The organism is Halobacteriovorax sp. HLS, assembly GCF_004006665.1.
Lineage (GTDB): Bacteria > Bdellovibrionota > Bacteriovoracia > Bacteriovoracales > Bacteriovoracaceae > Halobacteriovorax.
The window spans coordinates 171,266-216,349 of record NZ_QOCL01000016.1 but is presented as its reverse complement, the minus strand read 5'-3'; the positions used below and the strand labels follow the sequence as shown (position 1 = coordinate 216,349).

Genomic DNA, 45,084 nt, shown 5'->3' with positions numbered 1-45,084 from the left:
TCTAGTTTTGGTAATAGTAAAAATTTAGTAAGCTCATTACTGGGCATGAATAATTCCTTTGTTACTAATTAGTTGTGGTAAACCAATTATAAACGATTGAATTTTCATGCCTGTTCTTAAGACTTGTGACGCAGAGAAAACACCATTAAGTGTGTTCATCCACTTTTTAAAGAGTAAAAAAGAATGACTAAGATATTTTTCCTTTTAAGTATTTCTGTCTCTTTGTTTCAGGAAACTTCTCAATAGCATAACGAAGCATTGTTCTTGGCATTTTTTTGTAATGCTTCTTCAAAAAAGCTTCTGATTTTGCGAGGTCCTTTTTCGCCGCTTCACGGAGCATCCAACCAACTGCTTTATGAATAAGGTCATGCTCGTCATTTAAAAGAATTTTAGATATTTTAAAAACATCTTTCAAATCTCCTTTCCTTACAAACCACCAATTGGTAATCATAGCAATTCTTCGTGTCCATAAATCATCAGACTTGGCCCATTTATAAAGAAGCTCTCTATCCTTATCCATAAGATGCTTGCCGACAATATGAGGGCAAGTAACATCAACTAAGTCCCAGTTATTTATATACTTAAAATGGGATATATATATCTGAAATATCTTCTGCTCAACTTCATTCGATTCAGCTTTTTGATATTTATTAACTAATATCAAAAGCCCTAACAATCTTTCTTCGTGAAATTTAGATTTAATTAGTCTTTTTACATTTGGAATAGAAAGTTGAATGTTTTTTTTTGCAAAGTCTCTTAATATTGGTGTACTAATCCCTAAGAATAAATCTCCATGACCATATTCCCCCTTTCCAGTTTTGAAAAATCTTTTACATTTCTCAGCCCTTTCTGGATTTCTCAGTGTCCTAACTTCTTCTTGTAGCTTTATATCTAATCCTTTATCTACATTCTTTTTTGAAAAAAACTTTCACCAACATTTAGTTTAAACCCGCCAACCCTAAAGGAAGATTTATATTGATTCCGACAACTTCTTCATGACTTCTTTTTTGACCTAAAAGAAGCCCTAACTTAATTTTATTAAAATTAAACAGCTCAGGATAAATATTTAATCGAATCCGATAATCTTCAGTCCCATTGATATACAAAGACGATGCTACAAAATCATTCTTATCATAGAATAGTGCCGTCACAAACTTTCCTTTCTGCTCTAGAGGATCAGTCAATGCCATTCCAAATGCTGTCGTAAGAGATTGTTTATTTCCAAACTCATAGCTCAACCCAATAAGGTTCTGCATGCCCATAAAAACGAATGGTCTTAACTTGCTATCAAATATATTAGGTCTGAATATATAGTTAAGGCCTGCATTGGTAATATCACTTTTTTCAAATAAGAACATCGGTTGCAAGTGCCACGCTTTCATTTGAAGATCATTTACTAAAAAGCTCATGGCCCTAGGACTAAAGGCAAGATAAAATGCTAAAACATCAAAGACGTATAGGTCAGCAATATTATCATGACTAGTAATATTTGGATTGGTCAGCTCTAGCGCCTCATTACCAAAATGTCCTAAATATGAGACTCCAATAGTAAATATCAAGGGACAAGGATATTTCCTAGCTTCAAAATATTGATACAAATAAAGCTTGTCGTAAGCTCCACCTATCATATGAAGTCCAATATTTGGAACCACTCTGGAAGTTAAAAATTCATCATTAAAAAATTTCTTATATCCTCCATCATTTTTGATAGACTCATGTGGAGAGCTTATTCGCTCGAATAAAATTTTATGTTTCTCAATGAAATCGCTTTGTGAAAAATAATATGGGTTCTGTATAACGTCGAAAGCTGAATTAAAGTAATAAGTAACAGGATACAAAGCATCATTTTTTTTATCATCAATCAAAATAGGCAGTTCTTTTGACCAACAAAACGTTCCTAAAAATGTCATTAGAACAAAAAATAAAAATCTCATCAATTTACCTTAAGAAATGAAAAATAACATATCCGAACAAAGTCAATTAAGACATAATAAAGTAATGAAAAACATTATTATTATACTTATTTTCACGTTTTGCCTGCCTTCATATGCTGAAATAACTGAAGCAAGTAAAACAGATATTATTTTATCAGATCTTGGATCCCCTTTTACAACTAACGCAAAGTATATTTTCATTGGAGGCTCACTTATTACAGCTTTTGTTGCTTTAAACAAGGAAGACTTTAGTGAAAAAGCTGCAAACAGAGTCACTCACGATCCTCCACTAGGAAATTACGGCTATATTGGCGAAGCTCTAGGATGGGGATACCTAAATGCGATATACTCACTAAGTTATTTAACCCATGGCTATCTCTATGGAAAAAATAGATCACTCGAAAGAGCAGAAATGATGATAGATGCTTCTTTCTATACACTTCTTACTACGGCCTCAATAAAAACAGCAGTTAAAGCGCAAAGACCTGAATACCCTGAGGAGAATGACTCCTTTCCATCTGGTCACGCTTCTATGTCTTTTGCTTTTGCCTCTATCGTTACGGCCGAGCACGGTCTTTACTGGGGACTTCCAGCATATGCAGTTGCAAGCTTTATATCCCTTTCAAGGATAAATGACGGAAGACATTGGACCCATGATGTTTTAGCAGGGGCAACAATAGGGGCCAGCTATGGTTGGGGGGTTTATCTAAATCACCGAAAAAAGAAATCTCCATTTTTCTTAACGATTATACCTAGCGTAGACCTAAAGTCCGCTACACTAATGACTTCATATCGATTTTAAATCAAATGAATAAGTATTAGCAAAATACCAAGGAGTACGCTAGTAACATTAAGAGCTAAGAAAATTTAATCTTCTCTCTATCCCAAAGAACTTTAAATTCATATTCTTTAGGACGATGGAATATTACACTTACTTCTTTAGGCTCACTACCTTCTCTATAGAGAAGCATGATCTTATTAATAAATTTTAAATCTAGAGGATTGGGAAGTCTTATATCGCTTAGGGTTGGTTTCTTATCTAATCTATTTTCCAACTCTCTTTTTACTTGTGAAATAAAAATAATTATACAGCCAGTGTCTTTAGCGTATTTCTTCAATTTTTCAACTTGTTCTTGTAGAGGCGGATTCGTTCTTTTTTCATCGAGCATTTGAAGATAGTCGATAACAATGATCGATTCTTTATCTATTGTTGCCTTCGTTCTCTCTATGACATAGTCTGCATTTATATCATTAGAATAATCAACTCCTATATAACCTAAATGCTCATTCAAGTTACCTATTGATTCATCATAGATTGCAATACGTCCGGCCACATCCCGTTGCACTTCAGAAAGGGTAAAATAATAATTTGGAGCTCGCTTTCTTTGGATAGCTTGAACAAAGAGCCCTATTGTAAAACTAGTTTTTCCCATATTTGGTCTTGCTCCAATTAGAACAAGATCACCTTCATTAAAGAAGTCTAAGATTTCACAATAAGAAGTAGGAAGCATTTGAGAGTTTTTTGATTGCAATAAAGACCAACTACTATGCCCCTCTCTCATGGCAATCTTATTAAGTGCTTCGGACATAGAAATAGACTGACTTTTCTTTAAGGCCTTGGCCTGACTTTTCAAAACATGAATTGGTGATGATAATTTCATCTGAAACCTCCGTATTAAGGCGTTTAAACATTCCCCTTTTCTGTCTAATCCCTAATTTAAGGTTAGATGAATTTGAACTTCTCTCTATTCAACACTTTGGTGCTTTCCCAACAAGGGGGGGAGGCATGAACACGATACCTATGTATCCAGTATGAATTAAAATGAGATAAGAATCAATGAATTTTCTAGCGACTAAGCTCAAGCTCCTAGAATTATGAAAGCTTATTCTTTCTCACTGCAGCACAATCTAAACAAACCATTAGATTAATATGAGTACAATTTACTTAAAGTTGTGTTTTTACTATAGCTAGCAATGGACTAACTTTCAGCTTACTGCTAAATTTATCTTCATGAATGATAACAAAAAAGACAAAAAAGACATGCGTCCTAAGCAGGACATTCCTTCAATCCTATCTCGTGTAAAGAGACCAAAGAAAGCTGTCATTACGGCCGGAATGCCTTATGCAAATGGACCAGTACATATTGGTCACCTTGCTGGTGCTCACGTTCCAGCAGATATTTTTGCACGATGGACTAAGCTTCTCATAGATAACGATAAGGTTCTCTTTGTATGCGGTACTGATGATCATGGATCGAATAGTGAAGTTGCCGCTAAGAAATTAGGTATGACGACTGAAAGTTTTATTGAAGATGTTCATGCAAAGCAGTTGAAAACTATGAACCGTTTTTCAATTGGATTAGATACTTATACTGGAACTTCTCGTAAAGAAAATTATGAAGCTCATAAAGACCTTTGTCAGGAATTCCTAAAAAAGATGCATTCAAATAATATGCTTGAAAAGAAAACAAGTAAGCAGTGGTATGACCCAAAAATGGACATGTTTCTCCCAGATCGATTTGTTCAAGGAAAATGCCCTAATGAAAACTGTGACAATACTAAGGCCTACAGTGATGACTGTGACGTGTGTGGAACACAGTATGATCCAAGCGAACTCATCGATCCTGTAAGTACGATTAGTAATTCTACTCCTGTTCTTAAAGATACTGATCACTGGTTTCTAGACATGTGGAAAGTTACTGATCAGTTAATTGAATGGCTAAATACAAAACAAAGAACGTGGAGAAAATCTATTCTCCAAGAAGTACTTGGAACAGTTTATCCTTGTGTGACATTCACAAACAAAATGGAAGATGCATACAAAGAAATAAAAGAGTCCCTACCTACTCATAAGAGCAGATATGCTCCAGGAAGAAAGGTTCTAGTTCAATTTGAAAATCTCGCTGACTTATCAACAGGAAAAAAGTTATTAGAGAAGCAAGGAATCACTTGTGAACTTAATGATGGATGGGCCCATAGATCAATAACTAGAGATGTATCATGGGGTATCCCAGTTCCTACCGATATTGAATCAGGCATGGAAAATAAGACACTTTATGTGTGGCCAGAATCATTGATAGCTCCAATTTCTTTTACAAAAGTTGCACTTAAAAATAAAGGACTCTCAGAGGACTTATACAAAGACTATTGGTGTGACCCAGAAGCAAAAGTCTATCAATTCCTTGGAACTGATAACGTTTTCTTTTACGTTCTCATGCAAGGTTCAATGTGGTTTGGAGTACAAGAAGATCCAATGAGACAAGCCGTTGCTGGCGAGCTTCAACAAACAGAGATCTTCAGCAATTTCCACTTACAAATTAATGGTGAAAAGATGAGTAAGTCAAAGGGCAACTTCTATTCAGGAGACCAGCTTATTGATGAAATGGGATACTCAGCAGATCAAATTAGATACTTTTTAGCTTCTCTAAGCTTATCTGAAAAAGCATCAAACTTTGACTTTGAAGTCTTTAATAATAAGAATCAATTTCTAGCAGGGCCACTGAATGCTTCATTTGAGAAACCTATCTCAGCTTGTAATGCTAAATTTGAAGGTGTTGTTCCAACAGGAAAACTTATTGGAAAAACTGAAAAAGAGACCCTAAAGATCATTCAACAATACACTAAGTTCATGGAAAAAGCCGAGTATCCTAAGGCCCTTGGAGCTCTAGAGAATTATGCAAGAATAATTAATGGTCTGTTTAATCAGTACAAGCCTCATGATGATAGATACCCACTTGAAGAAAGATCAGACGCACTTTATTCAAGCTTTTATATTTTGAGAAATATTCTAATTATGCTCTCTCCGTTTGCACCAGAAACAATGGAAAAACTAAGAAAGTCATTAAATTTACCTGAAAGTATTTATGCTTTAGATGAATTAAAAAATGATTTTCCACAAAACCATAAGATTGGTGAGCAAGTAGAATACTTTCCATCAGTATCGGAATCTTAAAGAGATTTGTTTTTTCTTTTTGGAAAAAACTGCTTAACCCCAGTTTTGAAGATCAGATCAAACATCCTCTTAGATTTCATTCCATAAAGAATTCTAAAGACTCTGACTGGGTTCAAATAGAAAATGAGTAGAGCATAGTACTTAACAAGAACTATTGAAAAGCTTCTATCCTCACCTTCAAAGTTTGCAAAATTTGAGTCTAAATTCATTTCATTAAACCTGTGAATAAAGTCCTTTTGAAAGTAGTTAGACCCCGCTCTAGGTGAGAAGAAATTTATTGAAAGAAAATTCGCCTTAGTCGTCGCTAAGAAGTGAACTGTTCTAATCATATCTATCAACTTATCCCCAGGAAACCCAAGAATCATATGAACAAGTACTTGAATATCTGATTTTGTAGAATGAGCAATTCGATCTGTTAGAATATCTCTTTTTTGAATTCTAGAAATCTTCTTCATTGTATCTGAACTTATCGAGTCAACTCCAATCATAACAAGATAACAGCCCGCCTCTGACATCTTTGATATCATTGAATTATCCAAAGTTTCAGCTCTACTTAGACAGAACCATGAAAAGCCGAGTTCTTTTAATTTGTCTAAAAACTCATTCGTTCTTGCTTTATTTAGTCCAAAAGTAAAATCACGGATCCAAATATTTTTAATTCCCACAGACTCAAGATAAGTTAATTCTTCAAATATTTGTTCAAGGCTTCTTTGTCTAAAATTAACTGAAGAAGCAGGACAATAATTACAAGTATATTTGCAACCAAAGTTAGTTAAAACAGATGTACAAATATCTTCCATCATAAACGGTACAGAGTACTTCTCTAGTGAGAATAGATCATGCCTTGGCGTTGAATAAACAATTTCATCATTAGAACGAAATGGTGCCTTAACGATCTTTCCATCCTTTTTATAAATCATATTACAAGAGACATCTTCTCCTGCAATATATTCACTCAGCTCCGGACAAGGATATTCGTAAATAATTGAGTCAACCTCATCAAATTTAATCATTTCATCTCTAGAGAAATAGAATACATCCCCTAGAAATGTTGTTTTAAGATCAGGCTTAAATTCTCTAAACTGACGAATAAGCTCCCTATCATAATCGTGAGTAAGTAAAGACGAGAGTATAACTACATGATCTGGATCATATTCCCTTACCTGTTTTATCGTTTCCTCTTTATCAATCTGCTGGGCAGTAGAATCAATAACCTTAAGATCAAATCTGTTCGATAGATCTCCACTTAAAACAAGTAGATCAATTGGAACCCAAAAGTAGTCGGCTTTAGAGGTAAACGAACAGTACTGATCTTTAATGACCATTTCATTTTTTTCATTGCTTGGATTTAAGAGTAAAACTTTTAACATAGTCAATTCTTTAAGGAAGTTATAGCCTATTTACTTTATTGGCCTGTCTTTTTAAAATAAGATTAATTAAAACGGAGAAGAAAATGGAAATATTTATTTTGATTGAAAATAATAAATATATTTTTCTAGCCGTTATCTCAATTATCTTGGCCACCTTAGAATACTTTAAGTCTATAAAAACAAATAGAACATTTAGCTTTCGATATTTTCAAGACTTATTCTTTTGGTTTCTTATTATAGATAATATCATACTACCTAGTTCTGAAGATAAAATTGAGCCAATTTTGACCACTTTTTTTGAACAGGCCAATATTTCTTATCTTAGAGAGCTTTTTAATATTCGAGATTTTAACCTCTACTTGCAGTTCTTTATCGTTTTTATAACTTTTGAACTTATTAACTACTTATTTCATCGTTTCATAAAGCATAACAGGTTTACTTGGCAACTTCACAAGGTACACCATAGCTCCAAACACTTAAACCAATTTAGCGATGCAAGAAATCATCCTCTTTTCATTTTTATCGAAGGTCTTCTTATAAACTTACCAATTATGAGTATTTTATCTCCAACGTGGGAACCTCTAGTTATTTACGGTGTCATTAGAACATTCTGGGGGCCATTAATTCACATGAATTGCGATATAAAATAGTTCTTTCCTCTATCTCATATCCTCTCTTCTCCTCATACTCATAGATGGCATCATTCAAAAGAACACGAAAGATGTAATTATGCAGGAGTATTCATTCTTCTCGATGTAATCTTTAAAACTTACTATGGCCCTAATAAAACTTGTCTTGAGACAGGATTTAAAGACGAAGACAAGTATCCTACTAACCCAATAAAATCTTTATTCTACCCCATAATAAAGAAGTAATTTAAAGGATTTAATATTGACTCCACCCATCTCAATTTTTGAATATATAATCTACTACTCTCTTTGGATAATAGAGCAACTTGTCTCATATATTTTCAACATTCCCAAAAGATATTCATTAAAAGTACGCTTCTCTCAATCACTATTGAAAAAACTTGAAAAAAATGATGATACTATTATTAAAAAAGTCGATACCTATAAGATGGGAGAACTGTCTGACGCAGATTTCATTAAAAACTATGTTTTACCAGGAAAACCTGTTGTTATAAAATCTGTGGCAAAGAACTGGCCATGTTGTAAAGAATGGTCTCTTGATTTTTTCAGACAAAACTATGGTGAAGAAAATCTCCCCTTTCTAGACTCTAACTCAGATGATTATATATACAAAGAAGCTCCTTTAAAGCAAATCTGTGAAGATATTGAAGCCGGGTCAACTAAGTATGCAAAATTTTCGGGACTAATACTAAAATACCCAAAGCTTCTTGATTACTTTGACAAAACCTTTATGAAATCTACACTTGCTGTGAGACATCTTGAAAGTTCTGTTCAACTATTTATTGGTGGAAAGAAAAGTTCTACAAATATTCATACCGCAATTTCAAATGTTTCCTTTATTCAAGTCCATGGCAACAAGAAATGGCTTACTTTACCAAAAGACTGGACCCCTATTCTTAATCCTATAATAGACACACAGCCTCAGTTTATGGCAGATCCAATATTTAATAATCTAGATGAAAACTCACGAAAAGGAATTATTGCAAAACTTCCATTTATAAAAGTCGAACTTGAAGCTGGAGACTTCTTTTTTAACCCTGCTTACACTTGACATAGTGTAGAAAATACTTCAACTTCAATAGGTGTAGCATTTAGGTGGGTTCCTTTTAGAGCGGCCCTACAGTCTCCAATTCTGACATCGTTAGTCCTTTTGAAGCAATTATCCTTTTTGTCTAAAATGACAAATCATACTAAGGGTCAATACTTCCCTACAAAATGGCCATAAGTTTACTGGAACACATCAAACTTATATTTATAATTGTGATCTTCTAGTGCCTTTTCAAACTCAGGCGTAATATGAGAGTAAGATCCTTTAACCTCTTTGAAGTAATTAAATCGCTTAGAAACAAGTCTTTCACTCATCTTTTTTGACTTAGAATTCAAAAGAAGAGATTCATAAGTATCCATTATATAGACAAACATATACCCTTTTGGGTCCTTAGCAATAACAGTATTATCTAGACGATCACTTTCTATCAAAAACTTCCTCCCATTACCTGATGAATTCTTATAGTCTATTGCAGATAGAAGAATTAAACTAATAGAGCAATAAATACAAAATCTCTCAAACAACTTTCTTGTAGTTCCACTAAGAGAAATAATAGTTGCGAATATTGCTATCGTGATAAATAGTAGAAAGTTTTCAAAGAATATATCAAAATTCTTAGCGAATCTGGCGGAAATAATATTTGAAAAACTATTAAGAGATACTAGCTTATCTAGGGCATACGCATAATGTCCCTCATTTTCTTTAATGACATATGTAAACGAAACATAGAATTGCCATCCAATAAGTAGAAACGAAAGAACAGCTTTAAAGTAGAGATTCTTAATTTTTTTGATACATAAAGAGTAACCTAGTAAAAGAAGAGGTAGGCAAGTCAGTGTCATTCTACCAACTAAATGATCTTCATAAATAGGTCCGGCCAAGAAAATTGTTTGAAAAAAACTCATCATTAACCAGGCAAGAAGGTAGAGAAACCTTAAGTCCCTTCTAATTTTCACTACTAGAAAGCTCAAGACCAAAGCAAAAATAGGAAGAAAGATAATATTTGTGTAGAACAATCCTCCTACCCCAAAGTATCCATACCTTAGAGTTTGCCAAATATTTAACAAGGTGTAATCGGAGACATGCTTTGAAAACTCAGAACCAAAATTAAATATTTGACCATAGTGAGAATATTGATAAATAACATACGAAACTAACACCGTAGACAATCCAACGGTAAATTTCAATATATTAGTACGTTTACTTAAGTCATTTGATCTAAATACATCATGAAAACATAATAAAAATAGTGGAAAATAAGTAAGCTTAGAAGTAACAAGAATTGTTGAACAAATTGAAATACTCAAATAGTTTCTCTCTCTCTTTTGTGTAAAAAACAACTCACTCAGCAGGTACGAACTTAGCATGAATGAAAAGATTTCAATTACATTCATCTTTATAAAAGAAAAGTAAAACAAAACTGTGCAAAAAAAGAAAACTAAGAACTCTCCATCGCTTAATTTCTCTCCCATAGAATTCAAAAATTTCTTTGAAAAGTTTAGCCCTGACCTTAAACAAATAAAACTCATTAAGACAGAAGATATATAGAATGATGTGATTCCATCAACAGAAAAAAGAATTAGTAATATCCTCTCTAAAGGATAGAGTAAAATAAGAGTAGGTGTTTGTATAATTGAATGATGAGTTGGATGAGAAAATTGTTCAGTAGCCATCCACTGGAAATCAGGTGTAACTTGATTTATTATATTGAGATCAAAATCTTCTATAAATGAAATTGCATAAAGAATGTAATTACCATCTTCATAAAAGTCTCCCTGAAGAGAAAATATAAATACAGCAAGAACAAGAAAGAATGTATAAAATATTTTTTTTAGATTTAAATACAATAATGTTCCTCTATAAGGGGCCTGTTAAGATCATTAACAGGCCAATTCAATTAGAAGCCGGTAACAGTAGTATCGCCTTTTGTTCCTTCTTCAATATTTAGTGTACCAGATTTTACATTTCTAAGTATTGTAGTATCTCCACTAGGCCATTTAATCTTAACTTCTTGAGCTAGTTTAACATCACCAAGACCAAAGTGAAGAATAGATTCAGACTGGGCGGTTCCATTATTAGCAATTAATTGTTGTGTCTGCATTGTATCTCTTGTTCTTACAACAACTTCTGCTCCAACAGCATCTCTATTAGATTTCTTTCCAGTTAACTTGATTCTAAGAGAGTTTCCACCGTTTTCATTCTTATAGACCTGAACAGGTTGAAAATAAATATCCTGAGTTCCAGGGTCTCCATTTCTAAGAACTAAATCGACATCACCATCGTTATCAATATCCGACTTAGCAATTACATATCCGTCTGCGATAGAGTCTACACCCTCAAGATATCCAACTTCAACAAATGTTCCATCCCCATTATTTCTGAATAAACGATTTCTTTGAAATCCTGCTAATGATAATCTTGATTTCTTATCCTTACCTACAATACTTCCATTAAATCCAGAAAGTACATCCATAACCTCAGACTGTGGCCTAGCACCTCTATGAGATCTGATAACTCTTTCTTCTGTTGCCATATGAGATCTTGTAAAAATATTTGTTAAGTCTTCATCTCTATCAGTACCACTCCAAAGACCATTGGCTACATATAAGTCTTGGTGACCATCATTATTATAGTCAATAAACTCAACTCCAGCGAGTCCCTCTCCAGCAAATGAAAGTCCCATTTGCCCTGTTGCTTCCGAAAAAACACCTTTTTGCAGACCAATATATAATTTTAAACCATGATCAAAAGATCCAAAGAATTCATCATCCCAATTTGTTCTACATGAATTATCGAATCTATACTTTGCATTAAAATTAACATTTGTTAACACCATATCAATTCTTCCATCATTATTGATATCTGTTGCAGCTAGGCCCATTCCAAAACCTTTATTCATGACACCAATATGTCTTGATGCTTGTATAAAGTTACCTTTCCCATCATTTTGATAAGCAGGAGAAATATTACCTCTATCATCAATAACAACAATATCAACATCACCGTCTTGGTCAAAGTCAAATGCAACAGACGAGTGTGGAAAGATCTGTTGATGTCTTGTGACTTTATCAAATTTACGATTATTATAATCAACCATCTTCTCTTTAGTTAAGAAGTTAAAGTCACCCTGGTTAATATATACACCTTGTTCCTTAATATTTTCTCTTCCAACAATCTTACCAACAACAGTAAAATCTTTATTTCCTGGATAACCAACATAAAAGTCAAGTAAACCATCATTATTAAAATCAGCGACAGAAGCTGGCATAGCAGTTTCATTTAAAACAGTATCACCTAAGATTTTTCCGACTCTTTTGAACTTAGCACCGTCTAAATTCTTATATAGAATAATATCACTTCTTAATTTCTCATCTTCTTCTCTAGTGTATCCAGAAAATCTAACAAGAAGTAAGTCTGTTTTCTTATCATTATCAAAGTCAGCAAAAATAGCTGTCTTAACTAAAGTATCATTCTGTAGACCACTATCTTTTACCTCAGAGTAAGATCCATCTTTTTTCCCAACAAGTAACTTCCCAGGACCATGGGCCCCTACAAACATGTCATTAATACCATCATTATTATAATCACCTACTGCAATTGCATAACCACCTCTTCTAATGGCCTCTAAACGCTGATACTGTGGGATCTTGTCGACTTTAGAAATTGAAGTAACATCACTAAAAGTTGACTTACTTGCTATTAACGACTCCACTCCCCAGTTTTGAATTTGAGAGATCTTCCATTGACCATCAAGGTTTTCAATATTTACAGCTATTGGGCCTCTATCGTGTCTTCTTTTACCATCTTTAGTTATTCCTCTTAAATCAAAGTGTACTTGCAATTGGGCCTTTACAATGTTTAGAGAATCATCTCTCATAGAACGAGGAGAACTTACTTTCATTGTTACTAATTCAAAATCTTCAATTTTTTCAAAATTAGAAAGATATTCTTTAAAAGATCCTGTTTCAGTTCCCTTCCACTCATATTGGGAAATCGTACTACTAATATTTCTAGAAGGACTTTTTAGTTTTTTTGGAAAATCAACTTTGATTGACGAGCTAGTTAATAATTTATTAAACTGAGTAAGGTCCTGAGCCTGCCAAGAGTTTCTCCACTTATTTAAAACTTTGACTTGCATTTCATCAAACTGAACTTCATCGGCCCAACATGGTCCATGAGGATTTGGATTTTCTTCTTTAGCCGTTCCACCATTAAAGTCGGCAATCGTACTTAGGTCTGGTCTTTTATGATCAGCTTGTTTGATAAGCTTATTTAGTAACTCACTTGCCTTAGATTCAGAAACAAAGTACTTATCCATCTCATGATTTAGAACCTCTTTATCATTTGATACATTAGACGGTGTGTTTCCTTCCTTATTTATACAAGACACTGAAACACATAAGATTAACAATAATTTGAATGGAATGTTACTTCTGTTCACAACGGACCTCTTTTCTATGTTAAAATTAAATACAATATTAAGGCTAACATAAATAAAGGATATTTCACTATGATTGTGCTCAGCAAGCATAAGTAACTAGAAATTTGGGCCTTAATTCTTCCTATTTATTTTTACTGTGTACCAAAAGTGTCAATTATTTTTTGCGCTTTTTAAAAGTACTTTTTTAAGGAAATATTATGCACGCTCTTTTCATCAATCCCCCCTCTATGAAAGGTCGTAAATTAATTCGTAATTTTGATTGCGCAACAGAATCTAAAGGAAATTACCTTTACCAACCCTATGATTTCCTACTTTTATCCTCACATTTCTCAAGAGAGAATTTCACACTTATAGATGCTATTGCTAAAAATATTTCACAAGAAAAAGTTTTAAAAAAAATTGAAAAAAAGGAAAAAAGTTTCTTCATTATTGCCCTTGCTGATACAAACTGGGCAGAAGATTTCAATTTTGTAAAAGTGATTAGATCAACTTATCCAGATATGCCCCTCTTTGTTTTTGGCGATGCTTTCATAGACCCTAAGGCCGTAGAGCAAATACGTCCCTATTCAAATGGTGTACTATCTAATCCACTCGAGATAAGTATCGAGCAGTTTCTAATCAGTGATATTAATCACTGGGAAGATGGAAAGGGCTTTGTAAGTGAGAATACCTATACAAGAACTGATCTAAAAAAACCTATTCCTGTAAAAATTAAGATGCCACACCATTCTAACTTTCTTCTCAAAGAATACAGATGGCCTTTTTCAACTAGGTTTAAATATACAACCGTTTTTACAGCATGGGGCTGTCCCTATTCTTGTAGCTATTGTGTTGTAGCAAAGTTTCCAAACATTTATCGACACTATACAGACGTAATAGAAGAACTAGAGCATATTAAGGCGTTAGGTTTAAAAGAAATTTATATGGGAGATAGGTCTTTCGGACTTCCAAGAGAAAATACCATTTCATTACTAAAAGAGATGATCAGCAGAAAAGTTAAGTTCACTTGGAGTACTTATTTTCATCCAAATCAATACGATCCTGAACTACTAGAGTTAATGAAACAATCAGGTTGCCATACATTAATAATTGGAATTGAGTCGCATAATTTTAAAAGTTTAAAAAAGTATGGCAGACATATGAAAGAAGATCGATTTTATGCACTTCTCTCCCATGCAAAAAAGCTTGGTATTGATATATGTGGAGACTTTATGATTGGCCTTCCTAACGAAACGAAAGAGGACATCTTAAAAACAATCTCAATGTCCAAAGGCCTTAATATCGACTACGCATCATTCAATATAGCTGCACCTTTGGCCGGTTCATCTTTAAGGTCTGAGGCCCAAAAAGATGGAAGAATTAAAGAGGGACAAGAAAAGCACTTCGACTCTTTCGGATATAACAAGGTTCTTAGTAATGGTGTCTTAACTGGAGATGAAATATATCAACTTAGAAATCTAGCCGTAAGGTCTTTTTACTTTAATCCAAAGTATTTATTTAAAAGTTTTTTTAGAATAAAGTCATTTGAACATCTTTTAATTCAAATACAAGAAATGCTACAGATCTTATTTAAAACAAAATAATTCAAGAATGCTTACCGGCACAGCACCCCTGACAGGACTTATGAGACTTACTCATGAGAGACTTAAATTTTAAAAACCTTGGGCCCTTATATACTTCAGGGAAGCGATAATTTAATTCGCGAATATTGCCAATATTAAGTCCAATATCACACGGAGAGATTTCACCATTATAATATAAAGTTAGATTATTCTTATATTGAGGACAGGACTTAACATCCATCGACGAGGGATCATTAATATATTTATACACACTTTTTATACTCATACGAGGTTTAATAACTACAGGAAAAGGAAGACTAGACCTTCTTTTAATTATTTGCTCTAGAGACTTAATAACTTTTTCTCTCTCTTTAAATACTGCAGTATTTCCTGAAGAAAATTCACTTGCACCAAACTCATCAACTAATTCCATTCCACCTCTGGCCCTATTCTGGAAAAGTAGAGTTAATCCAAACACATCTAGCTCAAAGTTCTCATTGCAGAAGTCAACAAGATCATTAAGTTCACTATAGTTCTCATCTAGAACCGTGGCCTTAATACTTATTACGGGATATTTAGAATTAAATTTCTTCTTTGCAGCCTCAATCCTACGAATAAATTCAATAGTTCTATCAAATGCCTTATCACTACCTCTTAATCTATTGTGTGTGTCCTTCATTCCATCGAGGGAAACCATTAGTACCGACAAATTATTTTTAACCAGGGAGTCGGCCGTTGCATCATTATAAAGAGTTCCATTGGTTGTTATGGAGTATTTAAACTTCAATCGGTTTAGTAATTCAATAAACGGTATTAAATTGTGATAAGCAACAGGTTCAGCTCCTGTGATATCTACAACGGTTCTTTTAGGAAGATTTGTTAAGATTTTTTCCCACTCTTCAAGAGTCAAGTGCCCATCTTCTTTTTGATTCAAACCGATCTTTAAGTAACAAAATGGACAACTTAAATTACACTTACTAGTAATTCGGACTTTTAGAACTAATGGCGTTTGAGGAATGATGAAACTAAATAGTTCAGATAGAGAGCTATAAGTTTCATTTAAAAAGAAAAATAATGGATTCATTATTTTATTTTTTAACTTTTTAAACATTTTCTACTTCCTCAGAAAAAAGTCTATTGAGTCGCTCAGCGATAATTAGCATACTCTTTTTACTATAGCTTTCATGTAAAGGAAGAAAAACAGAGTGTTTTTTTACATGAGTCGCCCCTTTAAGTTTCTTGCAGTATTCATCAAAGGCTTTCTCTTCACTACAAAAATTTAACCCATACCCCTCAGAGTCAACACCTATATTAAATAACTCTATTAACTCACTACTCTTATCGCCCTTTAAGGAGAAAGGTATATGATAAAAATTAAATCCCTCTTTTAAAGCAAGTCTAGGAATACGACTCTTAACTTCTTCAGCTAGTGAAGAGTAAAAAATACTTCCTAATTCTTGTCTTCTTTTGTTTCTTTTCGATATTTCCGATAAATACCTCATCCCTACCCTAGCTTGCCATGAGCACATAAAGGTTTTCCACCCCATCGGAATCTCTTTTCTACGAATCGGAAAATCGTCAAAGAATACATCATATTTCTCCGACCTTGTATGAAACTTGGTATTCGTAAGTTTCTTCATTGAGTTAGGACTAAACTTCCATAGGAAAGAAAATAATAAATATACAAAGGGAAATATGGTTTTTGATGTTGCGATATTAATTTTAATATTTGTAAGGACTTCACTTAAGAATCTAATTTTTGGGGGAGATATTTCTTCTTTTATTTCATTATTTATTAGATCAAGCACCAACTTGTCGTTAGTTAATGCAAAACCTCCCGTGTAGGTTGAAATTAGTTTTCCAGAGCTAAGCGAGCCGATCTGAATATCTCCATCATAAGGATCTTTATCTTCGCAAAGTCTTGAACCATATGCCTGTGAGATATCTTCAATAACTTTAATCTCATTCTCTTTGCATAACTTAAGAACCTCACTCGTCTCACCAACCATGCCAGATAAATAGGTCATAATTAACACTTTAGACTTTTTAGATTTAGAGCTCTTCAACGAATCTAAGCAAATATTATGAGTTTGTGGATCAATATCTACAAAAACTGGCTTAAGATCCAAGATCAGGATAACGTTGATCAGATCAGCAATTGTAATAGGACCAAGAAGAACTTCATCCCCTGGTCTTAGTTTTAAACTTTTAAGATAGTAATAAACACACATTCGATAACTTGAAGCTGTCATACAGTGACTTCTATTGAAATATGAGCACAGCTCAGCTTCAAACTTCTTAACTTCAGCTCTATCATTCATATTAGCTATAGATAGACTCATTAAATCTCTAATTAGGGAGCGTAATGATACAAAATATTTAAAGCGTGGCAGTACAGTCATCATTTACCTAATCTGGGCCTATTGAAATAGATTTATTAACAAGTTACCATTATGCAATGATACTTAGAAAATTCAAAGCAAAGATGATTAACAAAATCTTCTACTGCTTGAATCACCTTTATAGCTTAATAGTTCCGTCGCTCTCAAGGCTCCTAGCTCAATCTCCTTTCGTATTACATATACGAATTACAAGTAAGTGTAATCTGAGCTGTCCTTTCTGTTACCTCAAAGAGGGTTTGAATCAAGAAGAACCAGATCTTCTTTCAATTGATGAGTGGAAAAAGATACTCATATCAATACCAAGAACAACAATTATAGATATAACTGGTGCAGAACCATTTATGGCCAAAAATTTCAAAGAGTTCTTAATCCTACTTAAGCAGATGGGATTTAAGTGCTCTGTTACTACAAATGGAACTGTATATAATGACTCAATGATAGATACTATTATTAATAGTAGTATCGAATATATACTAATCTCACTTGATGGTATGAATAAGAAGCATAATGAATTGAGAGGTAGCTCTAATGCCTTTGAAAGAACCGAAGAATTTATCACCTTACTAAAAAGTGAATCTAAAAGAGCGAAGAAGAAATTAATTATCAATGTAAAGACAATGTTACTTGATGAGAATATTGAAGAGATCATTCCCTTAATTCGACACTGCGACTCCAAGGTAAGACCAGATATAATAACTGTAAATCTTCCGTTTCAAAATAATGCACGAGGTGGCAGGCTTTTTGAAAACGACTTCCTAAGCAGTAAGTATCAAACAGGAAACACCTTTAAGTTTACTAATCCAAGTAAAGTCATAGAAGTGATAAAAGATATTTTTAATATTGAGAAATCAATAAAAACACCTATTATTTTTAAACCATCTATTAGTAAATCGTCTTTAATTGAATATATTAAGGATCCTTCTAAAATGAGTGCTAAGAATTGTAAACTATACAAGAACAATGTAACTCTTTACTATGATGGAACTCTCACTCCTTGTGACATTAGCTTCAAAGTCTCAAATATAAGAGAACTGGGATATGACCTCAAAAAGCTTTACATTCATGAAGACTATAAAAAATTCTCAAATCTAATGAAATCTAATAATAAGGCTTGTGAAGGTTGCGTTTTTTCAAAACAGGTTAAAACCTCATAATTTATAACATACTGCTTTTAAACGAATATTCATTTACTATTTTATAATTTTTGAAGTTACCGTATAATAACTAAATATTTAGGACGTTTGTCTTTTGAAAACCTTAGGAGTTCTCTAGTGAGTAAAAAATATTACATTTATTCTACCGCGGCCGGATGCACTAGTAATCTTTGGGAAAGTGCTGTTTATGATGATTACTTCAAATCAGAAGATATGACGAGAGTTTTCAAAGCTGACGATGCTGATGTAATTGTTGTAAACACATGCTCAGTAACACCTGGCTTTGAAGACCAAAGTGAAAGATATATTGAAAAGATGATGAAGACGCAAATGAATGGAGCTGCTGATGATAAGAAGCTTATCATCGCAGGTTGCTACTCAGCAATTAGAGCTGAAAAAATTGATGACTCATATGCTAATCAAAATAAAAATATCACTCACATGAAACCTGTAGAGATGGAGAAGTTATCTACTTCACTTGGTCTTGATCATGAGAAGACTTATAAACCTATTACTACTAATCGTTTCGACGATATCACAAATTGTCACTCTAGTATTGCCCATAAAATCGTTTGGGGCATTAGAAAAGCTGTTCGATTTATATACGGACTACTAGGTATTACAGATAGCTATCTATTAAACTTCTTGGATACGATGATCTTTAGTGATGGGTTCTATGTTATTGAAGTAGGTCATGGCTGTGCAGGAGGGTGTACTTTTTGCTCGATAAAGCAATCTAGAGGTTTCGTACATAGTCAGGAAGAGCTAACTGTTCTTGACACTTTAAATAAAGGTCTAGAACAAGGTTACAAAAATTTCTGGTTACTTGCTACAGACATTGGAGCCTGGGGTCTCGATAGAAATAAAAATCCAGCCGATTTAATGGCACCTCTTTATGAAAGAAAAGAAGACTTTAGAGTAGTCTTAAACTACCTTGAACCTAGATGGCTTCTCTATCATGAGAATATTCACAAATACTTAAAGGATCATAAGACAATTGGTGTTACTGTTCCGATTCAAAGTGGAAGTACTCGCCTTGTATATCATAGTGGACGTAGATATGACCCTGTTGCAGTTGCTGACTGCGTAAGCTCTATTAAAGAAAAGAATCCAAACCTAATCGTTAAGACGGATATAATGGTTGGTCTCCCTAGTGAGACATGGACTGATTTCTATCAATCTCTAAAGGCCGTATTTAGATTTGATGTAATAGTTCCAATTGTATTTGGCGTTCGTCCAGGAACTAAAGCAGAAAGAGACCCTGAAATGATTAGTACACCAATTAAGTTTTTCAGAATGGGTGTTATAACCATTGTTGCACTATCTTGGCAGATCTTTTTGTGTGTTCGTGGTTTTGTGAAAGATATATTTGGAATTTTTAAATTTAAAAAAGAAACGAAAGTTGCGCAATCTTAATACTACTCCTTCAAAATAGGATAAAGTAATTTCTTATAGAACTCTTTTGGAATATCAGACTCATCGTCAACACCAAGTTCGGTGTTGATGTGATCTGGAAAATAATAAGTTCCAAAGACCTTATCCCATATGCAGAGCAAGAAGCCAAAGTTCTGACCTCCCTTAAAATATGTCTCTTTTGAATGATGCCAAAAGTGATTTCTTGGAGTGATAAATACTTCTCTAAACCATCGTGGAAAGACTATTGAGATATTTCCATGCTGAAATAGGCATAATAAAGAGAAGAAGATTCCCACTGCTCCTCTCACTGAATCTGACACTATAATGAGACCACTAAGTGAACCTACAATCGTAACATTCACAATGTTTTCAAAGATCGAGTGTCTGAAAGAAGAAAGAACATTAAGCTCAGTCGTAGTATGATGAACTTTATGAATCCCCCATAAAGAGTCTACTCTATGCATAAAGCGATGAGACCAATAGGAGACAAAATCTTGGAAAATAACAAGAGATAAGACTGAAATAGTGATTCCATAACTAATCAAATCTAACCCTACTCCATGTAGAGAAAGCCCAAACGAGATATACTTACCAATTAGAAAAACTAAACTGCTATTTATAAAGGGTGAGACAATCGTATGAATAAGATACCAAGATATATCTTCTTTCTTACCTTTAGAAAACTTCTCTTGCTTTGATCTATAGAAATATAACTCTAATATTGAAAGCATTAGTACAGATATTAGAATAAGATAATTTTCAACGCCCATGTACTAAATCATAGCATGATTTAAGAAAGTCGATACAACTGGCTTAATTTATTGGCTAAATATGATACCCGACACTTTTACTCTGCCTCTCAAAAAAGTGCGCTAAATGACTGATTCTTATCAGCATCACTAGGGTATTTTATTGCTTCAAATTGTATATTTTTTAACACTGAGTTAAACTCTAAATAATAACAATAGTGAAATTAATCTCAGGAAGTACGTATGTCAAAAACGAAAGTTAGCTTATTACTATCATCTATGTGTCTGCTCTCAAATGCAGGTATGGCCAATCCAAATAATCAAAAGTCTGCCGACACTTTGATGAATGCTCTTAATACAAAGATAGATAAGTCACTTGAGGATGCTAGAGGGAAGGCCATTCTTCCATTCAATGAAAAAAGAATGACAATGCAATGCTTGAGCGATGAGATGCAGTTTCTTAGTATTCAAAATGACATCATAATTCCACTTAAAAATGGATTACAATCAAAGAATATTGATCTTATAGAAAAACTGACTCTCAATGTTTTTGGCGGTCATGATCTTTCAAGACTTAAAACTAGTAGTACAAAAGATCTCGAAGGAATTTCTCTAAAAGAGCTAAAATCAAATAATAAAATTACAGACAAGAAACAAACTTTAAAAGGTATGGAAAAATATCTTTCTAGTTTCGAGAATATTGAATTTGCTGAACTAGTAGGACATAAGTACATAAGTCTTCCGGACACTCGTGGCAAAGATTTAAAAATGAACAAGGCAACTATTCTTGTTAGATTTGATCTAAGAGGACACACAGCAGACAAAGCAAGACTTCAAAAAAGAGGTATTGCTCAAGTAGATGTTCAACTACAAGAAGGCAAATGGAAGCTTACACAATTTAAGCTTGTAAAAGGTGAACAACTACAAACAAATAAGACCTACTTTACAAACTTGACAGCTTCTTCAAATATTTCCAAAAGTGTTCCTACTCATCTTCGTAGAGAGGCGATTAGAAGAGGTGGTTATGCCATGGCCATTGGAGATTACAATGGTGACAAAGTTCAAGATCTCTATGTAGCAACTGTTGCTGACTCTGTTTTACTTAAAGGTAATAAGAATCACACTTTTGACAAGACAAAGCAAAGTGGACTCGAAAAAGAGAATTTTGTAAAAGCGGCTTCTTTTGCAGACTTTAACAATGATGGAAAAGAAGAGTTACTACTTGTAAGATTTGCTCCAAATGAATCTCAAAAACCAAATGATCGATCAGATATTCTCATTTATAAAAATGAAAAGAATCACTTTAATAAAATGAAGGATGTTGTAAAGTTTCCTAAGAAAACCGCTTATGCTATGCCACTTGCCCTTGCCGACTTTAACGGAAATGGTCTTCTAGATTTCTACGTTGGATTCCCTGGAGCAAAAGACTTTACAGCTCTTGAAGAAGCGGTTCAAAAAGAAGGTCTTGAAACACAAGGAGTCTTCCTTAATCAAGGTAATGCAAAATTTAGCTATGATTCAAATGAATACCTAAGAAAGGCACACCCTACAGTTTCTAGAGAAGATGACCTTTCTAGAATTTTCCCACACTCAGCTATGGCTGCAGACTTAGATGAAGATAGAAATATGGATCTAATTGTTATCGACGATAGAGGTAACTTGAGTCCTATTTATATGAATAAGGGTGGTGGAAAGTTTGAATACTCATCACTTAAAATTGGTGTAGGGCTTAAAGATTACGGGATGGGCGCTGACATTGGCGACTTAAATGGTGATGGAAAACTAGATATGATCATGTCATCTGTAAACTTTCACTCTGCAAAGAGATTAAAAGAATCTTGTGAAATGAACTGGTCTCTACCAAATGTTGTGACAGCAGGGACCGCAGCAGTTAGATCATTTCAAGCTACTCCAAATGGAAAGTATCTTGAGACTACTGAAGCGACAGGTCTAGACTTTGCTGGAGAAGGTGCTGGTGGTGTAAAATTCATTGATTACAATAATGATGGTCATGAAGATATCTATCTTGTTACAGGTCTCTGGTCAGGTTCCGAAAATGATCAATCACAAGATTTATCTACACATTTTGTAGTTGCAAATAAGCTTGGTATTCTTGAGGACGGTTTACGCTCAGAGCTTAGAAGTGAAAAAATTGTTTATGGTAACCCTATTGAAAATTCTGAATTCCAAAGTCTTCTGTTTAGATCAGACTCACAGTCCGCAATAATGGATCTACTTTCTTTCTATAGAGGAGATATTCACTCTAATGGTAAGTCTATTAGCTCACCATCTCTTGCTGGGGCACAAAGAAACAGACTTTTTAGAAATAATGGTGACAATACATTCACAGAAGTTGGATTTATGACTGGCCTAGATACAATTGCCGATGGTTATATGGCCGCAACGGCTGACTTAGACCAAGATGGTAAAATGGATTTAGTCCTTAGAAATGCAGACCCAGGTTATAAAGTTGATCAATTTGAGCCTGTTCAAATTTTTAAGAATGAAATGAAAGATATGAACCAAGCAGTAACGATTAAGTTAGTTGGTACTAAATCAAATATTGCTGGTATCGGAGCGACAATTATTGCAAATATTGGAAGCAAAGAGATTAAGAGACAACAGCTTGGTTCTTCGGGAACGGTACAATCGGAGAGATTAATCCACCTAGGGCTAGGTAAAGCAAATAAAATTGATACTCTAACAATCAAATGGCCAAGTGGTTTAAACCAAAAGCTTAGAAATATTAAGCCAGGTCACCACGTATTTAAAGAACCTAAATCACTTAATATTTCATCATACTAAATTAAATTAAGACTAGCTTTTCGAAGCTAGTCTTTTTCAACTTCATCAGAAAAAACGTAGAAATACTTTTTAGGAACTTTCTCATTAATGGAGTTGAACCATTCTCCAAACTCTTGTGGAAAAGTATCTAAAATACTTTTATTTCTTCTCTTATCATATTGTAGAAAAAAGTTTTTAAAATCTATTTCCAGTATCCTTCTATCTGTAGATTTACTATGGGCCTTTTCGGCCTTTACTAAGTAGCTGGCCAAGCGTTCAACAGACTCTACTTCATGTTTTATCGTCAGAGGATCATCTTTATACTCATCTACCCATCTATAGAGCTTTTTTGAGTATTTAATTCTCAAGTCTTCTGGAAGCGTTAGAACCGACATAAAGGCCGGAAAACGTAAGATATTTAAGGTGAAGGTCACTGTAATCTTACTCTTTCGCTTCCATTCATAAATCTGATCAAACAAAGAAGTCATTTCAAAAAGACAAAGAGCATTTATAGTCATCATTATATTTATAGATCTGAAACCACTTTTACTAATGAGTTTTTCAATATTTGATACGAATCTATCATATTCAAGACCATCTCTAATATACTCAGCATGTTCTTTTGTCGTCTCACAACTTGTGTACAAATCAAAGTTTTCAATTTGATTACTGGCCTTAATAAGCTTATCTATTAAAGCATTAGGTACACCTAAATTGGAATTAGTAGCAAATGAGAATGATGGTTTTTCCTTTTCAATTTTTTCTAATAGTTTCCAAAACTGCTGGCTCAAAAGAGGCTCTCCACCTGTAACCCTTAACTCTTGTAAAGAATTGGACAGTTCAGGCCACCATTGCCAAAAGGCCCTTAAAAAAGGGTTCTTCTCTTCATCTTCCCATTTGAAGTCATTATCAGCATTATGATTAAATGCCTTGGTATCGCCATGAATTAAGTTTGTAAAAGGACCAAGCTGGCGCATCTCCTTGGCCCACCTTGAGCTGAAACTAGAGTTACAGTATGCACAAGCAAAGTTGCAGTTTCTATCAAAGGATATTTCCAACGTCTTAAGGTCTACATCTGTATCATGCCCAACTTCTGGCAGAGACTTAACTTCCTGATCATCATAAATAATACTCTTATACACCCTATCGCTGATGACCTCGTCCCCCAGGTCTTCAAGAGTCCAACAATATTCACAACCAGATGGCCTTTGCCCCTCTAACATCTGCTTACGTTGCAGCTTTTTTTCTTTAGTATTATGAATTGCTTTGGGATTATTCTTAATTTCTTCTGTGTCTATTTGGTGGAAAGGAGGATGGTGGCAACTAGTCGTACCACCCATACCAAGCCAAATTGTAGCATTATACCATTTTGCAGCACACACGGATCCAGAGATTGGTTCCAAGATATTTTTCTTGTATGCTAGATGCCTTTTTTTGGAGTCAGACACTATATTCTTCCTAAGTTTCAATTTACCTAATATCTCTTACATTATGCCATGAAATCTAGTATTTATGCGACCAAAAGCATCGTTCATTTTGACACAGATTAGCTTTGCCGATATAATTTTTATTATTACAGCTATTTAAAAGGACCTTAATATGAATCAGTTTGAAAATAGAGACGTTAAATTTCAAGAAGACATTGTTAGTAGAAAGAATGAAAATGGTTCAATCATTCTAATGAAAATGGATGATTCAGATGTATTCTTTAGGGTTGATGGTATTGCTGCAGATATCTACAAGGGCATAGAGGGTGGCAAGAAGCTAACAGAAGTTTATTCTGATCTATGTAATCGTTTTCCTGAAAACAAAGATCAACTTGCAAGTGACATTGATTCATTTCTTGAGAAATTGGACTCCTTAAGTCTTTTATGCAAATAAAGAAAAAAATTGTTCTTGTTAAACAACAGGAATCATCGGACTGGGTTAGCTGCAAAACGATAACCCAGAACCTAGCAGATGCTTATCTCCAACGATCAGATATTGAAGTAATCCAAACTCTAGAGTTAAAGAACACAAATTCTTTTACTGCCTACGAAGCTGGATTTCTGCTTTCAAAAATTGAATGTGACACAATCATATTCATAGATCATCACCCAAGTCCTGCATCTATAGTTAGTTCACTCGACGAACACACTTCTTCACAAAAGAGGGCAGACCTAGTTTTCCATATATTTGGCGACTTCATTTTACAGGCCCCACAATGGCTAGGTGCAACTGAAGCATTAAAAAAATATAAAGTTAAATTTATCTGTGCATCAAAAGCACAAGGGAATCTTTTAAAGAAGCTTGTTAAAGACTCTTCTTTGGTAGAGAACTCCTTCTTCCCAGTCAACACCAATTTTTTCAATTTTAATGAGAGCAAAAGAAACTCTACAAGAAAGAAATATAATATTGAGGAATCTGATATCGTTCTAATCTACACAGGTCGCCTTAGTATGCAAAAGAATGTGGTAGAGCTTATTCAACTTCTAGATGAGGTTAAAAAGGTCTTTAATCTCAACTTCAAAGTTTTGGTTGCAGGTCCATTTGATGACATAGGAGTGCCCTATCTTGGAAAATATTCTCACGCAGGAGCTTATAGCTCCCGCTGGCTGAGAACAATAGAAGACAAAACAAATATTAAATACCTCGGTAATTTAACTATAGATGAGCTACACGAGTTATATTGCGCCAGTGATTGCTATATTAGTATGAGTACACATAATGATGAAGACTTTGGAATGGCCCCTGCGGAAGCCGCAAGCTGCGGACTACCACTAATTCTTAGTGACTGGGGCGGCTATTCATCATTTAAGGATTTTTTTCCAAATTGTAGCCTTGTAAGAACAAGTTTTAATACAAGCTTTTCCAACAGAGCAATGCCTGATAAGAAAGATTTCTTTAGAACACTTACTGAGCAGCTAGATAGATTAAAATCAATTAAGCGTGAAACAAATGATGCACAAAGTGTTTCTAATTTCTCTAAGGCACTATCTCTCTTTGTAGATTTTAGTAGCACGAATTACTTCTCAGGCTTTAATGAACTAATGGCCAAGACCGTGAGTAGACTAGAAGCAACTCCTGAAAGTCCTTTTTCTGGACCTAAGAATGGTTATTCTGAAGTCTATCACCAGCTCTATAGCTCATATACAGGAGATAGCTAATGAATATATCTCAGACACCTGACGAACTATACTTGCTTAATACAATATCTAGATGGAGAAATCTTCTAAATAAGGACTATAGCTATGAAGAGGCCCATAGTTTACATGCAAGAGACTATATCTCATTTCTTAATCCAATATTTTTAAGTGCATTTAAGAATTTATCTTCAATTAATAATTTTAATTTTGTTCAATCAAGAGATGGAGTAATAGACCTAGTAAAATTTTTTACTAAGAACCCTATTCCTCATGGACTACTTACCAAAATACTTATTAATCACCGCTATAGACATATAGTACCTACAGCATGGATTAATAATATTCAATTCTACGAAGAGACATTTAATACAGAAGGACGATCATCAAAGATTAAGAACTTTATCTATAGTTCCCCATTTATATCAACTGACATCGACATATCTGAAATAGAAAAAATAAGAGCTGAATCAAATATTGAGTCTCTCTATATTTGCGGAGACTGCAGTAGTTTAAATCTTAGGTTCTTTCATGAAAGAATTTCAAAAATTGAATCTATTTTTAATATTAAATCTTCATATATCGATGCCGAACAACTTCAGAGTTTTACATTGCCTAACTCTATACTTTTCGAAGACAAGAGTTCAAGCTTATTTTATTCAAAGTCCTATGCTACGTGGAGACTCGCAACCAATGGAATTAGACCATACAATTACTCCGACTCGGAGTCAGGTCAAATACAAGAAACTCCAAATTCATTTATAAAACTTATTACGCTAGATTCTTTACCAAAAAGTAATGATAAACTCTATGAGTGGATAAGAGCTTCAGCTCAGAAGCTTTCACTAGATGATCTATTTGCTGATCTTGAAAATTCAAATAACTTCTATATGCCAGTGAAGCCTCAAATAATAAGCTTGGCACAATCAATAGTAGAAAATGAAAATCTATTCTATCTTTAAGTATCTACCGACCCTACTCCCTAAGAGAATAGGCTCCATTTTGAATAGCTTTATTACGAGTTTAATCATTAATTATTTAAAGTCTGATGGAGATCAGCTATGGGTAAGAAATAGTATAGCTCTGGGCTACGATGAGTTTCTTAAAAGTGATATTGACTTAACACTAATCACCAGCAACCCACAAAAAAGTAAAACATTAAAAAAGTACCTATCGTTAAAAAAGTTCTGTCCGCTACTCCAAGAAATAAACGTCTACAAGCGTAGTAATATACAAGAATATTATAAGTACTTTAATACATGTGAGCTTTTAAGAGATCCAACATTTAGCCGCAATTATCCACGAGACAACAAGGCCACAGCAGCAGAAAAAATTGTTTTCCTCTCTAGAATGATACATTCAAACAAGAAGGTAAAAATTAGAAATCGTAAATTTTCGTATTATAAAAAACTTTTACTAATTGATAATCCATCAACAGATATATCTGAAATTTTTAAAGAGCTATACTCTTCTCAAACTAAGAACTGTATACAGTCCTTCTTAGAGTCTCAAAAGAAGAAATCAAAAATTGAAGATAGAAATGAGTTAGTACTATTCCCTAATATGTGGATCGTTAAATCTATGGGTGAAAAACATGAGATAGACGAATTACTAGATCATTACACTGTAAACAAAGAAGAAATGGATATAATAAGAGCTGCACTTTGCTGGGAGCTACACGGACTTATAACTCAAAACTATTCTGTTACAAATTCGAGAAAGCTTGAAGACTATATAAATGCCATTATAGAATTTTGCGAATATTATGACTTCACTGAACTAGAACAGGGGTTTTCTAAATTTCTGAAAGATCTGGACGACAGTTCATTAAGTAAGACTTTATCCCCGCGATAGTTGATCCATCATAAATGATCTCTCCATCTTTTAATACGATCACTCTATTGCATATCTCTTTAATTTTTTCTAAATCATGACTCACAAATAAAACAGCACCAGACGCAGCAATCATTTTCTTGACCCTAACAGCTATTTTCTCACTAAAGAAAGTATCCGCACCGTCGAAGACTTCATCTAAAATTAGAAGTTTAGAAGGAGTTGAAGATATTGAAGAGAGAAAAACTCTGGCCTTCATACCTTTAGAGTAATTTTTAAATGGTGTATCAATAAAGTTATCAATATCACTAAAACTCACAGCATCTTCAATGATTTTCTTTCTTTCTTCACTTGATTTATCCATATAGAGAAGATTTACTAGAACCTCTATATTCTCCCTTCCAGTAAGCTCTGGAAATGCCGCTACATCAGTATTTAAAATGGCCTTTAAATCTTTTGTTAGAACAAAATCATTTTTTTTTCCCATTCCGGCCAACTGACGACAAAGGGTTGTCTTACCACAACCATTAACTCCAAGAATACCTACTCGATCACCACTAAAAACTTCTAAGTTAATATCTTTTAGAACATAGTTTTTTTGATTCTTATCAAAGAATGATTTTAAAGGTGAAGTGAAAATCTCAACAAAGAGTTGTCTTAAATCATTATTTTTCTTATAGAATTTAACATCATATTCGAACGAAAAATTGTGGATAGAAATTATTTTTTCTCTAGAGGGCTGCATACATACCATCCCTTTGACGATTCCATATAATTAAACTAAAACACAATATCCCCCATCCTAAAAACGAAGAGCCTATAAGAGGATTCATCATAGAGAGTTCATTATAATTATTAAAGATTATCTGAAATGGATGAATCATTATAAAATATGGATTCAGAGTTACAAATATCTTTGCCCACTGAGGAACCATCTCAACAGGATAAAAGATTGGCGTTAGTAAATACATTATACTATTGATAAAATTTAAAAAGTACTGAGTATCTCTAAAATAAACGTGCATCGTTGAACAAAGTATTGAAGCTCCTAAGCAAAAGACTAAAAGGTTTAAGACACATATTGGAATCAATAAATAGCTAAGATCAATAATTGAAGTACCAACATATAAAAATACTCCACAAAATATTACAATGAAGCTAATTAGGAAATTTATAAAGTTATCAAGAACTTGAGAAATAATTAAGACAAGGGGGTTTAAATTAAAGGAATTCAAAAACTCTCTATTTGTAACGAGGATAGGAGTAACCATATTTATATTGCCGACAATAAACGTCCAAGGTATTAAGCTCGCGAGCAAGAATAGAAAATAGTTTGGAACATTAATTTTTACGATTTGATTGAAAATAATTGCGTGTGCTATGAATAGTAATATAGGATTAACAATAACCCAAATAGCTCCAGCAAAAGTAGATCTGTATCTAGACTTAAGCTGAGTTCTTGTTAAAATAAGAGATATTCTTAAAAAATTATTCATATATGACCAATGTAACTAATTATAAACAATTTTTGGAAATAAAGCATGAAATAGAGGAAAAAAACCTTTATTTCATAAAAATCGTCTCAGATTCAATGATGCCACTTCTACGAGTCAACAATATCTACACCGTTAGCGCTGCTGATCTTTCGTCAATAAAGAGATTTGATGTCATTCTCTTCTGGTATAGAGGTGAACCTACTGCTCACTTCTACTGGGGACCAAACTTACTTTCAAAAGAAAAAAGTTTTATCACCAAATCTTTAAAAGAAGCTAGTCAGTGCGATGAACCTACAGACAATTTGTTATTCCTAGGACTAGTAAATATTAAAGTTAGCCTTTTTCACAAATTTATCTTTCTTCTGAGATACTTCTTTTAGTTATCTCTACTGCCTCATTAATTAGTTCTGAAACCTTTGTTATTTCTTCATCACTCCAATGAATATCGATCTCAATCCTTACTGTTCGAGCAACATTATTAATGGAGTTTAAATAATTAAAAGAATTATAATTATACTTTTTATCTGTAAGTAAATATGGATTCCTAGCTGAAACTAGGAAAGGATCTTTTTTAAGAAGCTTTGCCCACTTCCAGGCCACATGAGCTGGGCGTATCGATGGAGGTGCCGCAATAATTCTTCTCTCTCTGAGTAGATTACCTAAAATAGATGCCACATTAGGCCCATCGCATTCAAGCATTATATTTATATTACACTCCCCCTGTGGATCATGACCACATGAGTTTCTTACGAGAGAATTATTTATAAAGTTCATATTGAAAATTTCTTTAATATGTTTATATCTTTCTAAAATTCTATCCATTTTTTCAAGCTGAACTCCTAGTATTGCTCCTGTTATCTCGCTCACTCTCATGGAGAAACCAAGAAATGGAGATTGATGTTTAAAGAAGTTACTATGGTGTGGACTAAAGCTAAATGCTCCATCAGATATTAAACAAAGCTTTTCATAATTTTCACGAGAGTTCGTAATGACAAGTCCACCTTCCCCAGCAGTTAGAATCTTATCTTTATTATAAGAAAAGCAACCAAAGTCACCGATCGTTCCAAGATAACGCCCTTTATACAACCCGCCCTTGGCCTGAGCTGCATCTTCTATTACCTTTAGATTATTCTGTTTTGAAATTTCCATAATAGAGTCCATGTCGCAGCAGAGCCCATCCATATGTACAGGAATAATTGCTTTAGTACGTTCACTAATAAGACCTTTAATACTAGAAATATCTATAAGTAGAGTATGATCAACCTCTGCGATAATAGGAATACCACCACAAATTAGAACTGCTGTAGCTGTGGCCACAAATGTATAAGATGGAATAATAACCTCATCTCCAGGGCTAATTCCAGCGGCCACTAAAGCACATACTAAGGCGTTAGTACCACTTGTAACAAGATGAGCAAAAGATGTTCCAAGCTTATTGGCCATTGCTTTTTCAAACTGCGTACATAGACCATCGTTACTTTGGTATCTAAAGAGGTTTCCAGACCTAAGAACTTGGGAGATAGCTACAATCTCCTCGTCTCCAAGAAAGTGCTTATCTCTATTTAATTTGGTATTATCTGCATCTAAGCGATTACAGTCTTTACAGATTTCATACTTTTGTCGCTGTCCTGTCTTTAAATCACAACGAAATTGATGAGAGTCTTTACTGTTCCAGATATCAATCACATTATCAGACTTTATATTTCCTAAACTATGTTTTCGATAAGCATCTTCAAAGCAAGGTAGTACATCACCATCAACAGTAACGGTAAACATCAATGATGGCACAGAACAGGAATGTTTTGAAAAATCTCCCTTTTCACCAACTTTAAGACTACCACTTCTATTTGTTAAAACTAAGTTTTGATAATCCCTTATGGATACTTTAGATTTTATTGATAGTTCTAAATCGTCATAGAAACTCTCAATAGGTAATTTCTTTATCGCTTCGTGCTTGGTAATAACAATTTCGCAAATACCTTTATCGATAATATCTACAAGCCTATCTTTATTTAAAATTTTAGTACCATTTGAATACAAACTCAAAAATGAAGATGGTAGAGTTTTCTTTGCAAGCTCAACAAATCTATCAAAGTTTGGTGTGTCCATTGGTTCGTTATAAAAATCAAACGCTAACTTTCCCTTATAGCCTTTCTCTTTTAATTGTAATAACAACTTTGTATATAGCTCAAGATCCATTTCTCTAGAGGATGAGTATCCATCGATAGAATTGGGGCAATAGGAGCATGCAAGATTGCAATTACTATTTATTTCTATTTCTATAAGTAGAGGTAGATTATTCATAATATATACAACTCACATCAATTTTCACCTTATCAATAAGGTAAGAGTAAATCTTATCCGATTCTTTAAATTTATTGAGAACAACTCGCTCAGAAGATAGAATTCTTTTTAGTGAGTCTTTGTCAAAAATATTCTTGGAAGAGATATAAAATACATTTACATCATTCATTTCCATATTCCTTAGAGTTTTTAAAAATGAGTCTGAAAAACTCTCCTCATAAGTGTCAAAGTCAAATGAAATAACTGAAATATTTTTTATATTTGAACTCATAAACGATCGAATCTTATCTAAGAAAATAGTTCCCTTCACAGTGTCTGAAAAGTGAGATAAAAATTCTCTATTGAGCAGAAGGGCCGAACCACCAAGAGCTTTAATGGTCTTTCTTCTTGCCTTATCTATAAAGTCTAAAGAAATTGAATTAGTTATATCTATCTCATACTTTGGTTTCAAGTGTCTCATTTGGTCACACTCTAATAAGTATCTCGCAATTTTATCGCCCATCAAGGAGGTAATTTCTTTAGGTAGATGTGAATGAGAAATCAGAGAACTTGGTATTTTATAAATACCTTTACCAAAAATATCTTTGTGACCTCCCCAGTCAGAAATAATGAGAGGCCACCCTTTTTGCTGGGACTGGGCCACAGAGCAACCGAAGTCCTCACATATATACGAACTCAGGGAAATATAAACAGGATTTGAAAACTTAGTATTTAGCCATTGATCTTCAGCGAGCTCTCCATAGAAAGTCACAGACTGACTCAATTTTAAGTTTTCGATTTGTTTCAAGACTTTCGTTTCATATTCTTTATTCTCTCTTCTTCCATAGTCTTCATGATAGGTATCATCATAAGAACCAAATAAATGTAGAGAACATTTAACTCCATTTTTATTAAGTGAATTCAAAACACTTAAAATCAATGTGATATTTTTTTGTGCACTCAAGCGACCTGCAAATACTAAATCAAGCTCTTCTTCCCAGTCAATCTGCTTAGATTCACCTATATTAAAAATCTCATCTCGAGGAACAACATTTACAATATCTTCAATACCTAAAAAGTTTTCTAGAATACGTTTATTTGCCATGCTTAGAACCCAGAATCTACAAGAAGAAAAATTCCAGTTACCGCTTTCAAAAAACTTTTTTACACAGTCTCCAAAAAAAATCACATCTACAACTTCATCAGCACTTAAATCAAACTCGACACTACTATAATGATCGACATAGAATCTCTTATTGCTTTTAAATTGCGGATTTTTAGAAAAGAAGTTCTCAACTCTTGTATAAAGAGAATTAATACTTTTTAAACATGGATCTCTATGAATAGAGCCTCTCTTAACTTTCATAGTATATAAAATTATTCTCCAATAGAAACTTTAAGCCATTTTCACATACTTCAAATTCTCCAAGACTAATTTCATGAGAAGTACTCATAGAAAATTGAATCTCCCCCTTATGAGGGTCACTAACTATAATTTTGTCCTTCTGAATATCTACCCATGGGGCTATTTTAGCACGAGATAGATCACAATCCTGAAATCTTGAAGACTTATCACTTCCATAAACGGAAGCTATCTCCAAATAGTCGGAATCACTGTAATTTTCAAATATCCAGCTACTATCAATGGCCGGATTTAAATGATCTCGTTTTTTAGCCAGCCAACAACTAAAGGCAAAATCAGCTCTTTGCTCACTATGTGATTGCAAGTGATCTGAAATATTTTTAACAAGGTTTGAAACACTATATAGATCATCAACTCCTTTTGTTTGGAGTGAACTTGCTTGTTCTAGTGCCACAACAATCTTATTTACATTAAGAGTTGGACCAAATGAGGCATGATCAATCTCAATAAGTTGAACACTTTTGTTGTAACTAAGCTTAAAGTCAGAGTATCCCCCCCAATCAGAAAGGACAGCAGTATGATTAGCATTCAATGCATGTAGCACTGCCATTCCAAAATTCTCATCAGAGTGAAGAGAAGGAGATATAAATATTTTTTTCCCATTAGGCAAGAGTCCACTAATTTCATCTCTTTCAACGAAACCATTGAACTTCACTTCATTATCCAAGTCCAATCTACAAATTAAAGACTCCAAAAACTTTTTATACTCAATACTCACCATATTCATATTGGGAGATCCTAAAGAGTCTTCTTCTCCAAAAATATTTAATGAAAAATTTGTATTCGATTTCTTGAATACTGACAGGGCCAATAAGAGCGTATGTAGATTTTTCTGCTGTGATATTCTTCCAGCATAATACAATGAAAGATGATCTCCTTGTACCTTACTATCTTTTTTAATACTAGCATTAGAGATGAATGGAATAATATCTACTTTGATATTTGGAATTTTTCTCTCTAGAAGTAACTTATCTTTCAAACAACTAACAATAAAGGAATCTCTACCATTCAAGGTTTTATCCCAGCCCCATTTCGCCAGTGGCCATAAACAAATGGTGGCCATTCCATGAACGTAGAAAGAAATAGGTGCATCAATATGAAGCTTCTCTCTAATTGTTTTAAATGCCCATGAAATCTTAAGATTAAAACAGCTGATTATGATTCTCTCAGCTTTAAATGCAGCTCCTGCAAGTTCTTTTATGTCAGTCTCATCCACATTAATTATATTAAGTTGAATACTATTTTCGTCACAGTACTTTTGCCACAACTGCTTAATTCCAGGAATAATTTCTGTCATACTGAACCAAGAATAATTTCTTTGAGATGTAAGTAGCAGAAACTCTCTATTTGGTGACATAGTAATCTCCAACAACAATTCCATCAACGTTAGAAGATTCAAAGAAGATTAAAAGATCATTTAAATCTTCTACGATAGGCTGCCCCATCACATTTAGGCTAGTATTTAAAACTGCATAAATTCCAGTTTTGTGCCCTACGCTTCTTATCAAAGAAGCATACTTTAAGTTAGTCTCATCTTCGATTATTTGCGCCCTAGAGGTTCCATCGACATGAGTAACTTCTTTAAATAAATCTTTAAACTTCTCCTTCACAGGTATAGTAAAAGACATATACGGACTTTTAAAGTCTGAGTCTATTTTAAAATACTCATCAGCATATTCGAACAGTACAGAACAAGCATATGGCCTAAATTCTTCTCTAAACTTTATTTTAGAATTTAAGTAATTTTTTAAGTCATTACGATCGACCCTAGCAAGAATTGATCGATTTCCTAGTGCCCTTGGACCACTTTCACTTCGACCTTGAAACCAACCTAAAACTTTCCCTTCTACTAACTCACTAGATATCTCATCAACTAAGTCTTCAGCTAGATATTTAATATTATACTTTGCGAAGTACTTTTTTATCTCATCTTCACATATATAATCAGAATTTTTGCCAAGATATGGTGTTTCACTTGTAATATATTCCCCATTCTCTCTATGATATAAGTGCTGAATTATTCCAACAGATATTCCTTCATCTCCTGGAATAGGAGGAATGGTTATCGACTTAAATTTTTTATTTTGAATCAATTTAAAGTTAGCAACACAGTTTAAGGCCCCTCCACCAACAATAATGACATGAGAGAATTTATTTTCATACTTACTCAACTGCTCTAAGAGTACCTCTTCATAGAACTTCTGAACACTAGCGGCGACATTCTTATATAGATCCATATGTTCAGAACTCTCCCATTGAGACTTATCTTTACCTCTAAAGCTCTTGTCCCAATCCAAAGACTCAATATATGACATAGGACAATCTATCTTCTGGGCCTTGCCAAATGCAGACAGTCCCATCACCTTTCCTGCGTCATTTTTATTATTAAAAATAAACTCCGAAGCAAATTCAAATAACATTCCAGGACTTTTACTAAGAACCTTTTTAATTCTTTTTGATTCAATGAATGGATAGAACTTTTTTTCTAAGCATGTGAGATGATTATTCTCGAGTTTATAAAAGCTAATTCCTTCATAGGACTTTTCATCTATACAATAACTTAATTCATCCTGTGCTCGTTCTAGTGATTTAATGTCCAAAGAGCTTGATCCCGCTCCATCTATAACCATCACAAGAACTTTTTTCTCTCTGGTGAATGTAATCCCACTCAGGGCATGAGCATAATGATGAGCAAGAGAATGCTTTAACTCTCTTGACGTGAATTTTTTAAGAGATTTTTTTTCCAAGAACTCATCAAATGGAGAATTCTGATTTAATGCAAATTCAAAATCTTTGGTTAAAAGAACATCTCGACAATCAGCACTTATAGAATCTTCTCTACTTAGAATAGATAATGCTCTCCAAGGCCACTCTCCAGAGTACTTTTTCTTATTTAAACGCTCACTTAAGATGAGCTCTAAAAGATCATTTTCATACTTGGCCACACCAGAGCTATACAAAGTCTTTGAAATGCCAAGTATCGTCTGTTTTTTCAAACTATGTTCCTCTTTCTACCTTTTCTTGAGGTATTTTCTCTAATCCATGTTAGTATTAATAATACAATATTAAAGCACTTTATCGCAATTTTTATGTCTAAACCGAAAGTACTATGCCCAGTCCCATTTACTTCATTAATCTTAAATCCTGATGGGATTGTAGGATGCTGTCGTGAGAAAGGAACTAAGCATGAAATTGGAAATATAAAGAATGAAACCATTGAAGAAATATGGAATGGCGAAAAACTCAAATCATGGAGAAGAGAGTTTCTAACGGGCAACATTACTACCTGCAAAAAAGAAATCGAGGACTCATCCTGTCATTTAATTGAATGGAACCAAGACCTACATAAACATACACAATATAGTGAAGTTATAAATGGACCAATTCTTAGACTTTCTCCAGATATAAACGGAAATTGTAATTTAAAGTGTCCTTTTTGTGATGTTTGGCAACTACCCAATGGCCTCTATGATAGCATCGAAGGTTTTTGGGAACATCTGAAAACTCATATATTAAAAGATCTTTTACAAATAGATCCCCTAGCAGGAGAACCTTTTACACAAAAAGATTTTTACAAAATTATAAAGCTTGCTCATGAAGTTAATCCTCACTGTGAATGGGACTTCACCTCTAATGGTCAGTGGCACTTCTCTAGCTATATTAAGGATCATCTTGATCTTTTAAAGATAAGACAATTTTCAATCAGTCTAGATTCGGCCAACACGGAAACTTACTCCAAGATTCGCTCTCCAGGAGATCTAAACACAACAATAAAGACTATTCTTGCTCTCAAAGACTACAGAGATCAAAGAATAAAAGAAAATAGAGGTTTTCGATTAATATTAAATTTCTCATTACAGCAAAGTAATATCTATGAAATTAAAGATATTTTAGACTTCTGCAACAAACTTGAACTATACCCTTTTATCCAGTTTGTTTATGTTCCTTCTGAGTTATCAACACTTTCCTTAGAAGAAGGAGAAAGAGTAAACATTCTTCAATGGTATATAAAAAACTTAACACCTGAACAATTAATGATCTCTCATCGAGTACTTAGACCACTTTTAAAGTCTATTGAAAATACTAAGTTAAAAGCTAAACTTCTTAAGACACTAGAACTACTCACGGAAGGAAAATTTAAGGAATTTCTCTTTAAGCTTTAAAAAATTTTGGACATTTCTCTTTATATTCTAATAGAAAATTGGCTTGATCAATCTTATTTTCAAGAGACATTAGTACAGGCTTTATAACTCTCGATAACATAAATATTTGAACCTCATTCAAACTCAGATAGTAATTAAGAACTTCCTTTTTATTATCATCGTCTAGAGTTAACAAACTATATTCTTCAGGTTCGTAACAGAAAGTGATAAATGGAAAAATATCTTTTTCTTTGCAAAAGCTAAATACATTCTCTACTTCTTTCCAATTTTCTTTCATTACAAGAAAATTCAAATTCAGTCCTAAAGAACTCTTACCCCTCGATATTCTATCTTTTTCGTATTCAATTACTCGATCAAGATTATCCAGAACGACGTCTAGATTTCCCTTCTTTCTTATTCTGGCATAGTTTTCTTTATCTAAACTATCAATCGATACAATTAGATTTTTTACGACTATTTTATCTAAATAAGATTTAATCCTATCATTGAGCTTCCAATGAAAATTAGAATTAAATGTCCAGAGACAATCAGGGTTAAATTTTGTGACTTCATCAAAAAGTTTATAGGTATCACTTTGCAGAAACGGCTCACCTGATAACATATCAACTTCTTTTAAACTTGGAAAAATCATCTCCCTGGCCGGCTGCCAAAAGTTTTCTTCAGTGTAGAATCCATTAGGCATCTTCCAAACATGGCACATCTGACACTCGAGGTTACAAAAGCCGTTGAAGTTTGCTGTTAATTTTAAAATAGGTGTCTTTTGGATTTCCTCTATGGTTGCATATTCATAGAGCTTATTGTTTTCTTGGCAAAGATTGCAATTTCTAAAATCTATTTCTTTTCTACAGATAGTAGAATTTCCCTCAATAAACTCTCTTCTCCACTTTCTTACAATTTCACCATTCCAAATCTCTGCTAATGTATTATTTTTGAGATTACCTATTGAGTACTCAGTTCCCTTGAGCCTACAAATACCCACACTTCCATTAGGCTCTAGAATAATTGTAGTAAAAGGAACTATACAGAAATTGTTCTTCGATCTTTTTTCGCGCTCAAATAAATCGAGGACATCTTTAGTGCCCTCGAATCTATCTATAAGTTTTTTCTGGAATGACATAGAGTCAAATTAGTTTAGTTTTAGCTTTAGCTCTTCGATAACTTTCTGCTGCTCTTTAACAGTCTCTGTTAATTCTTGAATTGCCTTAGTAAGGACAGGAGTTAATTTTGCGTAATTAACCACCTTATAGCCATTCTTATCTGTAGCGACAACACCTGGAACTAAAGACTCTAGCTCATCGGCCATAAGTCCTACTTGGTGATCATTAGAAAAAGAGTAGTCTGGAAACTCAGTCGTTTTGTAGTCGTATTCATAAACATTCATTTTAGAAATAGTATCTAATCCACCTTGAAAACTTGTTACATTTTCTTTAAATGCTGGGTCTGATCCTGCAAAAACGTCAAGGTAAACACTCTCATTTAGAACTTCAGACTCAATTTCTTCTAAGCTAAACTCTTTAATTCCACCAAAGTAATACTCGTCTTTCTTTTTAGTGTCTTGATTGTTCTCTGACATATTTTCTCCAAAATAAATAAAACTTATCCAATTTTAACATAGGAATGCTTAAATTCAAAAGCAATTAAGTCGTTTAAATACAGCGACTTATAGCTCTTTCTTTATTAAACATTTCATATACTTACGCGCCCTTGCAGCTTCAAAGGCCTCATTAATATGATCAAAGCCCAAACTATGTGTCAAAGGAGCTGTATAGGCCTCAATTTTATCTTTCCAAAAATCTATTGAGGCTTGAAACTCCTCAATTTGATGAGCAGCTACCCAAGTAAGTCTAAGCCCTTTCTTTGCGTATGCAGCTTCATCAAGCTTGCCTTCTTTGTATTTCCCGACAATAAGTACATTGCAAAAGACCTTTGGAAATAGATGAATAAATTTTAAAACACCTGGGCCATTATTATCTCCAGTGCAGTCAATTGCTAAATCATATTTTAAATAATGATCATCACTCATCATAACAGCAGAAAAGTTTAAGCATTTAAGTCCTATCTCTTTAGCTATTTGAATACGACTCTTTTCTTTTTCAACTAGAATAGGCTCATAACCACGATACTTAAAAGATAGTGCAGTAAAAACTCCAATTGGACCCGCTCCAAAAATAATGACCTTGTCACCTTCTTTCAGACCAATACGGGTAGCTCTATCAAAAGCAATATCACCAATAAAAGCAACCTCCAAAAGAGCGATGGCATCTAAAGAAAGACCTTTTGGAACTTTTAAAATATCACTATAATGAATGAGAACCTCTGAAGAAATAACATTTTGAGGATGATGTCCAAGTAAAGATCTCTTAAGACAATTATGCCAATCTTTTGCCAAACAGTTTTTGCACTTTCTACAACAAGTGTGAGCAACAGAAGTGACAATTTCACCTACTTCGTGACCACTAACATTACTTCCAAGGGACTTAATTCTTCCCACCCACTCATGGCCTATAGTAGGATTTTCTCTTTTATGGACTATTTGATTAAGATCAGAACCACATATGCCAACCACAAGAGGTTCAACTAGAATTTCATCCTCACTAGCGACAAGTTCTTGCCCATTTTCAATTCTCGTAAATACTTCATTTTCATACTGATAGTGCCAGCTCATATAGAATTCCGTTCATTTCATTATTATCTATTGCCTATTCGGTCTATAATATTATCACAATTATTTATTATCAAATAATAGAGACATAAATCATAAAGGACCAATAATTAATGCAAAGAATATTTGCCATCCTAATCTGTTTTACAATTATAGTTTCTTACTACATCTACAATATAAGAAGCTCTAACTTCTTACCTGTTATTGGTAAGACCGTTTCCAATATTAAAAAGCAGCAATGGGGAACTTGCTGGAGCTTCTCAGCAATTTCGACACTTGAGTCATCAATTCTTACAAGTGGTCTTCAACATACAACAGATTTATCTGAATACCACCTCGACAAGTACAATGGCTTTAATAGAGATGGATTCTCCACAGATCCAAAAAAGGATTGGTACAGCACACAAGGAAAAGGATTCCAAGGAAGTAATACTGATGCTCTAAATTCAGGACTTATGGTTCACTTAGGAGGTGACTTTACAGTAGCCGCTGCTTATCTATCTAATACAAAAGGGGCCGTAGAAGAATACAAAACTCCTAGCATCTTAACTCATAAAGATTTTGATAAATTTGGAAATACTCCAACGACAGGAGTACTTCTAGAGAATAATTATGAATATATTTATCCTCAAAGAATTGAATGGTTAACCACAACAGGAACTGATAGTGAAAAAAGAGATGTCATAAAAGAGTATATAAGAAAATTTGGTTCTGTCTCGTCTGCACAGTATATGACTGATACGCCTATTGGATTTCACAAGAATAAAGAAGTTCATTTAAATCTAACAACAACTAAACCTAATCATGCAATCAACATTGTTGGATGGGATGATGACTTTAATTATAGAGGTCATATAGGAGCCTGGATTATTAAGGACAGTGACCACATTGACGATAAAACAGGTGAAAAAATTTCATTCTACTATATTCCTTATGATGATTTGATAACAGCTAAAGACCCTAAGATGGGTGGAGTGAGCTTCAACAGTCCTAAGAAAAGAGAGGGTCTTGTAACAATAAGGACCCATGCACTTCATGGCTGGAGATTTAATATTGATTCATACGAAAGTATAAAAAATCATTTTAGAACCTCTAACGACAAAGAAGAATTAATAGGGATTGGTGTGTATATCCCAACGGTAAATACCAAAAGCAAAATAGCGATTAAAGTAAATGGTAAAACCATTGGTCTTAAGAAAGAGTTAGTGGCAAAGTTTCCTGGTTTTTACTATATCGACGTTGATGCATATACTATAGATCCAAATTCGCAAATTGAAGTAACACAAAGCAATGATAGTAAAGTGTATGCACTAGACTCCTCATCCAAGATGGATGTTCTGCTTTCTTCTAATAAATTTGAAATTTCACCTCAGACCATTGAATCAAAAGCTCTAAAAAACCAGAGTTTTTTACTCAGGAATGGAAAATGGATTGATTTGCAAGACATGGAACAAGACCCGAATATCAACTATAAAAGAGCAAATTTTCCCATAAACCTTTATACCAAGAAAAGATTGCTACAATAGAATAAATGCTTAATATTTTGAGAAATAAATTATACATATTCACGCAAGATAAGAATTTTCTATATGCTATTGCATTAGGTTTATTTCTATATCTACCATCTCTTTATTTTGATTTCTTTATTTTTGATGACGACGATAATATAAGAAATAATCTTCTCATGTCAGATTTGAGTTTGGAGAAGTTTTTCTATCCTTGGTTAAATACCAAAATCCCACTTTCCTACAATGCATGGCAATTTATTTCTATGCTCTTTGGTAACTCGTCAGCAACACCTTTTCGCGCATTTTCAATACTTATTCATCTTGCGAATTCAACAATGGTGTTTACGATATTTAAGAAGTATTTTGTAAAAAATAATATCCTACCTTATCTGGCACTGTTTCTTTTCATATGTCATCCTATAAACGCACAAAGTGTTATTTGGGCATCTTCATTAAGAGAACTACTTGCTACTTTTTTTCTACTTCTGTGTTCATATTGCTTTATGAGCTTTACCGACCTTACATTGAATAGACTTATTCTAATCACTTCACTATGGTTCATTAGTATATTATTTAAACCAATAGGAATCGCTGCTCCAATAATCTTTGGAATTTTCTATTTCCTAAAGGAAAAAAATTCCACAGAGAGTGATCAAAAAAGTAATATAAAAGAATACCATATTCTATCATTTTTAATTTTCTCCACGATTGTCGTTGCTATTTCCTATATAGGAGAAATTACAAAATCTGATACATTACTTAACTATGATCTTAGGACAGCACTACCGCTAAGTCTTTTTGCCCTTTCAAGATATCTGATTAACTACCTCTTTCCAGTATTTCTTGAATATAATTATAGCCTTACTCCAGCTAGTATTACCTCATATATGGCCGAGCCTATAAACTGGTTACAGCCACTTATTCTATTATTTCCAATTGCGCTTCTAATGACAATTAAACACAAAAAGTCCTTGCTTCTATCATTTGGAGTCTTTTTTCTTCTCATTTTTATTAATCTAGGAATTATACCTTTTACTCATCAATACATATCTACCGTTACTGACAGGTACATGTATCTACCTTCAATTGCGATTATTTTTTCTATTTGTTTATTTTTTCAGAAAGTTAATATTAAGAAGAAGTATTATGGTTTAGTAATTATCATACTAAGTATAATAACCTTAAATGAAGTTAATCTTTGGAGAGACAGCTCTACACGACTTGAAAAAGAAGTCTACTTAAATGATGTTGAGAGATCAAGTTATGCTCAGGCATTGATTAGAGATCGAAAATTTGATGAGGTAACAAGTTTTTTAAGTACTCAAATGAGTGATTTAAGTCCTGAAAAAATTGCTATCATCATCAGTCTAAAAAACGTGATACCTGAGTTTGAGAACTCTTCGGAGACGTTATCATTTATTCAACAAAATTATCAAAGTCTACCAGAGCACTTCATTCCATATCTTGCTAACTATGCTTTCAAAGAAAAGAAATATGAACTTGCTAGAATGTTGTATGCTTACGCGTCTTCGCTAAACTTAACTTACTTTATCAAATTTAAAACTTCTGATATTGATATTCTAGAAATGAATGAAAGAGACAGATCACTAATCAACAGTCTGGTTATCTTGTATGAGAAGGATCAAATGATATTTAAAAAAGCAAAACCACTGCTGGGACCATATATTAAAAATACCTATCAATTAGAAAAGGTTCTTGAAAATTTGAAGAAGTAAATTATTTAGATCTTTCTAGCTAGAACCTGAATCCTATTGCCCACTTTAAAGAAGTTCGCCAGCGACCAGATCGCTCTATTTAATAAGTGATTCTCTCCTCTATCATGGTACCCAATAATTCCCTGGATACCTGTCCAGTAGTCCAGAACCTCAAAACCATTCTTTTCGAGAATTTTAAATAATTGAAATTTATTAAATTGCCATAAATGATATGGTAGACCGTATCCATGATTTAGAGGGATCTTAAATCCAAGAACATTTGGGACCTGAATATATATCATTCCATTTTCACTAAGGGCCTCATGGGCTTTTTTAAGTGCCAAATCAGGAGACTTAAAGTGCTCTAGAACATCAAACATTGTAATTAAATCAAACTTTTTCCCACTAATATCATAATCTTCAAATGACTCTAAAGTTGCTTTTAAATTATACTTTTCGACACAGTACTTAACAACTTTATTGGAGACATCAATTCCTTCAACAGTCGCTCCACTTGCAACCATTTTATTGGCCCAATCTCCGTAACCTATTCCTACATCAAGCACATGAGAGTTATCTCTATAATTAAACTTTCTAAGTCTTTCTAACCTTTGTTCATAGTACTTATCGAATATACTTTTGTATTTTTCAATAAAATCCGGAACACTCCAAAACTCAACATCGTCAGTTTTCTCACTCTTAGCATTATCAATGAAATCAAATAAGTTCTCAGGGTATTCTTCAAGGTAGACGAGACTACAGTCACGACACTGTACAAGAGAATAATTTCCAACCTCTTTATATAAAGAGTTATTCCTATGATTGCAATTGTAGCAACTATTGAGCACTTCTAATCCTTGGATTCAGTATCATTTCAATTCAGAGTATCATATAATAATAAATATTTGGAGATTTGAGTGAGAGATAAGAGCGAAGTAGTAATTAAAGATATAAGCATCATAGTACCTGCCTATAATGAAGAAGGCTCCTTAGAAAAGCTGGTCATAGAACTGAGAGAAACTTTAATCTCCCTTTTTTCTTCTTGGGAGATCATCATTGTTAACGACGCTTCATCTGATAATACTGCGGTGATTGCCGATGAACTTAAGAATAGATTTTCGAATATTCATGTTATTCACAATTTAGAAAATAAGAACGTTGGTGGCTCCTATATTGAAGGGCTCAAGGTCGTAACTAAGAGTTATGTCAGCTGGCTTCCCGCAGACGGGGAAATACCTCCATCTATACTAGAAAACTTTACGCAAACCTTTAAGGAAAATAGTGTTCTTGTTCCTTACCCTACGAACTCATTTCGACAGAGAAGCTTTATTAGGGCGATTATTTCAAAAATATTTAGGTCTACAGTTAACATCCTCTTTAAAATTAACCTGAAGTATCAAAATGGGAGTAATGTCTA

Annotated in this window: 37 protein-coding genes (1 of these 37 running past the window's edge); 17 read left to right on the top strand and 20 right to left on the bottom strand. The window is 33.6% G+C overall.

The genetic code is table 11. The features are described from left to right. Positions 1-187: 187 nt before the first annotated feature. Positions 188-889, bottom strand: a complete 702-nt coding sequence (locus DPQ89_RS18390; RefSeq protein WP_127718514.1) for a DNA alkylation repair protein — start codon at positions 887-889, stop codon at positions 188-190. 49 nt (positions 890-938) lie between these two features. Continuing rightward, positions 939-1,934, bottom strand: a complete 996-nt coding sequence (locus tag DPQ89_RS18385) for a hypothetical protein (RefSeq protein ID WP_127718513.1) — start codon at positions 1,932-1,934, stop codon at positions 939-941. A 64-nt stretch (positions 1,935-1,998) separates the two neighbouring features. Here DPQ89_RS18385 and DPQ89_RS18380 point away from each other — a divergent pair, with 64 nt between their 5' ends. Further along, on the top strand, positions 1,999-2,736 hold the full coding sequence (locus tag DPQ89_RS18380) for a phosphatase PAP2 family protein (protein ID WP_164848546.1): 738 nt from the start codon (positions 1,999-2,001) through the stop codon (positions 2,734-2,736). A gap of 55 nt (positions 2,737-2,791) precedes the next feature. On the opposite strand, the gene DPQ89_RS18375 is transcribed toward DPQ89_RS18380, so the two are convergent. Further along, a complete protein-coding gene (locus DPQ89_RS18375; RefSeq protein WP_127718511.1) occupies positions 2,792-3,595 on the bottom strand; it encodes a DNA helicase in 804 nt (267 codons plus the stop codon). Positions 3,596-3,945: 350 nt separating this feature from the next. Between DPQ89_RS18375 and DPQ89_RS18370 the strand changes: the two genes are divergently transcribed. Beyond that, positions 3,946-5,886, top strand: coding sequence for a methionine--tRNA ligase (locus tag DPQ89_RS18370; protein ID WP_127718510.1), 1,941 nt, complete (start codon positions 3,946-3,948; stop codon positions 5,884-5,886). On the opposite strand, the gene DPQ89_RS18365 is transcribed toward DPQ89_RS18370, so the two are convergent. Continuing rightward, entirely contained in the window at positions 5,883-7,256 is a 1,374-nt protein-coding gene (locus DPQ89_RS18365) for a radical SAM protein (protein WP_127718509.1), read from the bottom strand. The genes DPQ89_RS18370 and DPQ89_RS18365 overlap by 4 nt on opposite strands. Positions 7,257-7,339: 83 nt before the next feature. Between DPQ89_RS18365 and DPQ89_RS18360 the strand changes: the two genes are divergently transcribed. Both DPQ89_RS18360 and DPQ89_RS18355 read left to right on the top strand, forming a co-directional pair. Next, positions 7,340-7,906 (top strand): sterol desaturase family protein, encoded by a 567-nt coding sequence (locus DPQ89_RS18360; RefSeq protein ID WP_127718508.1) that lies wholly within the window; start codon positions 7,340-7,342, stop codon positions 7,904-7,906. Between the two features lie 241 nt (positions 7,907-8,147). After that, on the top strand, positions 8,148-8,957 hold the full coding sequence (locus tag DPQ89_RS18355; protein ID WP_127718507.1) for a cupin-like domain-containing protein: 810 nt from the start codon (positions 8,148-8,150) through the stop codon (positions 8,955-8,957). A gap of 176 nt (positions 8,958-9,133) precedes the next feature. On the opposite strand, the gene DPQ89_RS18350 is transcribed toward DPQ89_RS18355, so the two are convergent. Both DPQ89_RS18350 and DPQ89_RS18345 read right to left on the bottom strand, forming a co-directional pair. After that, the gene (locus DPQ89_RS18350) at positions 9,134-10,801 is read right to left on the bottom strand and encodes a hypothetical protein (protein WP_127718506.1); all 1,668 of its coding nucleotides are present in this window, start codon (positions 10,799-10,801) and stop codon (positions 9,134-9,136) included. A 50-nt stretch (positions 10,802-10,851) separates the two neighbouring features. Then, the gene (locus DPQ89_RS18345; RefSeq protein WP_164848544.1) at positions 10,852-13,395 is read right to left on the bottom strand and encodes a CRTAC1 family protein; all 2,544 of its coding nucleotides are present in this window, start codon (positions 13,393-13,395) and stop codon (positions 10,852-10,854) included. Between the two features lie 197 nt (positions 13,396-13,592). Here DPQ89_RS18345 and DPQ89_RS18340 point away from each other — a divergent pair, with 197 nt between their 5' ends. Then, the gene (locus DPQ89_RS18340; RefSeq protein WP_127718504.1) at positions 13,593-14,978 is read left to right on the top strand and encodes a radical SAM protein; all 1,386 of its coding nucleotides are present in this window, start codon (positions 13,593-13,595) and stop codon (positions 14,976-14,978) included. Position 14,979: 1 nt separating this feature from the next. Here DPQ89_RS18340 and DPQ89_RS18335 read toward each other — a convergent pair whose 3' ends face one another. Next, positions 14,980-16,068 (bottom strand): radical SAM protein, encoded by a 1,089-nt coding sequence (locus tag DPQ89_RS18335; protein ID WP_127718503.1) that lies wholly within the window; start codon positions 16,066-16,068, stop codon positions 14,980-14,982. Further along, entirely contained in the window at positions 16,061-17,362 is a 1,302-nt protein-coding gene (locus tag DPQ89_RS18330) for a DegT/DnrJ/EryC1/StrS family aminotransferase (protein ID WP_127718502.1), read from the bottom strand. Before DPQ89_RS18330 ends, DPQ89_RS18335 begins: the two co-directional genes overlap by 8 nt. Before the next feature lie 53 nt (positions 17,363-17,415). Between DPQ89_RS18330 and DPQ89_RS18325 the strand changes: the two genes are divergently transcribed. Further along, positions 17,416-18,513: a radical SAM protein gene (locus DPQ89_RS18325; protein ID WP_127718501.1), complete on the top strand. Its 1,098-nt coding sequence runs from the start codon at positions 17,416-17,418 to the stop codon at positions 18,511-18,513. 117 nt (positions 18,514-18,630) lie between these two features. Next, entirely contained in the window at positions 18,631-19,929 is a 1,299-nt protein-coding gene (locus tag DPQ89_RS18320) for a radical SAM protein (RefSeq protein ID WP_127718500.1), read from the top strand. A 2-nt stretch (positions 19,930-19,931) separates the two neighbouring features. Here the strand turns inward: DPQ89_RS18320 and DPQ89_RS18315 are convergent, their stop codons facing one another. Next, positions 19,932-20,660, bottom strand: a complete 729-nt coding sequence (locus DPQ89_RS18315; protein WP_164848543.1) for a sterol desaturase family protein — start codon at positions 20,658-20,660, stop codon at positions 19,932-19,934. Between the two features lie 261 nt (positions 20,661-20,921). On the opposite strand from DPQ89_RS18315, the gene DPQ89_RS18310 reads away from it, so the two are divergent. Beyond that, on the top strand, positions 20,922-23,483 hold the full coding sequence (locus DPQ89_RS18310) for a CRTAC1 family protein (protein WP_127718498.1): 2,562 nt from the start codon (positions 20,922-20,924) through the stop codon (positions 23,481-23,483). Positions 23,484-23,509: 26 nt separating this feature from the next. Here DPQ89_RS18310 and DPQ89_RS18305 read toward each other — a convergent pair whose 3' ends face one another. Continuing rightward, a complete protein-coding gene (locus DPQ89_RS18305; protein ID WP_127718497.1) occupies positions 23,510-24,910 on the bottom strand; it encodes a twitch domain-containing radical SAM protein in 1,401 nt (466 codons plus the stop codon). 151 nt (positions 24,911-25,061) lie between these two features. Here DPQ89_RS18305 and DPQ89_RS18300 point away from each other — a divergent pair, with 151 nt between their 5' ends. The 4 genes from DPQ89_RS18300 to DPQ89_RS18285 are packed head-to-tail and all read left to right on the top strand — an operon-like array spanning position 25,062 to position 28,438. Continuing rightward, positions 25,062-25,343 carry a PqqD family protein gene (locus DPQ89_RS18300; RefSeq protein ID WP_127718496.1) on the top strand — a complete coding sequence of 94 codons (282 nt, stop codon included), beginning with the start codon at positions 25,062-25,064 and terminating at the stop codon, positions 25,341-25,343. After that, positions 25,334-26,608 carry a glycosyltransferase family 4 protein gene (locus DPQ89_RS18295; RefSeq protein WP_127718495.1) on the top strand — a complete coding sequence of 425 codons (1,275 nt, stop codon included), beginning with the start codon at positions 25,334-25,336 and terminating at the stop codon, positions 26,606-26,608. Before DPQ89_RS18300 ends, DPQ89_RS18295 begins: the two co-directional genes overlap by 10 nt. Next, positions 26,608-27,546, top strand: coding sequence for a hypothetical protein (locus DPQ89_RS18290; RefSeq protein ID WP_127718494.1), 939 nt, complete (start codon positions 26,608-26,610; stop codon positions 27,544-27,546). The genes DPQ89_RS18295 and DPQ89_RS18290 overlap by 1 nt, the downstream gene beginning before the upstream one ends. Then, positions 27,524-28,438, top strand: coding sequence for a hypothetical protein (locus DPQ89_RS18285; protein ID WP_127718493.1), 915 nt, complete (start codon positions 27,524-27,526; stop codon positions 28,436-28,438). Before DPQ89_RS18290 ends, DPQ89_RS18285 begins: the two co-directional genes overlap by 23 nt. On the opposite strand, the gene DPQ89_RS18280 is transcribed toward DPQ89_RS18285, so the two are convergent. Further along, positions 28,380-29,162: an ABC transporter ATP-binding protein gene (locus DPQ89_RS18280; RefSeq protein ID WP_164848541.1), complete on the bottom strand. Its 783-nt coding sequence runs from the start codon at positions 29,160-29,162 to the stop codon at positions 28,380-28,382. The genes DPQ89_RS18285 and DPQ89_RS18280 overlap by 59 nt on opposite strands. After that, positions 29,149-29,913, bottom strand: a complete 765-nt coding sequence (locus tag DPQ89_RS18275) for an ABC transporter permease (RefSeq protein ID WP_127718491.1) — start codon at positions 29,911-29,913, stop codon at positions 29,149-29,151. Before DPQ89_RS18275 ends, DPQ89_RS18280 begins: the two co-directional genes overlap by 14 nt. Positions 29,914-29,945: 32 nt before the next feature. Here DPQ89_RS18275 and DPQ89_RS18270 point away from each other — a divergent pair, with 32 nt between their 5' ends. Continuing rightward, complete coding sequence (locus DPQ89_RS18270; RefSeq protein WP_127718490.1) at positions 29,946-30,293, top strand: hypothetical protein; 348 nt, start codon at positions 29,946-29,948, stop codon at positions 30,291-30,293. Here the strand turns inward: DPQ89_RS18270 and DPQ89_RS18265 are convergent. The 4 genes from DPQ89_RS18265 to DPQ89_RS18250 are packed head-to-tail and all read right to left on the bottom strand — an operon-like array spanning position 30,265 to position 36,615. Then, complete coding sequence (locus DPQ89_RS18265) at positions 30,265-32,217, bottom strand: aminotransferase class I/II-fold pyridoxal phosphate-dependent enzyme (protein WP_127718489.1); 1,953 nt, start codon at positions 32,215-32,217, stop codon at positions 30,265-30,267. The two genes, DPQ89_RS18270 and DPQ89_RS18265, sit on opposite strands and share 29 nt — an antisense overlap. After that, positions 32,210-33,562 carry a glycosyltransferase gene (locus DPQ89_RS18260; RefSeq protein WP_127718488.1) on the bottom strand — a complete coding sequence of 451 codons (1,353 nt, stop codon included), beginning with the start codon at positions 33,560-33,562 and terminating at the stop codon, positions 32,210-32,212. Before DPQ89_RS18260 ends, DPQ89_RS18265 begins: the two co-directional genes overlap by 8 nt. Next, on the bottom strand, positions 33,552-34,976 hold the full coding sequence (locus DPQ89_RS18255) for a glycosyltransferase (protein ID WP_164848539.1): 1,425 nt from the start codon (positions 34,974-34,976) through the stop codon (positions 33,552-33,554). Before DPQ89_RS18255 ends, DPQ89_RS18260 begins: the two co-directional genes overlap by 11 nt. Beyond that, a complete protein-coding gene (locus DPQ89_RS18250; RefSeq protein WP_127718486.1) occupies positions 34,963-36,615 on the bottom strand; it encodes a carbamoyltransferase C-terminal domain-containing protein in 1,653 nt (550 codons plus the stop codon). The genes DPQ89_RS18255 and DPQ89_RS18250 overlap by 14 nt, the downstream gene beginning before the upstream one ends. A gap of 93 nt (positions 36,616-36,708) precedes the next feature. Between DPQ89_RS18250 and DPQ89_RS18245 the strand changes: the two genes are divergently transcribed. Beyond that, positions 36,709-37,782 (top strand): SPASM domain-containing protein, encoded by a 1,074-nt coding sequence (locus tag DPQ89_RS18245; protein WP_164848537.1) that lies wholly within the window; start codon positions 36,709-36,711, stop codon positions 37,780-37,782. Here DPQ89_RS18245 and DPQ89_RS18240 read toward each other — a convergent pair. The 3 genes from DPQ89_RS18240 to DPQ89_RS18230 form a co-directional block, all read right to left on the bottom strand. After that, positions 37,772-38,899 carry a radical SAM protein gene (locus DPQ89_RS18240; RefSeq protein WP_127718484.1) on the bottom strand — a complete coding sequence of 376 codons (1,128 nt, stop codon included), beginning with the start codon at positions 38,897-38,899 and terminating at the stop codon, positions 37,772-37,774. The two genes, DPQ89_RS18245 and DPQ89_RS18240, sit on opposite strands and share 11 nt — an antisense overlap. Before the next feature lie 9 nt (positions 38,900-38,908). Further along, positions 38,909-39,355, bottom strand: a complete 447-nt coding sequence (locus DPQ89_RS18235; RefSeq protein ID WP_127718483.1) for a tail fiber domain-containing protein — start codon at positions 39,353-39,355, stop codon at positions 38,909-38,911. A gap of 87 nt (positions 39,356-39,442) precedes the next feature. Beyond that, entirely contained in the window at positions 39,443-40,447 is a 1,005-nt protein-coding gene (locus tag DPQ89_RS18230) for a zinc-binding dehydrogenase (RefSeq protein WP_127718482.1), read from the bottom strand. A 110-nt stretch (positions 40,448-40,557) separates the two neighbouring features. On the opposite strand from DPQ89_RS18230, the gene DPQ89_RS18225 reads away from it, so the two are divergent. Beyond that, positions 40,558-41,970, top strand: coding sequence for a hypothetical protein (locus tag DPQ89_RS18225; RefSeq protein WP_127718481.1), 1,413 nt, complete (start codon positions 40,558-40,560; stop codon positions 41,968-41,970). A 5-nt stretch (positions 41,971-41,975) separates the two neighbouring features. Further along, complete coding sequence (locus DPQ89_RS18220) at positions 41,976-43,688, top strand: hypothetical protein (RefSeq protein ID WP_127718480.1); 1,713 nt, start codon at positions 41,976-41,978, stop codon at positions 43,686-43,688. Between the two features lie 5 nt (positions 43,689-43,693). On the opposite strand, the gene DPQ89_RS18215 is transcribed toward DPQ89_RS18220, so the two are convergent. Continuing rightward, positions 43,694-44,515: a bifunctional 2-polyprenyl-6-hydroxyphenol methylase/3-demethylubiquinol 3-O-methyltransferase UbiG gene (locus DPQ89_RS18215; protein ID WP_164848534.1), complete on the bottom strand. Its 822-nt coding sequence runs from the start codon at positions 44,513-44,515 to the stop codon at positions 43,694-43,696. Positions 44,516-44,584: 69 nt separating this feature from the next. Here DPQ89_RS18215 and DPQ89_RS18210 point away from each other — a divergent pair, with 69 nt between their 5' ends. After that, positions 44,585-45,084, top strand: partial view of a glycosyltransferase family 2 protein gene (locus DPQ89_RS18210; RefSeq protein WP_127718478.1) — the 5' portion only. It continues 214 nt past the right edge of the window; the window shows 500 of its 714 coding nt (coding positions 1-500); its start codon is at positions 44,585-44,587; its stop codon lies beyond the right edge, outside the window.

Excerpts from the sequence above, each read along its gene's own strand:
- DPQ89_RS18340 (WP_127718504.1), top strand. The coding sequence starts at position 13,593 with ATGCACGCTCTTTTCATCAATCCCCCCTCTATGAAAGGTCGTAAATTA.
- DPQ89_RS18300 (WP_127718496.1), top strand. The coding sequence starts at position 25,062 with ATGAATCAGTTTGAAAATAGAGACGTTAAATTTCAAGAAGACATTGTT.
- DPQ89_RS18310 (WP_127718498.1), top strand. The coding sequence starts at position 20,922 with ATGTCAAAAACGAAAGTTAGCTTATTACTATCATCTATGTGTCTGCTC.
- DPQ89_RS18275 (WP_127718491.1), bottom strand. The coding sequence starts at position 29,913 with ATGAATAATTTTTTAAGAATATCTCTTATTTTAACAAGAACTCAGCTT.
- DPQ89_RS18245 (WP_164848537.1), top strand. The coding sequence starts at position 36,709 with ATGTCTAAACCGAAAGTACTATGCCCAGTCCCATTTACTTCATTAATC.
- DPQ89_RS18265 (WP_127718489.1), bottom strand. The coding sequence starts at position 32,217 with ATGAATAATCTACCTCTACTTATAGAAATAGAAATAAATAGTAATTGC.
- DPQ89_RS18290 (WP_127718494.1), top strand. The coding sequence starts at position 26,608 with ATGAATATATCTCAGACACCTGACGAACTATACTTGCTTAATACAATA.
- DPQ89_RS18240 (WP_127718484.1), bottom strand. The coding sequence starts at position 38,899 with ATGTCATTCCAGAAAAAACTTATAGATAGATTCGAGGGCACTAAAGAT.
- DPQ89_RS18230 (WP_127718482.1), bottom strand. The coding sequence starts at position 40,447 with ATGAGCTGGCACTATCAGTATGAAAATGAAGTATTTACGAGAATTGAA.
- DPQ89_RS18380 (WP_164848546.1), top strand. The coding sequence starts at position 1,999 with ATGAAAAACATTATTATTATACTTATTTTCACGTTTTGCCTGCCTTCA.
- DPQ89_RS18370 (WP_127718510.1), top strand. The coding sequence starts at position 3,946 with ATGAATGATAACAAAAAAGACAAAAAAGACATGCGTCCTAAGCAGGAC.
- DPQ89_RS18385 (WP_127718513.1), bottom strand. The coding sequence starts at position 1,934 with ATGAGATTTTTATTTTTTGTTCTAATGACATTTTTAGGAACGTTTTGT.
- DPQ89_RS18365 (WP_127718509.1), bottom strand. The coding sequence starts at position 7,256 with ATGTTAAAAGTTTTACTCTTAAATCCAAGCAATGAAAAAAATGAAATG.
- DPQ89_RS18325 (WP_127718501.1), top strand. The coding sequence starts at position 17,416 with ATGATACTTAGAAAATTCAAAGCAAAGATGATTAACAAAATCTTCTAC.
- DPQ89_RS18375 (WP_127718511.1), bottom strand. The coding sequence starts at position 3,595 with ATGAAATTATCATCACCAATTCATGTTTTGAAAAGTCAGGCCAAGGCC.
- DPQ89_RS18285 (WP_127718493.1), top strand. The coding sequence starts at position 27,524 with ATGAAAATCTATTCTATCTTTAAGTATCTACCGACCCTACTCCCTAAG.
- DPQ89_RS18315 (WP_164848543.1), bottom strand. The coding sequence starts at position 20,660 with ATGCTTTCAATATTAGAGTTATATTTCTATAGATCAAAGCAAGAGAAG.
- DPQ89_RS18295 (WP_127718495.1), top strand. The coding sequence starts at position 25,334 with ATGCAAATAAAGAAAAAAATTGTTCTTGTTAAACAACAGGAATCATCG.
- DPQ89_RS18360 (WP_127718508.1), top strand. The coding sequence starts at position 7,340 with ATGGAAATATTTATTTTGATTGAAAATAATAAATATATTTTTCTAGCC.
- DPQ89_RS18335 (WP_127718503.1), bottom strand. The coding sequence starts at position 16,068 with ATGTTTAAAAAGTTAAAAAATAAAATAATGAATCCATTATTTTTCTTT.
- DPQ89_RS18220 (WP_127718480.1), top strand. The coding sequence starts at position 41,976 with ATGCTTAATATTTTGAGAAATAAATTATACATATTCACGCAAGATAAG.
- DPQ89_RS18330 (WP_127718502.1), bottom strand. The coding sequence starts at position 17,362 with ATGATGACTGTACTGCCACGCTTTAAATATTTTGTATCATTACGCTCC.
- DPQ89_RS18260 (WP_127718488.1), bottom strand. The coding sequence starts at position 33,562 with ATGAAAGTTAAGAGAGGCTCTATTCATAGAGATCCATGTTTAAAAAGT.
- DPQ89_RS18280 (WP_164848541.1), bottom strand. The coding sequence starts at position 29,162 with ATGCAGCCCTCTAGAGAAAAAATAATTTCTATCCACAATTTTTCGTTC.
- DPQ89_RS18225 (WP_127718481.1), top strand. The coding sequence starts at position 40,558 with ATGCAAAGAATATTTGCCATCCTAATCTGTTTTACAATTATAGTTTCT.
- DPQ89_RS18255 (WP_164848539.1), bottom strand. The coding sequence starts at position 34,976 with ATGTCACCAAATAGAGAGTTTCTGCTACTTACATCTCAAAGAAATTAT.
- DPQ89_RS18235 (WP_127718483.1), bottom strand. The coding sequence starts at position 39,355 with ATGTCAGAGAACAATCAAGACACTAAAAAGAAAGACGAGTATTACTTT.